We start from the raw sequence: 41,243 nt of genomic DNA, 5'->3' as shown, positions 1-41,243 counted from the left end.
TACACATCTGACGCTGCCGACGACTTAATAGGTGTAGATCTCGGTGGTCGCCGTGTCATTAAAAAAGAGGATAGAGCCAGCTAGATTGCCCGTTGACTTGAGCCGAGCGGTTCCTTCGGTCACAACCACTGGAAATTCTCCCAGCATGTAGTCACCATCTTCAAGGCCTCCTGCGGTCATACAGTCAGTAATGAGAGCAATATTTTCATGTCCCTTTTGCTTGAGCAAGATGTCACAGGCCTTAGGGTCCACATGGTGGCCGTCACAAATCAGTTCCGCATAAGTGTGGGGCAACTCGTACATGGCACCAACCATGCCCAGCTCCCGGTGGGTCAAGCCCCGCATACCATTGTATGCATGCACCCAGACACTAGCACCTGCTTCGACCGCAGTTTTGGCTTCATCATAGGTTGCGTTAGAATGCCCCAGAGCAACGGTCACGCCTTCATCAGTCAACGTGCGGACAAATTCCTCCACACCTTCACGCTCTGGCGCGAGAGCTATCTTATTGAGCAAGCCATTTGCGGCCTTCTGCCAAGCACGAAACTCATCCATGCTAGGATCTTTCATATAGGCAGGGTTTTGGGCACCCTTATACTTCTCGGTGAAGTAAGGCCCTTCAAAATAGAGACCGCGAATCTTGGCCCCGCTGGCTTCTTGATAGCGAGCACCGATATTTTCAGTGACTGCTAAGAGGCGCTCATAGGATGAAGTCAGGGTTGTTGGTAAAAAGCTGGTCACACCGGTAGTCAAGAGACCCTCACTCATGGTATGAAGAGTTCCTTCGATGTTATTGTCCATGACATCAACACCGCCGAAGCCGTGAATATGAGTATCCACCAGACCTGGTGCAATTGAGTAGCCGCTGTAGTCTATGACTTCTGCATCCTGCGGAACAGACTGCACCAACTTGCCAAACTTGCCGTCAATCAGCTCTAAATAACCGCCCTGACGGATTCCTTGAGGATAGAAAAAATGATCTGCTTTGATATATGTAGGCATAAGACTGCCTCCCTTGTTCTTGACTTCTGTATTCTCTGCCATTCAAAACGGAATTCTGTGATAGAGCTAGCATCTTTCTATAGCTACTTTCTAACTCCCGCTTTTGAATCTCTGAGTTTTCTTGACTATATTATAACTCTTTCTTTTTTATTTGTAAATGGTATATACCTATTTTTGCAAAAATTGTTATATTAAATTAAAAAATAAGAAAACCCAGCCATAACAGCTGAGTTTCTGCTTTATTTTTTCTCTAAATCGCGCAGCATCTGGTCGATTTTATTGCCATACTCGATGGATTCGTCCTTGACAAAGGTCAAATCTGGAATCTTGTACATCTTCAGATTATGACCCAGCTCTCGCTTGATGGTACCGGTCGCTTTTTCCAGACCGGTCTGAGCTTTTTGATTATCAGAGGCCAGATTGCTCATAATCGTGTAGTAGACCTTGGCCATGGACAGGTCGCCCAGCATCTGGACATCGGTAATGGTCACTCCCTGCACCCTCGGGTCCCGAACTTTCTTCTGCAAGATTTCATTGACTTCGCGCTTAATTTCCATGCCCACACGGTCTGTACGAAAATTATTTGCCATGAGATTTCCTTTCTAATTTTTCTCTTCTGCAATATAAGCTAGGCTAGGCCTAGCTTATATTTTAGTTTTAATGAATGAAATTCGATCTAAACTCTTTGTGAAAAAGATGCGAGATTAAAAATATAGACTTTCACCAAAAATGATTTCACTGCGAGTTTTTAACCTACTTCGTATCTTATTTCTTAATTTCTTCCATGATGTAGGCTTCGATCGTATCATCTACTTGGATGTCATTGTAGCCATCAATCATGAGTCCACCTTCACGGCCGTTGGTAACTTCCTTAACATCATCCTTGAAGTGCTTGAGGCTGACAAGCTCCCCATCGTAAATCACGACGCCGTCACGGATAACACGAACCTTGGAATCACGGGTCACTTTACCGTTGATAACCATAAATCCACCGATAGTACCAACCTTGGAAACCTTGAAGGTCTCGCGGATAAGAGCTTCCCCGATGATTTTTTCTTCGTATTCCGGATCCAGCATTCCCTTCATGGCATCTTCCATTTCTTCGATAACCTTGTAGATAATGCTGTGAAGACGGATTTCGACATCATCAGCTTCTGCTTGTTGGCGAGCTTGAGATGTAGGACGAACGTTAAATCCGATGATGAAGGCATTTGAGGCTTCTGCCAGTGTCACGTCAGATTCATTGATAGCACCAACCGCTGAGTGGACGATGGTAATCTTAACGCCTTCCACTTCAATCTTTTGCAGGGAAGCAGACAGAGCTTCTACTGAACCTTGCACATCAGCCTTGATGATAACATTGACAGACTTAACTTCACCAGCTTTGAGGGTATCAAAGAGATTTTCCAGACTGACGCGGTGAGTAGCTTGACGCTGTTTGAGAAGGGCACGTTTGGCACGTTCTTCACCGGCTGCACGCGCAGCTTTTTCATCTTCATAGACCGCAAAGTGGTCACCAGCCATCGGAGTTTCATTGAGACCAGTGATAGACACCGGTGTAGATGGTCCGGCCACCTTAACGCGACGGCCCAGGTCATTGGTCATAGCCCGAACCCGACCGAAGGTATTTCCAACAACGATTGGATCCTGCACATTCAGAGTTCCCTGCTGAACCAGAAGGGTTGCGACAGCACCTTTTCCTTTATCCAGACGAGCTTCAATCACTGTACCAATCGCTCGAACAGTAGGATCTGCCTTGAGCTCTTGAATTTCAGCCACCAAGAGGACTGTTTCCAGCAAGCTGTCGATATTTTGATTGAATTTCGCAGAGATTTCGACAAATTCAGAATCTCCGCCCCAAGCTGTTGACATGACACCATGTTCAGCCAATTCACCAATCACGCGCTCAGGATTCGCTCCTGGCTTATCAATCTTGTTGATGGCTACAATGATTGGGACATCAGCCGCCTTGGAGTGGTTGATAGCTTCGATCGTTTGCGGCATAACACCGTCATCAGCCGCTACCACCAGGATAGTGATATCCGTAACAGAGGCACCGCGGGCCCGCATAGAAGTAAAGGCCGCGTGTCCAGGCGTATCCAAGAAAGTAATCTTCTTGCCGCTTTCCTCGATCTGGTAAGCACCGATGTGCTGAGTGATACCACCTGCTTCACCTGTTGCTACACGAGAGTTACGCAGGGTATCCAAGAGGGTTGTTTTACCATGGTCAACGTGTCCCATGATGGTTACAACTGGCGGACGCTCTACCAAGGCATCTTGGTTGATATAACCTTCTTCTACGAAGAAGCGCTCAATGTCAGCTGTGTCAACTTCCACCTTCTTCTTAGCTTCAATACCGTAGTCCACCATGAGGAGCTCAATAGTATCGCCGTCAAGAGATTGGTTTTGCGTTGCCATCACGCCCATCATAAAGAGCTTCTTAACAATTTCAGCTGGCTCGCGCTTGATCCGTTTTGCAATTTCTGCAACGGTCATTCCGTCTGTATATTCAAATTCAGTTGGCAACTCATGGAACTTACGTTCTGTAACAGGTTTTGGTGCCTGGTTATTGTTGCCCTTTCCTTTTTTATTTTTCTTGTTTTTATTCCAATTACTATTTCTTTGATTTCTCACTTGATTTTGACTGCTTCGATTCTTTTGTTGTTTTCTTGGACCTTCTTCTTCGCGATCAAAATCATCGCGCTTCTTATCTGGTCGAGCTTGCTTCTTACGACGCGTATCCACAGCGGCTGGCGCTGGGCTTGGATTCGCTGCTGGAGCAGACGGAGCTGGTGCAGGCTGAACTGGTGCACTTGCTTCTGCCTTAGGCTGCTCCTTACGGCGATTTTGCCGTTCCATAACTTCTTTTGCTTCCTGAGCTTGCTTAAAGCGTTCCTCGCTGGAGCGAGCGTATTCAGCATTCTGCTCTGCTTTCAAAGCTGCTGCCCGAGCCTTAAAGTCAATCTTTGGTCCTTGAGGCTGTTGGCGGTTTTGACCGTTAAATCCTTGATGATTCTGACCATTGCGGCGGCCATCTTGACTACGATTATCGCGACGGTCATTTGGACGATTGCCCCTATCTCGGTCGTTGCGATTTCCGCGATTCTTATTTCGACTATCACGGTCCTCACGTTTGCCTTGCTCTTTGTTTTGTGGTTTGCGGTTGCCTTGCTGCTTCCGACGTTCTGCCTCTTCTTTGGCTCTCGCTTCACGTTCTGCCTTAAAGTTCCGGCTTTGTGGGCGCTTGACTGGCGCTACCGTTTCTGCTTTCGCTTCTGGCTTAGCAGTTACTTTTGCTTCTGTCTGTTCTGCCTTGACTGGTGCCGCCTCTTTGGCAGGAGCTTTTTGCGGTGATGGCTGAGCTGCTGCAGGCTTTTCTGCAGTAGCTTGAGGTGCGGCTGCTTTCTTGAAGCTGGATTTGATTCGCTCACCAGCGTCAGCTTCTACGCTGGACGAATGACTTTTGACATCCAGACCCAGCTCCTTCGCACGAGCCACTACCTCCTTGCTTTCTTTTCCCAGTTCTTTGGCGATTTCATACAATCTTACTTTAGACAAATCTTGTCCTCCTCTTCTATTACATAAGAGACCTCATTTTCTTTGTAAAACCAGCATCTGTCACGGCGAGCACTTTTCTAGCCTTGCCAATGGCAGAGCTTAATTCCAGTGTTGAAAACACGGTTGATACTTCTACTTGGTAGTAACGACTTTTATCAGTGATTTTCTTGCTGAGATTAGGAGATGCATCCTGGGCCAAAAAGACCAGATGTGCTTTTCCCTCCTGGATAGCTTTGACGGTCAGCTCCTCACCAGAAATGATGCGGCCAGCCCGCTGAGCCAGACCCAGCAAATTTGCAAGTTTCTCTTTATTCAAGACCTAACTCTCTTCTTTTGACCTTATGATCGACATAAGCAATTAACTCATCATAGAAAGCCTCATCCACTTCCATACTAAAGCTGCGGTTAAAGACCCGCTTCTTCTTAGCCTGAAGGGCTTCTTGATTGTCCAGCTTGATATAGGCTCCACGGCCGTTGGCCTTTCCTGTCGGATCGATAAAGACTTGACCTTCCTTGTTCTTGACAATCCGCAGCAAATCACGCTTGTCAATCACTTCGTTGGACACCACTGATTTTCTTAAAGGGATTTTTCTTGTTTTTGCCATTCCAGCCCCCTTAATCTAGTTCTTCAGCTTCGCTTTCTATACCAGCTGTTTCTAGTACAGTTTCCTCTGCAGCTGCGTCAAAGTCTGTTGCTTCTGCTGCTGAAACTTCTGTCTCTAGAACAGCTGCATCCGCAAGAATTTCTTCTGCTTCCTGAGCAAATCCGCCCAATTCATTGGCTGCTTCCATTTCTTCAAACTCTGTGGCAGACTTGATATCGATTCTAAAGCCTGTCAAATGAGCTGCCAAGCGTACATTCTGTCCGCGACGGCCGATAGCCAGAGAAAGCTTGTTGTCCGGTACGACAACCAAGGCCCGCTTGTTATCTTCTTGGTTAAAGATAACTTGGTCAACCTCTGCAGGAGCAATAGCGTTGTAGATAAATTCAGCTGGATCTGCTACCCACTCGATGACATCGATATTTTCTTCAGTCGGTACCATACGTCCGCTCTTTGGATCGTATTTGGCAGGATGGAACTTGCTCGTAATTTTCTTGATATTGGCTCCACCACGTCCGACGATTGTTCCGATGGCATCCACATTAGGGTTGTGGCTGCGAACCGCCACCTTGGTCCGATCGCCTGCTTCCCGTGATACGCTCATGATTTCTACAGTTCCGTCATAGACTTCAGGGATTTCCTGCTCCATCAAGCGCTTGATCATTTCTGGATGGCTGCGGCTGACAAAGACATTGACACCACGAGGATTATCTTCTACCTTGTAGACAAAGACTTCGATGCGGTCATGAGAGGCAAATACCTCGCCAGGAATCTGGTCTTGCTTCGATAATTGTGCTTCAATGCTACCAAGATTGACATAGATAAAGCGATTGTCAAAACGCTCTACCGTTCCTGACATGATTTCATTTTCATGTTCTTTGTAGGTATTGTAAGTGATAGCACGGGTTTGCTTGCGCATCTTTTCCATGATGGTCTGCTTAGCAGACTGAGCTGCTACGCGGCCAAATTCAGCTGGCGCTTCTTCAAACTTGATCTTATCTCCTAATTCATAGGCTGAACTAATAGCCAAGGCATCTTTGAGACTGATTTCCAAACGGCTGTCAAAGACCTCGTCCACGACTTCACGAACAGTATAGACACGGAAATCTCCTGACTTTTCGTCAAACTCAATGGCTGCACTGTCTGCCTGACCATAACGACGACGATAGGCTGAGCGGAGTGACTCGGTCACCGCGTCAATGATATCTTCTTTCTTGATTCCTTTGTCTTCTTCCAAAATGCGGAAGGCCTCTAGCATTTCTTTACTCATTTTCATGTAACTTTTGCCGAAACAAAAGTGTTCCTTTCTTTTCTATATTGCTTCTGCGGCTAAAACTTAACGGCTAATCTGGCTTTGGAAACCAGACTGTAGGGAATTTCGACTTCTTTTCTGCGAGTCTTGTCCAGATATTCCATGTGCAGAACATCCTCTTCAAAGCTCAGCAAGGTGCCTTCAAAGACTTTCTGCTTGTCAACAGCCTTATAGAGACTGACATGGATATAACTGCCGACTGCATCAGCTAGCTGTTCCTTGGTCTTGAGCGGACGCTCCAAGCCCGGACTGGTCACTTCCAGAAAATACTGTTCCGGGAAGGGATCTGGCTTGATTTGATCCAAGATCGGACTGATAATATCCGTCAAATCCGCTGTGTCATTGACCGTAATGCCCTCAGGCTTATCTACAAAGACACTGAGAACGTAGTCTCCGCCCATCTTTCCGTACTCAATATCGACTAATTCATAGGGGGGCAGAATGGCTGGTTCAATAACCTCCCTCACCAATTCAACAATCGTTGCGATATGACGACACCTCCTCACAGATAAGAGGCGAAGATACTTCCTCGCCTCTCTTTCCTTATTCATTACTAGTATTATAGCACGACAAGTCCCAGAATGCAAGGGAAATGTGCCATGCAAGCTTGTTAAGACAGAATTCCACTTAAAACACTCTTATTTTTAAGTAAAATTCTTTCCTAATAATAAAGTCTTCAAGGAGTATTTCCTCGAAGACTCTTTCTTATTCAAACACTGCTTCCACGCGGTAGATGACTTGTCCCTTGTTAGCAAATTTCTGCTCATACTCAGTCAGGACATTGTCTTCAAAGTCGCTGGCATGCAAATCTAACCACACGCCCTTTAACTTCATACCATACTGTGAAAAGCTTACTAGGCTATATTCAAAAAGACCGCGGTTGTCCGTTTTGAAGTGGATTTCTCCATTTTCCGGCAAAATCTGCTGATAGGTCGCCAGAAAGGACTGATAGGTCAGACGGCGCTTTTCATGACGTTTCTTGGGCCAAGGATCCGAGAAGTTCAGATAGAGGCGGTCAATCTCGCCCTCTTCAAAATAATCAGTCAGATCCGAACCGTCCACCCAGAGAAGCTTGATATTGGGCACATCCGTTGCTAGCACCTTGTCCAAGGCATAGCTGAGGACCGATTTCTGGATATCAATCCCAATGTAGTTGATATCCGGATTGGCCTTGGCCATACCGGACACAAAAGCTCCTTTGCCGCTACCAACCTCTACATGAATGGGGTGATCATTGCCAAAAATCTCCTGCCATCTGCCCTTGGCATCTGCCGGATTCAAAATCACATACTGGGGATGCGCCTCTAGCAGTTCCGTCGCTCCCTTACGATTCCTTACTCTCATTGTCCTCTTCCGTATTTGGAACGGAAGTTTCGTAATGCGTAAATCTCCCGGTTCACATTTTCTAAATCATTGTTTTCATAGTATTTGGCAATCTGCATCAGATAAGAATACTGACCAAACCAGTATAGCTTATTGAAAACAGTCTGATTATACTTATAGCCATAAGCGCTCAGCCACTCTTGCCAACCTGAATCAGGCACATAATGGCTTAAAATATGAGCTACATCCATCATCCTGTCTGTCAGACGCACAGAATCCCAATCCACTAAGTAAATAAGCCCGCTGTCGGTCTCTACCCAATTGCTGTGACGCACATCTCCGTGAACGATGGTTGCATAATCCTCACGAAAGGCCGGCACAGTCTGTCGCAGGTCTCGGATAACTGATTGCAGATATTGATTATTTCTCAAAGCAAGCGGCACTTGATTGAGCCAAGCATTCAGCAAATCAGTCGGCGTTTCCAAAGTATAGCCCAGCTTGGTCAGCTGCGTCATCAATGGGCGCGAGCGATGCAGCCGAGTCAAAATATTGATTACTTGCTTTTTGGACATATCATTTGGGGTCAGAATAGTGCCTGAAAGCCATTCCTGCCCGCTCATTACGTTTCCGTCCGGCATCCGGCGGCTCCACAAAAGCTGCGGTGCGATTTGTTCTCGAGCTAAGCCTGCTAAGATAGGGGTTGTATTCATCTTGACGAAAACGCGCCCCCCGTCCGGATAAGTCCCCATATAGGCCTTTCCGCTCTTACCAGCTATCGGTGTCAGGGTCAGCTCGTTATCAACCAAGTCCATGTTTCCCCTCCGTAAAAAGTTTCTTTATCATTTTACTAGTTTTACCTCTTTTAGTCAACCAATCTCCGTAACTTAAACGGCAGATAGAACAGATAGAGTAGGGCAGTTGCTCCCAGCATGGCCAGCACTGCTGTCTTGTCTTGGAAAAAGATCAGAGAAGTCAGCACTTCAGCCAAGAGAACACTGCTGCCAATAGATGTGATAATTTGTCTTGCTCCCTTCAGCTTTTCCCCTCCTTCTATCGGAAAAAGCTGGGTCAAAAACTGATAGTCAAAAGCTTCATACAAGGCCGTCAGCTGGAAGACTAAGAGGTAATTGAACAAGACCGCAAAAGCCGCAGCAATCCAAGCTTGACTGACAAAAATCAAGGCCAAAAGAGCTAGAAAGAGCAGTCTTAAGGTTAGAGCAAAGAAGTCTCCATTTCGCAAGTAAGAACGCAAAAAGAGATTCTGCCAGGTCTTGCTATGCTGCTTGCCCACAAGTCTCGTCAAACCATCAAGATAGGCCCTGCGCTTGACACTGTTTGAAATACCTTTAACATTGGTAAAGAGAGCAAAGAAGCGCAGAATCATCTGCTTTCGGGCTGCTTCATAAGCCACCAGAGACTGCCAATCTAGGCCATTTTCAGTAAAGAACTTCTTGGCCTTAGCCTGAAACAAAAACCATTTCAAGACTAGCATAAGGAGGCAGTAAAGCCCAAAGCCCCAAACAGGCAATCCCAGAGCCAGAAAAAGCGGAGCCAGTAACAGTAAGATTCCAGTCTGTAAGACTGCGTACAAGAGATAGGAACGCAGAATCTGAGCCTTGATAAAAGCCCTGACTTCTGCTTCTCTGACCAAGAGAAAGAGAACATCCGGCTTTTCCAGATAGGTCGCAATCCGTCCAAAAGGCAGTATAAAGAGCGATAGAATAACTAGACTGGCAATAATGGGGAGGTGATTGGTCGGGAAATGCCGCAAAAGCTGACTGTACTGAACACCTAAAAATCCCATAAAAATCAGAAGAAAGAGCACGAAATGATCATTAAAAACATAACGCAGGTATTTCAAACATTGCTGACGAAAATCCTGCTTTCGTTTGGCAAATAATTCTTTCATAGCGCCGCCTCTTCTGTCAGGGCTAGATAGATGTCATTCAGACTAGCATCCGGCATTTGAAATTGAGCCCGCAACTCAGTCAAGCTGCCCTTGGCCCGTACTTGACCCTTGTGCAAGATTACAAAACTATCGCACATCTTCTCAGCAGAGTCCAGAACATGGGTGCTCATCAGAATGGACTTGCCCTTCTTCTTTTCCTCATCTAAGAGTTGGATAAGGTCTGCAATAGCTACCGGATCCAGACCCAGAAAAGGCTCATCTACGATAAAAAGGCTGGGATCAACTACAAAAGCACAGATAATCATCACTTTTTGCTTCATCCCTTTTGAAAAGTGAACAGGGAACCAATCTAATTTTTCCTTGAGTCGGAACATTTCCAGCAACTTATCCACACGCTCAAAAGCTGTCTCCTGCTCAATGTCGTAAGCCATAGCTACCGTCTCAATGTGCTCGCGCAGGGTTAATTCTTCATAGAGACTAGGCGTTTCTGGAATAAAACCGATTTTCTTGCGGTAATCGCTGGGATTGGTACGCAGCTCCAGTCCATCAATTTGAATCTGCCCCTTATAAGGCGTCAAAAGACCGATAATCTCATTGATGGTCGTGGATTTGCCCGCGCCGTTGAGACCGATCAGACCAACCAGCTGGCCATTGCCCACTTCAAAGCTGACATCCTTTAAAACTGGGATATTAACATAGCCGCCCGTAAGCTCTTTGATTTCTAACATATTTTCTCCGAATTCTGGTATAATGGTTCTTATATTATAACAAAATCTAGCGAATAGAGGTACCATTTATGGCTGATTGTATTTTTTGTAAAATTATTGCCGGAGAAATCCCTTCTTCTAAAGTCTACGAAGACGAGAAAGTCCTTGCTTTTTTGGATATTTCCCAGGTAACACCAGGTCATACCTTGGTTGTCCCTAAAGAGCATTTCCGAAATGTGCTGGATATGGATGCTGAAAGCACCAGTCAGCTCTTTGCTCGCGTACCTGACATTGCTCGAAAGGTGATGAAAGCCACAGGTTCAGCTGGTATGAATATCATCAACAACAACGAAGAAATTGCTGGACAGACTGTCTTTCATACCCATGTGCATTTGGCACCGCGCTATAGTGATGCAGATGACCTCAAGATTACTTTCGCAGCCCACGAACCAGACTTTCCGGCTCTGGCTGAATTAGCTGAGAAGATTGCACAAGCTTAAGGAGGGACTATGAAACTTTCAAATATTTTCCTATTTATCGGTGCCGCAGCAGCCAGCTACAAACTGGTTGAAAACCGACAAAAAATTCAAGAAGAAATCATTGAAACAACAGATAGCCTAGACAAAGTAAAGGACAGTCTAGCCAATATCCAACGAAATATTGCCATCATTCAAGAGCAAAAAGAGCAGGTCAAAGACATTGCTCAAGATCTTACTTATAAATATAAAGTCCTTGAAAACCAAGCTCAAGTGCAGATCCAGCAAGTCAAAGACATCTGGGAAAAGTACGAGTCTTGATAGAGAAAAGGTGGGTGATAGGGAAACAAAAACTCCAATCCACTACCGCGTCAAGAACTTTCCGCCATAACCAAAAGAGACCGAGACATTTTGTCCCAGCCTCTTTTTATATTTAACTTTTTACTCTGTAGTCGCATTGACTACTGGCTGACTTTGTGGGGTGCTGACACTGACATCTGCAGCTGGGGCAGAGGACGCCGCTGGAGCAACCGGAGTCGTATTCGTAGTTCCAACTGTTGTATCTGTCGTCGGATAAGAATAATTCTCATAACCATTATTATAAGTAGGCTGACTATAAGAATTCTGGTAACTGCTATAGCTTTCTGTGCTGCTAGATGTACTGCTGCTATTGCTGCTTCTTAGACTGTTGCCGCCCATAATATCTTCATAGAGAACAGCATTGGTCTTCAGACTCTTAACTGTGTCCAAGCCCAGAGACTTGCGGATTAGATTCTGCATGCTCAGCAGATGCTCTGACGTCACTAGCTGATAGCTTCCACCGTCAGGCAAGGTCGCGTCTTCTCCACGTAGCTGCTCAGACTTGATGTTTTTAAAGGCATCCTGATAGCCTAGCAGTTGAGGAATGCTTTTTGAATCAAGCGCAATATTGGTCTGCATATTGCTGCTGACAGCTTTTAAAATGGCCTGATAATGGCTGACACTGTTGAGACTGAGAACTTTTTCAACCACTTTCTTAATTACTTCACGTTGACGCTTTTGGCGGCCATAGTCACCCTCAGGATCCTGATAACGCATGCGAGCATAGACCAGTGCCTGATCACCATTGATGGTTTGCTTGCCTGGCTCAACCTTGGCAGTATACTCAGGCTCATTATCCTCAATAGAAATTGGGAAGTCAAAGGTATTATTGACCTCAATACCGCCTACTGCGTCTACTAGCTGAACCAAGCCCTGCATATTGATCATCACATAGCGGTCGATGTGGATATTCATCAAGCCCTCAATAGTCGAAATGGCTAACTCTGCTCCGCCATTCGCATAGGCTGCATTCAGTTTGGCTTCAACTGTCTGACCGTTTTCGTCAATCTGAGTCAGAATATCACGTTCCAAACTCATCATGACTGTTTTCTTGGTCTTGGGATTGACACTCAGGAGAATCATGGTATCGCTGTTCCCGACCCAAGTATCCTCGCGGGATCCGCTCCCTGTATCTACACCCATCAGCAAGATAGTCATGGGCTTAGTTGCAGAAATAACATCTGTCTCATTTCCCAAACCCTTATAAGTCTTGGACAGTTCATCTGTTGACTGACCATAAATCGTCCAAGCATAAGTACCGATACCAGCTGTCGTTACGACAAGGAGGCTGAGAAACATCATTATAATCTTTTTAAACATATCTTTTTTAGTCTATCAGTTTACCCATCAGGTAAACATCAAGAAATTTCCCTTCTTTTAAATAGGCTCCTCTTTTTTGTAAGCCTTCAATTTCAAATCCTAAATCTTTATAAAGGTGAACCGCTCGTTCATTTCTAACCTGAACGCTCAATTCCAAACGTCGAATAACTTGAGAATCCTCTGCCCAAGTCAGTGCCTCTTCCAGCAGTATGCGTCCCAGTCCTTGGTTCCAGAATGCTTTCTTCACCACGACAAAGACTTGACCAATATGGCGAATTCGCTCATGGAAATCAGCTGTGATGCTGACAAGACCGGCAATCTCACCATCTAAAAGTGCCAACAGATAAAGCTGATTACTAGAAGCAGCCTGATGCTCAATGAATGAAGCCATCTCCTCTTGATTCATCAAAATTCCAGCTTCATCCAGCGTCATATAATCTGACTCAGACCCGACCTGATTGAGGAAGGCAATCAGCTCAGCAGCATCTGTTTTTTCCGCTTCTCGCAAGCACAATTCATATTCAGTCATTCTGCAGTCCCTCAAGCAGCTCTTGGGCTCGCTTTCCTTTGGCTTCAAAAACCAATTCACGCCCATCTTCCTTTTTCAAGAGGCTTAATTTTAAATAGTTATCAGGCAGATTTTCTCCCAGCAGCTCCCCCCATTCAATGACCGTCACACCCTCCCCGAAGAGAAAGTCATCCAAATCAATGGAATCCGGATCGTCTCCGATGCGGTAGACATCCAGATGGTAGAGTGGCAAGCGCCCCTCGTATTCCCGAACAATGGTATAGGTTGGACTTTTAATCATCTGACTGATGCCCAAACCTAGAGCCAGACCCTTAGTAAAGGTTGTCTTCCCTGCTCCTAAATCTCCCGTTAAAACCAGTACGTCCCCTGCCTGAAGCAATTTGCCCAGACGCTGACCCTGCTGGATTAATTCTTCCTCATTATGACTAAACATTCTCTTATTATACCAAAAAAAATTTTTTTCTGCTTAATTTTGCAAAAGAAAAATCAGCCAGGAAAAGCTGATTTTTTATACTGAAAATATAAGCTATCCAAACTTTACTAGACACAAGGAAATCCAGCAATGTTTAGACCTAATTTAAAGCCAAATTTACGAAATTCAAAATAAAGAGAAGATCCAAAATCCAAATCATAGAATGCACATCCTTGGCTTGACCTTTGAAGATTTTGACCAAGGTATAGGTGATAAATCCAGCTGCTATCCCGTGAGTGATAGAGTAGGCAAATCCCATAAAAATAGAAGTAAAGAAAGCTGGAATGGCTTCTGTCATATCATCCCAATGGATATTTTTCAGACTAGCCAACATCATAATCCCAACAATAATCAGAATCGGTGCAGTTGCAGCATTAGGAACGATAGCCAAGAGCGGGCTAAAGAAGCTTGACACCGCAAAGCAGATGGCTACGACCAAGGCGGTCAGACCTGTTCGGCCTCCAGCTCCGATACCAGCTGCAGACTCCACATAAGTCGTCACGTTAGAGGTTCCAGCAATGGCGCCAATAGAAGTTCCGATGAGGTCCGAGTAAAGCGCCTTATCTAAACCTTCTGATTCATGGTTTTCCCCAGAAGTCGCCACAATCCCGACCTTTTCACCAGTCCCAATCAAAGTACCAATAGTATCAAAAATATCTGTCAATGAGAAAGCCAGAATGGCCATACATGTCTGGGGCCAGCGAGCTGAATCTGCTAAAAGGGCACCAAGACCTTTCGGACCTACTGCCACCCCAAAAATCTGTCCCAGTTCATTAACAGCAGTAGCAATGTTATTCTGCCCAAAGTCAATGGCTGACAAATCAACCAAGCCAACCAGAATAGCCACAACTGTCGTGACTAGGATGGATAGGATAACACCACCCTTGATGTTTTTCACAATAAAGAAGATTGTGATGGCCAAACCGACCAAGGCTACGAGGACCGCTGGATTGTTAAAGTCTACCAGGCCTGGAGTTGCTGCTGAATTAGCCGTAATAGCCGCTGCAGCTTTATCTGCTCCCTTGCCAGCTACTGTATAGTTTCCCGGATCGATTGAAAACTTGAGCAAGCCAGCATTTTTAATACCTACATAAGCCAGAAAGACTCCGATCCCTGCCGAGATAGCTGCTCGCAAGGAGCCTGGAATTGACTCGATGATCATCTTACGCACCTTGGTCAAAGTGATAATAAGCGAAATAATTCCGCAGATAAAGACCATAGCCAAGGCTTCCTGCCAAGTGTAGCCCAAGGCAAAGACGACCGTAAAAGTGAAAAAGGCATTCAACCCCATGCCCGGCGCCTGCGCATAAGGCAGGTTGGCAAAGAAGGCCATCATCAAGGTGCCGGCAACAGCCCCGATAATCGTAGCTAGGAAAACACCCTGCTTAGGCATACCAGTCTGAGCCAGCATAGCTGGATTGACGAATAAAATGTAGGACATGGCAAAGAAAGTCGTCAGACCAGCCAAAACTTCTGTCCGGACATCTGTCCCTTTTTCGGTCAGTTTGAAAAATTTATCCATTTTTCAATAAATCTCCTTTTGAGTAAAATTTCTAATATCTAGTTCAAAAAACAAATAAAAACAGATTTAAATCTGTTTATTTGCGAACGATATTTTAAATTATAATAAAAAACATTCACTTTTTCAAGATGAATGTCTCGCTATTCTTATTTTTTATTATCTCTCATCAGAAATACCAAACTCATAAACTGTAAAAAAGTAAAACCAAGAATGAAAGGCAGTCGATCAGGCTGCAAAGTTTGCAAGAGTTTCTGTAGAACCAGCTGAGGATGAAGCAATAAATCCCAGCTATTAAGGCGATCATAACGTCCTATATAGATAGCCAGACTGGACACAACAGACAGAGCTGCCGTCAGCAATAGATCCAAATACCAGTTAAGCTTCCAGCCTTCCTTGATGACATACCAGCTCTCCATCCCACAGAAAATCCCGAATAAAATACTGGAAACAAAAGCTAAAAAGAGCAGAAAAACACTTGGCTTACTCAGAACATCTGCCACCCAAATCATATGAATCAAATCTGTAATCATATAGAAAGTGTTAGGGAAGAAAAGCAACCACAGCAGGAAAAGAAAAGGATAAGCCCACTTCTGCTTCTTGAATAAAAGTGTCAATACAGCCGCATCATAGCTGATTAAGGCCAAGGTCATATTCCAGATGAGATAGGTCGGACCGCCATTTAGAGATTGGATATAGATAAAAAAAGCAATCATCAGAAAAAGAGCATGAATCATGATCGGTTTACGCATACGAAAAGCTCCTCCTTGGTGTGTCATAATTGTGACTGATTAGAGCACCATTATAACATAAGTCGTGTTATTTACACTGAATTCTGTTATAATAGTCTGTATTATCACTGAAAAGAGACTCACATGACAAAAAAAGTAATCGCTGTGGACTTAGACGGAACCTTGCTGGATTCTAACAGCAATCTGTCTGACTTCACCAAAGAAACCATCAAAAAAATTTCCCAAAAGGGCCACAAGGTCATTATCACAACAGGCCGGCCCTACCGTATGGCTTTGAAATATTATAAAGAATTAGAGCTCAATACGCCCATGATCAATTTCAACGGCTCTTTGACTCACATTCCAGAAAAGAAATGGGATTTTGAAAAATCGCTGACGCTGGATAAATCCTTTCTGCTGGATATGGTTAAGCGCAGGGATGAGATTGAAGCGGATTTCATTGCTGGCGAATACCGCAATAAGTTCTACATCACAAATCCCAATGAAGAAATCGCTGATCCCAAGCTCTTTGGCATCGATGCTTTCAAACCAGAAAACCAGTTTCAAGCCAATCTGGTAACGGAGAATCCTAACGCCATTCTCCTGCAGACCCGAGCAGCTGACAAATATGCTCTGGCAGAGGAAATGAATGCTTTTTACCAGCATGAACTTTCTATTAACTCATGGGGCGGGCCACTCAACATCCTAGAGTGTGCTCCCAAGGGTGTCAATAAGGCCTTTGCCCTTCAGTACCTACTTAATATTCTCAATGTAGACCGTAAAAATCTGATTGCCTTTGGCGATGAACAAAATGATACTGAGATGCTGTCCTTTGCTGGCACTGGCTATGCCATGAAAAATGCTAATGCCGCCCTACTGCCCTACGCTGACCAGCAGTTATCTTTGACCAATGACCAAGATGGCGTCGCCCACGAGCTCAACAAACTCTTTTTATAAAAGTAGACAATTAGGCAAACTCTGTTCGAGAGTTTGTCTTTTATTTTTTTCTTCTCTCAAACTCCGTTAGTTGCAAAAAGCTTTAAAAATAGGAGTTTATCAGCTATGTCAGAATATTAGAGTGAATCCACGCTTAATTTTGTAAGCGTTTGCCGTTTGTTTGAGTTTGTGATATAATTAACATAATCAAAAACTAAATAACAGGAAGAAACTACTTATGAAAGCAGTTGTTGTAAATCCAGAGGGAACTAATGTCCAACTCGTTGAAAATAAAGAAATGCGTCTGCTTGAAACAGGGGAAGCTCTCGTTGACATCGAATATTGCGGTGTCTGCCATACGGACCTGCACGTCGCACATGGTGACTTTGGCAAAGTGCCAGGTCGCGTTCTTGGGCATGAAGGTATCGGTATTGTCAAAGAAATCGCTCCAGATGTAAAAAGTCTCAAAGTCGGAGACCGCGTCAGTGTCGCTTGGTTCTTTGAAGGCTGCGGCGCTTGTGAATACTGTACAACTGGCCGCGAAACCCTTTGCCGTACAGTAAAAAATGCTGGTTATTCCGTTGATGGTGGGATGGCAGAGCAATGTATCGTAACAGCTGACTACGCTGTCAAAGTCCCTGAAGGACTCGATCCTGCCCAAGCTTCTTCTATCACTTGTGCCGGTGTAACTACCTACAAGGCTATCAAAGAAGCCCAGCTGCAACCAGGCCAATGGACAGTTATCTTTGGAGCAGGTGGATTGGGTAACCTAGCGGTTCAATATGCTAAGAAGGTCTTTAATGCCCATGTTGTCGCTGTTGATATCAACAATGATAAGTTAGCTTTGGCCAAAGAAGTTGGTGCTGATATCGTTATCAACGGCCATGAAGTTGAAGATGTCGCTGCTCTTATCCAAGAAAAAACTGGCGGTGCGCATTCTACCGTAGTAACAGCTGTTTCTAAAGTTGCCTTCAACCAAGCGGTGGACTCTGTTCGTGCTGGCGGTCGGGTAGTTGCCGTTGGATTGCCATCTGAAATGATGGACCTCAGCATTGTCAAAACCGTTTTAGATGGTATCCAAGTCATCGGTTCCCTCGTTGGTACTCGCAAGGACTTGGAAGAAGCCTTCCAGTTTGGCGCTGAAGGATTAGTGGTTCCTGTCGTTCAAAAGCGCCCTGTTTCAGATGCAGTGGATGTCTTTGACGAAATGGAAGCGGGTACCATTCAGGGACGTATGGTACTTGACTTCACACACTAATGTTTTAAAGCATTTCAGTCCCAACATTTACCAAACTCTTGGAAACTTATGATGGACAGACTTGATATTATTTAGAAACTTTTGCCATTATAGAGGGAGACTAAAGACATAAGATGCGATTTTTTGTCTTTGGTCCTCCTCTTTCTTTTTTGATAAATAAACACTTTCTCAAACAAAATTCTCTTCTGTCATTTCAAAAGTCTCTTTCATATTATTTCAACGTTTTTTCATATATTAACCTATTGTATTTTCTGTTTTCCTAATTTATTAAAACATTTCTATAGCTATGGTTTGCTTATACCTATATTTATCAGGGTTTCAGGAAATACTGACATTTTTGAAAGAAAAAGTCGTTTTTAGGAACAAACGCTTGCATTTTTCATGAAAACGTTTTATAATAAACTTGCCTTAAAGTTTTCTTAAAACTTAAGTCAAACATTTTATAAGGAGGAATGTCAATAATGAGTATCGGAATCATTATTGCTAGCCACGGTGAATTTGCTGCTGGTATTCATCAATCAGGTTCTATGATTTTCGGTGAGCAGGAAAAAGTACAAGTTGTTACTTTTATGCCCAACGAAGGACCAGATGATCTCTATGCAAAGTTCAATGACGCTGTGGCTTCGTTTGATGCGGACGATGAAGTGTTGGTCTTGGCTGACCTTTGGAGTGGCTCTCCATTCAACCAAGCTAGCCGTGTCATGGGTGAAAATCCTGACCGCAAGTTCGCTATCATTACAGGCTTGAACCTGCCTATGCTGATTCAAGCTTATACAGAAAGGATGATGGATGCCAACGCCGGCGTTGAAGCTGTGGTTGCTAACATTATCAAAGAAGCCAAGGAAGGAGTCAAAGCCCTGCCTGAAGAGCTAAATCCTGCTGCTGAAGAAGCAAATGCTCCTGCTGCAGCTGCTCCAGTTGCCCAAGCAGCGATCCCTGAAGGAACTGTAATCGGTGACGGCAAGCTCAAAATCAACCTTGCTCGGATCGACACACGCTTGCTGCACGGTCAGGTAGCAACAGCTTGGACGCCAGATTCAAAAGCAGATCGTATTATCGTTGCCTCTGACTCAGTAGCTCAAGATGAACTTCGTAAAGAATTGATCAAGCAAGCTGCACCAGGTAATGTCAAAGCCAATGTTGTCCCAATCGACAAATTGATTGCTGTTTCAAAAGATCCTCGCTTTGGCAACACACATGCCTTGATTCTGTTTGAAACTCCTCAAGATGCCCTTCGTGCTGTTGAAGGCGGTGTGCCAATCAAGACCCTTAACGTTGGTTCCATGGCTCACTCAACTGGTAAAACGATGGTCAACAACGTACTGTCAATGGACAAGGAAGACGTTGCCACATATGAAAAACTGCGCGACCTTGGCGTTGAATTCGACGTACGTAAAGTACCAAATGACTCTAAAAAAGATTTGTTTGATTTGATTAAGAAAGCCAACGTGCAGTAGAATCAAACGTTTTGCTTCTATTAATTTATGAAAGGATTTAGAACATGTCTATTATTTCTATGGTTTTAGTAGTCTTTGTTGCCTTCTTAGCCGGTCTAGAAGGTATCTTGGACCAATTCCAATTCCACCAACCGCTGGTTGCTTGTACCTTGATTGGACTGGTAACTGGTAATTTGGCTGCCGGTGTTATGCTGGGTGGCTCTCTCCAGCTGATCGCTCTTGGCTGGGCTAATATCGGAGCTGCTGTAGCACCTGATGCCGCCCTCGCTTCTGTTGCCGCTGCCATCATCATGGTACTGGGTGGAGACTTCTCAAGCAAAGGAATCGCTGTAGCACAAGGTGTTGCTATTCCACTTGCTGTTGCTGGTCTCTTCTTGACTATGATTGTCCGCACTTTGTCAGTCGGTTTGGTTCACGGTGCAGATGCTGCTGCGAAAAAAGGAGACATTAAAGGAGTTGAACGCGCTCACTTTATCGCTCTCTTCATGCAAGGAGCACGTATTGCTATCCCTGCAGCACTTCTTTTGATGATTCCTGCTGAGTCTGTTAAATCTGCTCTTGAAGCTATGCCAGCTTGGCTATCAGAAGGTATGCAAATCGGTGGTGGTATGGTCGTAGCCGTTGGTTATGCCATGGTTATCAACATGATGGCAACTCGTGAAGTATGGCCATTCTTCGCTATTGGTTTCGCTTTGGCTGCTGTCAGCGAACTCACTCTGATTGCCCTCGGTGCAATTGGTGTCGCTATTGCCCTCATCTACCTCGCTCTGTCTAAAAAAGGCGGAAATGGCGGTGGCGGAGCAACAGCTTCATCTAACGATCCAATCGGCGACATCCTAGAAGACTACTAAGAAAGGAGACACACTATCATGACAGAATTAAATACTGTAAAACCTGATGAGTCAGGAAAATTGACTCTTTCAAAGGCTGACCGTCAAAAAGTTTGGTGGCGTTCTACTTTCTTGCAAGGCTCTTGGAACTACGAACGTATGCAAAACTTGGGCTGGGCTTATTCACTGATTCCAGCTATTAAGAAGCTTTATACTAAAAAAGAAGATCAAGCTGCTGCTCTTGAGCGTCACTTGGAGTTCTTCAACACTCACCCATATGTTGCAGCTCCAATCATCGGAGTTACACTTGCGCTTGAAGAAGAAAAAGCAAATGGTGCAGCAATTGACGATGCGGCTATCCAAGGGGTTAAAATCGGTATGATGGGACCTCTGGCTGGTATCGGAGACCCTGTCTTCTGGTTCACAGTTCGTCCTATCCTTGGAGCACTTGGAGCATCTCTTGCTTTGACCGGAAATATCATTGGTCCACTTATCTTCTTCTTAGCTTGGAATGCTATCCGGATGGCTTTCCTCTGGTACACACAAGAATTGGGCTACAAGGCTGGTTCTGAAATCACTAAAGACATGTCTGGTGGTATCCTCCAAGACATTACCAAAGGTGCTTCAATCCTAGGTATGTTTATCTTGGCTGTTCTGGTTGAGCGCTGGGTATCTATTAAGTTTGTCTTTAACGTATCATCTGTTAAGCTAGATGATAAAGCATATATCCATTGGGACAAATTATCTAGTGGCTATAAGGGTATCCAAGAAGCCTTTGCTCAAGTAGGTCAAGGACTATCTCAAACCCCTGAAAAAGTTACAACTTTCCAACAAAACTTGGATTCCTTGATTCCTGGTTTGATGGGACTGCTTCTAACTTTCGCTTGTATGTGGTTGCTTAAGAAGAAAGTGTCCCCTATCACAATCATCATCGCCCTCTTCGTAGTTGGTGTACTAGCTCACGTTGCTGGTTTGATGTAATCAAAAAGAAGGTTTCGACCTTCTTTTTATTGTGGTATAATAGCTATATTATTTAAAAGGGAGTTACTCTATGGCACAGTCACAAAACAAAACAGTTGAGTTTAATACCACTGGCGTATCCTATCTTGGATTAGGCGGAAAGGTTGGGAAATTTCTAATCGGCGAGACAGCTCTGGAGTTTTATGCTGATGCCAATGTAGAAGATTATATTCAGCTGCCTTGGACTAGCATCACTACTATCGGTGCTAATGTTTCTGGCAAAAAAGTCAGCCGCCATTTTGAAATCTGGACTGACAAAGGAAAGTTTCTCTTTGCCTCCAAAGACTCTGGTAAGATTCTCAAAATTGCACGAGAACATATTGGCAACGACAAAGTCGTTAGATTGCCGACTCTGTTACAAAAAATTGCTGGAATCTTTAAGAAGAAAAAATAGGGTTGAAAAAGTTTCAACCTTATTTTTTATATTTTCGACTAAGACAAAAGCTGCTTGTATCAGCAAAATGGAGCTAGCACAAAAAATTGAAAAGTGAAACAGGTTTGAGAATGCACTATTTCAGTCCCTTGAAATGATTGGGTGGGGTAAGCTGATATTATCAATGCAAGACCGCATCATTAGATCTTCAAAAAGTATAAACATCAGCTAATTTTTTCTCGAAAGTCCATGTCTTGACACCTTCAACATCACGGACATCTAACTGCTTAAATCCGTTCTTTTTGTAAAAACGACAGTTGCTTTCTGTATGAGTAATCAAAGTAAGCCGCTGGCATTTCTCTTCTTTTGCAAGCAACTCAAGTCCTTTTGAGATAAAAAGACCGCCAACTCCCTGCCCTTGATAATCAGGCAGCACACCCAGTAGTTCAAGATAAAGAGTTGAAACACTCCTTTTCTTAGCTTCTTTACTGCCCTCCCCAAAGACTTTTTGAAAAGCTAAAAGCTGAGGAATATATTGCCACATCCTCCATGCTCCTGCCCGCAAAAAGGAAAGTATACCGACAGGATGGCTACCGAGCTTATGAATAGTAGCGACTGCCATAAGACGCCCGTCCACTTCAGCAAGCAGACAAATATGATGACGCATCGCTGCCTTAACCATAACTGCATGCAATCTATTTAGAAAATCAATATAAGACTGGCTACTGCCAAAGAGAGGGCGGAATTTTTCTCTGTAGATCTCATGCTCAGCAAAAGCAGCAGTTAAAACTGAGACCACAGCAGCAAGCTCCCTTTCATCTGCTCTTCTAAAACGAATCATGATAGCTACCTCTTCAAATCTTTTCTGCTAATTTTTCTAAAAAAGCTTGACGTTTTTCAGCTGTAGACTGAGAAATATTCCCGAAATTCAACCAACGGCGCTGTCTAGCGCCGATAGACTTAAAGGTATGGCCCAACATGGCTTTCTTGACGACATCACCACAGAAATACTTAAGATAGAAGGTCGGTGCTGCAGAGGTAGTAATAGCCAATACCTCTTTAATATTGGTCAGACGACCAACTAACTGGCGAGTCTTCGTCTCCTCGTAAATCTTATTTTTCAAAAATACCTTATCTTCAAAGCCCTTGACAATAGCTGGCATATCCGCCCACCAGATAGGAAAAATCATGATAAGGCGGTCACAGGACGCAAGAGCTTCCTGATATTTTAAAACCAGCGGGTCTAGTGCCTGCCCTTTATTAAAAATCGCTAGCTCTTCCTTGGTATAGACAGGATTAAAACCATCCTCATAGAGATCGACCAGTTCATAGGTCTGACCTTTCTTCTCCAACAAGTCCTGAACCTGCTCTAAAATAGCATGGTTAAAGCTTTTATCATAGGGATGTGCATAAACAATGAGATTTTTAATCATGTTTGTAACCTCCTAGTAAATCATTGAACATTGAGCGATAGACTTCCTCATCAAAAGGCTCTAAGCCTTTGGCAATAAAATGACCATAGCCTGTGATGAAGGTGTCCAGTTTGAGCAAGAGAATCTTTTTCTCTTTCTGACTCTCAATAGGCAGCCGATCCAGATAATCTACTGTCTTATTCCCAATTTCCAGAAGCTCACCTTTCCGGTAAGCCTCTATCGCCACAGGACTGAAAAAGAGAAAATCCATCATCCGACTGTTAGTTTCATATTCCGATAAAAGAAAGAGTCCTATCTGCCAAATGCAATCCAGAGGATCAGAGACTCCATCTAGATACTGCCCCTCTAAACGCTTAAGCTGCTTCTGGTTTTCCAAAAGACAGACCTGATAGTAAAGTTCCTCCTTATTCTCAAAAGCCTTGTAAAAAGCACCAGTTGTAACCCCCAGCAGAGATGCCAGTTTCCTCAGGGGGATATTCTGATAGCCATACTCTCTGATAAGCTGGCTTGCCTTTTCAATCATACGGTCGCGTGTTGTTTGTTTTACCATAAGAACTCCTTCAGATAACTACGTTACCTTTATTTAAAGATAACACAGTTATCTTTTTCTGTCAAGATTTTTCCTATCCTGGGATTTACATTTTCCGGAAAATCCTGTATAATAGTTGAAACGGATAAGTACTATTGGGCACTTTTCAGAAAGTCTGCGGTGGCTGTGAGCAGATAAGGAGAAAATAGGAAATTCTACCGTTAGTTTAAAAATGAATAATTAAGCAAGTGCACTTTTGTGAAGTTGGATGGAACCGCGGCTATGCCGCTCCAACAGTTTCATAAAGTGCTTTTATTTTTGGAGATACCTATGTTAGATTTAAAACGTATCCGTACAGATTTTGATTCTGTAGCTGAAAAATTAGCTACGCGAGGTGTTGACGCAGCTACCCTTAGCCAAATGAAAACCATAGACAAAGAACGCCGGGATTTATTGGTCAAGGTCGAAGAACTCAAGGCTGAGCGCAATACTGTTTCTGCTGAAATTGCCCAAGCTAAACGCAACAAAGAAAATGCAGATGACAAGATTGCTGCCATGCAAAAACTCTCTGCTGAAGTCAAGAACTTAGACGCAACCTTGGCTGAGCTAGACGCTAAGTTGACCGAGTTCACCACCACGTTGCCTAATATTCCGCACGAAAGTGTTCCTGTCGGAGCAGATGAGGACGAAAATGTCGAAGTTCGTCGCTGGGGTACGCCGCGCCAATTTGACTTTGAAGCTAAAGCTCACTGGGATTTGGGTGAAGATTTGGACATCCTAGACTGGGAACGTGGGGCAAAAGTTACTGGTGCTCGCTTCCTCTTCTATAAGGGATTGGGAGCAAGACTTGAGCGTGCTATCTACAACTTCATGCTGGATGAGCATGGCAAAGAAGGCTACACCGAAGTCATCACTCCTTATATGGTAAACCACGATTCCATGTTTGGGACTGGGCAATATCCTAAGTTCAAAGAAGATACGTTTGAGCTAAGCGATACCAACTTCGTTCTGATTCCGACTGCTGAAGTTCCGCTGACCAACTATTACCGAGGCGAGATTCTTGACGGAAAAGAATTGCCAATCTACTTCACAGCTATGAGTCCATCATTCCGCTCTGAAGCTGGCTCTGCTGGTCGTGACACGCGCGGTCTCATTCGTCTGCACCAATTCCACAAGGTTGAAATGGTGAAATTTGCCAAGCCAGAAGAATCTTATCAAGAGCTAGAAAAGATGACTGCCAACGCTGAAAACATCCTGCAAAAGCTGAATCTGCCTTACCGCGTTGTAGCACTCTGTACTGGAGATATGGGCTTCTCGGCCGCTAAGACCTACGACTTGGAGGTTTGGATTCCGGCTCAGAACACCTACCGTGAAATCTCTAGTTGCTCTAACACAGAAGATTTCCAAGCTCGTCGAGCTCAAATCCGCTACCGTGACGAAACAGATGGCAAGGTCAAACTCCTTCATACTCTCAACGGTTCTGGACTGGCCGTCGGACGCACAGTGGCAGCTATCTTAGAAAATTACCAAAACGAAGATGGCTCTGTGACTATCCCAGAAGTTCTGCGTCCGTACATGGGTGGATTAGAAGTTATCGCACCAAAATAAAAAGCAGATCATACTGATAATTTGCCTGTATCATTAGGTCTAAGTTCAGACTTATTTTGCTAAAATTAAAAAAATCCGAGATCAACTCAGAGAAAATCAAAAAATGATTTTCAAAGAGTATCATCTCGGATTTTTTGTTATCCTTCTGGTTCGGAATGAGACTATATAGTAAAAACAAACATAGAGGACGATTACGAAAGCTAGCAGAGCTTCAGCATGACTTAGCCAAACAAGCCAGGTCCAACCTAGATAATCAAGTCCTAGTTTCAGGGCAAAAGCTGTATTGACAAGAGGAAAGGTCAAGGCTGACCAGCTAAGCTGAGGCCCCAGTCGGAAAATGCGGGGTAAAAGACATAAAACCAACAGATAAAAGACCTGCGATAAGAGGAGCAGCAAGGCGACAAACCAACCTTCAGCATCAGAACCAGCCAGACGGATATAACTTCCCAGTAGGAGCGAAAAAGGTGCACAGTAAATGGCCCACTGCGGCTTTAAAACATCAGGCAGCCTTTGTGACCGCCTAGCCCTGTAAAATAAGGGATATAGAATCAAACTCAGTAGCAGAGCAAAAAACCAAGCTACATAGCCCAAAAATGGCTGATGAACTACACCCTGAGTCAAGCTTGCCATGGCCAATCCAACATATAGGACCGTCCAGCTCGGGGTCAAAGATAATCCCTCGGCCTTAAGGACATACTTCCAAGTAAAGATAGCTATTAGAAAAATATGCAGCAGCAAGGCTATATACCAAAGAAACTGGCTCACCAAAAATAAGCCAAGCTTGCTTAGGTAAGCAGCTAAGAGCATACTAGCCATAGGATAAGTCGCAAAGCTCGATAAGAAAGGGGCCTTTTGCAAATCTTGCCGATAGTCCGAAAATGACAGCACTAAAGCCAGTGTCAGATAAAGCCAAAGTATCAAAGCTAGACCATTCAAGAAGTGGAAAAAGATAGAATGGTAGTTCAGTAACAGATTACCTAGGCCAAATAGGCCAAGAATCAACCCAGATAAAAGAATGGGCGGTCGTTTGCTGTTCACGAAGCAACTCCTTTATAGTAATGTTTTGAAGTTCCTTTTCAATGACAGTCAAACATTTATTTGCCATCATTTCTATGAAACTTCTAAAATATGCCGCAGCTGGACTGCACTCGGTGAGACAATGGGAAGAAATGCTCCTTCGTTCCAACGACGGATAAAGCCAGAAGTCGAATTACTCAAATATCCTCTGCCTCCACTAGCCTGCAGCTCCAAGAGCAGACTTTGAGCTACCACATCAACTATATCAATTCGCAGCTGGAAGAGCTCCTTAGGACGCTCAACAAAATAGCCAGGCTGGAGAAGTCCTCTATAGAGCTGATCCTGGATTTCAGTCAGAGCAGCCACTTGCTCCTCCCACTCCTCTCTCAAAATGGAGCGAACTGACAGATTGGCCTCGACCTCCGCCAGAGACTTCTCTGCTAAGCCAAGAGCCAAACCAAACTGATAACCTAGAAAAGCTGGGCGATTTTCTGCCAAAAAGTCCTGGGCATCTTGAGCAAGAATCCATTCCTCTTGCAAAGGCACATGGTTAAAGGTCAGGGCAGCTGTATTTCCCCCTTGCAAAGATACAAACTCTAAATCCGCTGAACGGGAGAAATTCTCTGCGTCAGACGGCACAGCCAGAACCAGCGGCTGGCGACTCCCATCTTCGAAACCAGCAACAAATATGCTGAGGAAGCGATCCGCGCGAGCATTGGTTACCCAAGGCAGACGTCCCTTGAGATAAAACTTCCCGTCTTCTTCCACGATAGAGACATTTAACTCTTCTAAGTCCGACAAGAATTTAACAGCATTGGACAGGGCTGTCGCACCTGCATATTTCCCTGACAAGAGCCCTTCCAAATAGTGATCTCTAAAGTAGGGATTAGGAGATTTTAAAATGTTATCAATAAAGGTCCTTTGCCCCCAAGAGATAAAGGAAGCAGTCAAAGAATGGTGAGCCAGCTCCTTGAGCACTTCAATCACATCGGTATCATTGCCACCTCGGCCTCCCAGCTCTTCTGGAACGCCAACCCTAAAGGCTCCTTCAGCGGCGATACGCTCAATCAGTTGGTTACCCGCTGCACAGGATTCTTTGTCAATTTGGTCAGCGTGATCATCCAACCAGTTGATAAACTCTTCTGAAAAAAATGTCATTTGCCACCTCCTCAAAGACTAGGCATAAGGCTGTAATTCCGGATTAATTGGCGTGTTGGCCAGATTATTGGCATAATTACAGAGGGTCGCAAGGCTAACACCTAGAACTACATCCAGTGCATTCTCATGCGTATAGCCTGCTTCTAGGAAGTCTGACAAAGCCTCATCTCCGACCCGTCCCTTAGTATTAATGACAGCAATAGTAAATTTAGCAAGCGTATCTAACTTCGGATCTGTATCAATCGGAGTACGATTGCGCAGAGCCTCCAAAAGATCATCATTCATTTGAATCTGCTTGATTGAAAAAGCTGTATGACCCGCTACACAGAAAGCACAGCCATTAGTAACTGCAGCCGTTATCTGCACTACTTCACGCTCAGTTGGTGTCAGGCTGTTACGGCGATTGATGGCTCCAACCGTCCGATAAGTTTCCAAAGCCGTTGGCGCATTGGCCAAAAGACCGATAAGATTAGGAATATAACCACCGTTATCTTTTTGAACAGTTTCCAGGACTTCTTTTACCTCGGCTGGTGCGGACTCAATCGTGTGGATAGTAAATTCTGACATATGAAACCTCATTTCTTTTAATTAGAAACTATCTTAACATAGGACCAATAGCTTGTATAATATATATTTTATATAAGTCCTATAAAGAGAATATAATGCGATTTTTCAAACTAAAATATATTTCCCTCGTAAGGTAGCTCCACATCAATTTCAAACAAGAATACGAAACGAGAAAAAGAAGCCTTTTGGCTTCGATTTTTTAATATTTCCTGAATCTCTGATAGCGATTTTCCAGTAATTGCTCCAAGGGAAGCTGAGACAGACTATCCAACTCAGCAGCAATTTCTTCTTTCACTGCAGCCAGTAATTCATGATTGTTAAAGCCTCTTTCAGGAATAACCTTATCCACCACTTCCATCTGCAAGAGCTCATGTGAAGTAATTTTCATCAGTTCTGCCGCTTCCATAGCGCGGCTGCCGTCTTTCCAGAGGATAGAAGCAAAACCTTCTGGACTGAGAACTGCATACATAGAGTTTTCCAGCATCCAGACCTTATCCGCTACAGCCAAAGCCAAGGCTCCGCCAGAGCCACCTTCACCAATAATAATGGCAATAATCGGTACTTTGAGATTGCTCATTTCCATCAAGTTACGGGCAATAGCTTCCCCTTGGCCACGCTCCTCAGCACCGACACCAGGATAAGCACCTGCCGTATTAATAAAGGTTACCACAGGACGGCCAAATTTTTCCGCCTGCTTCATGAGACGCAGTGCCTTGCGGTAGCCTTCCGGATGCGGCTGTCCAAAGTTTCGGCGCAAATTATCCTGCAAATTGCGTCCCTTTTGAATACCGACCACCGTTACAGGCTGACCCTTTAGCGTCCCAATACCGCCAATCACTGCACCGTCATCTCGAAAAGAGCGATCCCCATGCAGCTCGACGAAGTTATCAAAAATTCCTTGTGCAAAATCCAGCGCAGTCAAACGAGCCTGATCACGCGCTTCTTTAATAATCCGAGTGATTTTTGTCATGCTTGACCTCCATGGAATGCTAATAAGGTAGCAAGTGTATCTCTCATATCACCACGCTTGACAATGGTATCCACAAAACCATGCTCCATGAGAAATTCAGCCTTTTGAAAATCATCTGGCAGCTTCTCACGAACCGTGGACTCAATAACTCGACGCCCGGCAAATCCAACCAGAGCCTGTGTTTCAGCCAGAATAATATCACCTTCCATAGCGAAAGAGGCTGTGACACCGCCAGTTGTCGGGTCCGTCAAGACGGTCAGATAGAAGAGGCCTGCTGCAGAGTGCCGCTGAACAGCCGCTGAGACCTTAGCCATCTGCATCAAGCTCATAATGCCCTCCTGCATGCGGGCACCACCAGAAGCCGTAAACAGAACGACTGGTAATTTATGTTCTGTCGCATACTCAAAGAGACGGGTAATCTTTTCACCCACAACTGTCCCCATAGAAGCCATGATAAAGTTTGAATCCATGATACCAAGAGCCGTTTTATGCCCCTTAATACTAGCTGTTCCAGTCAGAACCGCCTCATCAAGTCCCGTCTTCTCACGGGTAAGTGCTAATTTCTCCTGATAGTTAGGGAAGTTCAGAGGATCCTTGGTTTCAATTCCAGTGAACATCTCCTCAAAACTATTCTCATCCACAGTTAGATTTAAGCGCTCATGAGCAGAAATACGGAAATTATAGCCACAGTTAGGACACACACTGTCATTTCCAAGATCTTTTTGGTAAATGGTATGCTTACAACCTGGGCATTTCGAAAAGAGTTCGTCTGGTACCTCAGGCTTTGCTTGAGGCTTTTCCCGACTCGCTCGATTAGGATTGATACGGATATATTTATCCTTCTTTGAAAACAAAGCCATCGTTTACGTCTTCTCCTTTTCAAGATTTTATACTCAGGCACATCAAACTGCAAGAGTCACTGTCTTTCGAGTTTGCAGAGCAGCTCTTACATGTCTCATCTATTGTTTCTCTTGATAAGCCGGAAGGAACTTCTCCATGAGAAAAGCTGTGTCATAATCACCAGCAATTACATTGGGATCTGAGATTAAGTCCAATTGGAAGCCGCTATTGGTCACAACACCGTCAATTTCTAATTCATAGAGTGCACGTTGCATCTTCATGAGAGCATCAAAGCGATTTTCCCCGTGAACAATTATCTTCGCAATCATGCTATCGTAATAAGGCGGGATGGTATAGCCAGGATAGACGGCTGAATCCACGCGCAGACCCACTCCACCGCTTGGCAGATAAACATTTGAAATCTTACCAGGACTCGGTGCAAAGTTAAAGGCTGGATTTTCAGCATTAATCCGACACTCAATCGCATGCCCTCGGATTTCAACATCATCCTGACTGAAGGACAGCTCCTGACCGTTTGCTATCTTAATCTGCTCTTTTACAATATCCACACCGGTAACAAACTCGGTGACTGGATGCTCAACCTGCACCCGAGTGTTCATCTCCATAAAGTAGAATTCGCCCTTGGCTTCATCAAGCAGAAACTCAATCGTTCCAGCATTTTCATAGCCGACGGACTGAGCAGCCCGAACAGCTGCTTCACCAATCTGCTGACGCAGGGTTTTCCCAATTGCCACAGATGGACTTTCTTCAAGCACCTTCTGATTATTACGTTGCAAAGAGCAATCCCGCTCGCCCAAGTGAACCACATGCCCCTGCTGATCTGCCAAGATCTGCACTTCAATATGGCGCGCTGGATAGATGACTCGCTCCATATACATGGCACCATTCCCAAAGGCCGCTTTGGCTTCGCTAGAAGCAGACTCAAAGGCAGCTACTAAATCCTCAGCCTTTTCAACCTTACGAATGCCCTTGCCGCCGCCGCCAGCAGAAGCTTTAAGCATGACTGGATAACCAATCTTTTCTGCGACTTCCAAGGCTTCTTCAGAGGTATGAACTTCTCCATCAGAACCTGGGATAACCGGCACTTTCGCCTTAATCATCTGAGCCCGAGCATTAATCTTGTCCCCCATCATGTCCATAACAGCACCTGAAGGCCCAATAAACTTAATGCCGACTTCTTCGCACATGGTCGCAAATTTAGAGTTTTCACTCAAAAAACCAAACCCAGGATGAATGGCTTCTGCACCTGTCAGAACAGCAGCAGACAAAACTGCATTCATATTTAGATAAGAATCAGTGGACTTGGCTGGGCCGATGCAGACGGCCTCATCAGCCAGTAAGGTATGGAGTGCTTCCTTGTCAGCCGTTGAATAAACAGCTACCGTATCAATTCCCAACTCGCGAGCTGCACGAATAATTCTGACCGCAATTTCCCCACGGTTAGCAATTAAAATTTTACGAAACATGGTGAAAGCTCCTTTTATCTACTGGCCAATCGCAAAGGTCAAGGTACCGCTGGCTGCAAGTTTTCCATCAACTTCTGCTTTCGCCTCTACAACCGCAATGGTTCCGCGGCGCTTGACAAACTTAGCTGTCATAATCAGCTGGTCACCTGGTACAACTTGCTTTTTGAACTTGACCTTGTCCATGCCAGCATAGAAGACCAGTTTGCCCTTATTTTCTTCTTTGGACAATTCCAACACGCCGGCTGTTTGAGCCAGAGCTTCCATGATTAAGACACCTGGCATAACAGGATATTGAGGAAAATGTCCGTTAAAGAAAGGCTCATTGACTGTCACATTTTTCAGAGCGACAATCTCATCTTCGCTAACTTCCAAAACACGATCCACTAAAAGCATTGGGTAACGGTGCGGAAGTGCTTCTTTTATTGCATTGATATCAATCATTTGATGCGTACCAGCCCTTTCCCAAATTCAACCATTTCTTCATTCTGAACTAGAATTTCTGTAACCAGGCCATCTTTAGGTGCTGGAACTTCATTCATGACCTTCATTGCTTCAATAATCATAAGGGTTTGACCTTTTTTAACTTGGTCTCCAACAGATACAAACGGCGGCTTGTCTGGACCAGCTGCTAAGTAAGCCACACCAACCAAAGGGCTTTCCAAAACATCACCTTCAGCAGCAGGTGCCGGAGCTTCTGAAGCTGTTTCTGGCTCTGCAGACGGAGCTGCTTGAGGAGTTGGCTCAATCACAGGCGCACTCGCAGCCTGCAAAGGTGCAGCAATTGGAGCTGAACTTGCTGTTGGAACTGCAGCCTGACCTTCATTCTTACTAAAAGTCAGCTCATCGCTCTGATTTTTGTAAGAAAACTCACGCAGACTAGACTGGTCAAACTGCGCCATTAAATCTTTAATTTCGTTGATATTCATAGGTTTTTAAGCCTCCCAGCGTTTAAAGGCAAGAACTGCATTGTGGCCGCCAAAGCCAAATGTATTGGAAATCGCATAAGGGATTTCCTGTTCCTTACCTTGACCGTAAATAACGTTGGCTTCAATATAGTCTGGCAGCTCTGTTGTACCAGCTGTTTTTGGCACATAGCTATGACGCATTGCTTCAATCGTCGCAATAGCCTCAACCGCGCCCGCTGCACCGAGCAGATGTCCTGTAAAGGATTTAGTAGAGGACACCGCTACATCTTTACCAAAGACAGAAACAATGGCTCCGCTTTCGCCTTTTTCGTTAGCGGGGGTTGATGTGCCGTGAGCATTAACATAAGCTACATCTTTCGGCTCAATTTCAGCTTCTTCAACTGCCTGTTTGATCGCCTTGATAGCACCCAAACCTTCTGGATGCGGAGAAGTCATATGGTAAGCGTCACAAGTGTGGCCGTATCCTACCACCTCAGCCAGGATAGTAGCTCCGCGTTTCTCAGCATGTTCCAAACTTTCCAGAACCAGCATACCAGAACCTTCACCCATGACAAAACCATTGCGATCCTTGTCAAAAGGAATAGAAGCACGCTTAGGATCTTCTGTCGTAGAAAGAGCAGTCAGAGCTTGGAAACCAGCAATCGCAAATGGTGTAATAGAAGCTTCTGAACCACCAACCAGCATCACATCTTGATAACCGAATTTAATCGAGCGGAAAGCTTCACCAATCGCATCGTTAGCTGAGGCACAAGCTGTATTGACAGACTTACAGATACCATTGGCTCCAAAGCGCATCGCTACATTTCCTGCCCCCATATTTGGCAGAGCTTTTGGCAAAGTCAAAGGTTTGATACGTTTAGGACCTTTTTCATGCAAGCGAACAACCTGCTCTTCAATTTCCTGAATCCCACCGATACCTGAAGCCACAATGACACCAAAGCGATCCTTATCCAACGCATCTACATCTAAGTGAGCATTGTTGACCGCTTCCTGAGAGGCATAAAGCGCATAAAGAGTGTAATTATCATAACGGTTGGTATCCTTTTTGACAAAATACTTATCAAATGGAAAATCCTGAATTTCCGCCGCATTGTGAACACTGTATTCACTATGATCAAATTTAGTAATTGGACCGATTCCAATATTGCCTTCTTTTAAATTATTCCAGAATTCTTCTGGAGTATTCCCGATAGGTGAAGTTAAACCGTATCCTGTTACAACAACTCGATTAAGTTTCATATTGAGCTCCTTTATTTAGATGAATCAACTGATTTTCTACTCGTTAATATTCAAAAACTGTGACTTACTGCATAGTAAAGCCGCCATCAATCGTGATGACTTGACCCGTCAGATATTCTTGACCCGCCAAGAAGAGAGCAACATCTGCTACTTCTTCCGGAGTACCAAAACGCTTCATCGGAATGAGCGCCAGAGACGCCGCCTTTACTTTTTCTGGGAGCACATCTGTCATATCAGATGCGATAAAGCCAGGGGCAATGCAGTTCACACGGATATTACGCGCTGCCACTTCACGGGCTACTGACTTAGAAAAACCAATCAGACCGGCCTTGGAAGCTGCATAGTTTGCCTGACCGATATTTCCAGCTAAACCAACGACACTCGATAGGTTGATAATAGCACCCTGACGAGCTTTTGTCATCGGTTTCAGGACTGATTGTGTCATATTGAATGTTCCAGTCAAGTTCACTTTCAGCACCTGCTCAAAATCTTCTTCCGTCATTTTCAGCATGAGCTTATCACGGGTAATACCAGCATTATTGACCAATACATCAACAGACCCCAGAGCCGCAACAGCTTCTTCCACTATCCGCTGAGCATCCGCAGATTTAGACACATCCCCAATAACAGCTACGACTTTACCAGAATAGCCGGCAAATTCAGTCAAAATATCATCAGAAATCCCGCTTAGTCCGTTTAAGATAACATTGGCTCCGACACTGGCAAATTTATGCGCAATTGCCAGCCCAATCCCACGAGCGGACCCTGTAATTAACACATTCTTGTTTTGTAATTCCATGATGATTCCTCATTATTTTTCTAGAAGAGCATTCAAACTTTCTACATCTTCAACTTGGCGTACATCCGCAGATTTATCAATTTTCTTAATAAAGCCAGATAGGACTTTGCCAGGACCGATTTCGATAAATTCAGTCACACCAACTTCCTGCATTATAGCAATGCTGTCATAAAAGCGCACTGGCTCCATTACCTGACGAGTCAAAAGCTCTTTGACTCGTTCTTTTTCCATCACAGTTGCTTCAGTATTTCCGACTAATGGCCGTACAAAATCTGAAAACTCAACTGTTTCCAAGACTTCTGCCAATCGTTCGCTGGCTGGCTTTAAAAGCGCCGTATGGAAAGGTCCGGATACATTGAGCGGGATTAAGCGCTTGACACCAGCATCTTTCAAAAGCTCTACAGCCTTATCTACCGCTGCGACTTCACCGCCAATAACAATCTGACTAGGCGTATTATAGTTAGCTGGTGAGACTACACCAATAGCGCTTGCTTCTTGACAGACCTCTTCAATAAGAGAAACCTCAGCATTTAAAACAGCGACCATTTTCCCAGAGCCAGCTGGAGCAGCCTCTTCCATGAAGCTACCGCGCTTAGCAACTAAGGCCACTGCAGTCTTAAAATCAAGGGCGCCCGCAGCCACCAAAGCAGAATATTCTCCAAGCGAGAGACCTGCTACCATATCAGGCTCGATTCCCTTATCAGCCAAGAGGCGATAAATAGCTACTGAAGTTGTTAAAATAGCCGGTTGCGTGTAGCGAGTTTGATTGAGCTTTTCTTCATCTTGATCGATCAAAGCTCGGACATCATAGCCTAGAACTTGGCTAGCTTCATCAAAAGTTGACCGCACAAGCTCATACTGATCATAAAGCTCACGCCCCATTCCAAGGTACTGCGCTCCCTGACCGGCGAAGAGAAAGGCTCTTTTAGTCATTTCTAGTTACTCCTGTCCAACGTTTAGCTTCCTGCTGAATTTTCTCAGCAGCACCATAGTAGATATCTTTGAGGATTTCTTCGACTGTCTCTTCCTTACTGATTAAACCAGCAATTTGACCAGACATAACGGAACCATTTTCCACATCTCCGCGAACAACCGCATTGGCCAAAGCACCAGCTCCAAGATTTTCAAAAACAGTCAAATCTGGATTTTCTTGCTTGAAGGCTTCTTTTTCTGCCTTTTCGAAATCACGCGTCAGCTTATTCTTGATAGCACGAACCGCATGACCGAAATGCTGGGCAGAGATAGTCGTATCAATATCGCGAGCCTTCAAAATCATGTTCTTATAGTTCTGATGAGCATTGGATTCCTTAGCAACGACAAAGCGAGTTCCGACCTGAACGGCCTCCGCTCCCAGCATAAAGCCAGCTGCAGCACCAGAACCATCTGCAATACCACCTGCAGCAATCACCGGAATGCTGACTGCTTCTGCAACCTGACGAACCAAGGACATGGTAGTCAATTTCCCGATGTGGCCACCGGCTTCCATACCTTCTGCAATGACTGCATCCGCACCGATTTTTTCCATCCGCTTAGCCAAGGCCACACTTGGCACAACAGGGATAACTGTAATTCCCGCTTCATGGAAACGAGCCATGTGCTTGCTTGGGTTCCCCGCACCAGTTGTTACTACTTTTACTCCCTCTTCAATGACGAGATCAACAATGTCGTCCGCAAAAGGAGACAGCAGCATGATATTAACACCGAAAGGACGGTCCGTCAAAGACTTAATCTTGTCAATATTTGCCTTTACCACTTCCTTGGGTGCATTTCCGCCACCGATGATACCAAGACCGCCAGCTTTTGAAACTGCCCCAGCCAAGTCGCCGTCAGCAACCCAGGCCATCCCGCCTTGGAAAATAGGATAATCAATGTTCAATAATTCTGTAATACGTGTTTGCATAATACCTTCCTTTTATCATTGCTTAAGTAATAGCTTGATTTCAAACTACCACACGCTAGATGTATTTTCTTTACTTTGACAGTCAAACTATTACCTAAACAAGAGAGAATATCTTTCGATACTCTCAGTTACTTGCTTATTTAGTTTTTTCTTCTACATAAGCAACCAAATCACCAACTGTGTTCAAGCCTTCTTCAGTTTCGATTTGGATGTCAAATGCATCTTCAATTTCTGAAATCACTTGGAATAAGTCCAATGAATCTGCTTCAAGATCATCAAAAGTTGACTCAAGAGTAACTTCTGATGGCTCTTTGCCAAGTTCTTCAACGATAATTTCTTGTACTTTTTCAAATACTGCCATGGATAGACTCCTTTAAAAATAAAATATTTTTTATCATGTGTTTCCACTTGATTAACTAAATTGTAACAATAAGCGTGCCCCATGTCAAACCTCCACCAAAACCTGACATCAAAATTGTCTGATTTCCGTTCAGTTTGATTAGTCCTTGCTCCACACACTCAGATAATAAAATCGGGATGCTAGCAGCGCTAGTATTGCCATATTCCATCATATTGGCTGGAAGTTTCTCCCGCGCAACACCAAGCTTCTTAGCCATTTTATCCAAAATACGGATATTGGCCTGATGTAGCAACAGAAAATCCAAATCTTCCGCTGAAAGCTGACTGCTTTCAATGGTTTCCCTGATAGAACGAGCAACATCACGAATAGCAAAGTCGAAAATAGCTCTACCGTCCATTGTCAGATAAGGCTGATTCTCACCCTTTTCAGAAAAAGGTGAAGACAAACCGATTTTTCCGCAGGTCAGACTATCTCCGCGAGATCCGTCCGTAAACTGACTTTCTGCCAAAAAATGCTGTTCTGAAGCACTTTCCAACAGGACACCGCCAGCTCCATCTCCAAAGAGAACCGCTGTTGAACGATCCGACCAATCTACCGTCTTAGAAAGGGTCTCACTACCTATGATTAGACCTTTTTGATAACGGCCAGAAGAAATTAATTTTTCTCCAGTTGATAAGGCGAAGATAAAGCCACTGCAGGCCGCCGTCAGATCAAAGGCAAATGCATTCTTGGCTCCAATATTGGCCTGTACTCTCGCAGCCGTTGAAGGCATTAAAGAATCCGGCGTAATGGTAGCAACAATGATAAAATCTAGGTCTTGAGCAGAAATTCCCGACTTTTGCAGCAAATTCTCTGCTACTTTTGTCGCTAAATCACTGGTCGTTTCATCTGACGATAAATGGCGTTTTTTAATCCCAGTTCGACTTGAAATCCACTCATCACTGGTATCCATAATCTCTGCTAGATCATCATTACTGACAACCTGACGGGGAGCATAATGAGCCGCTTGGCTAATCTTAGCATAGTTCATTATTTCAAATCCTCTAGGAAACTATATAAATTTTGCAGGCCCTTTTGCATCACTTGTCTCTCATCTGGACTCATCCCATCCACTACCTGCATGACCATGCGGTTGTGGAATCGCTTGTGAAGACGATACAAAAGCCGCCCATTCTTTGTCAAATTCAGATGCACCACACGACGGTCAACTTCCGACCGACGCCGCTCAATATAACCCTTACGTTCCAGATTATTCAAACTAGTCGTAACAGTCCCCAAGGTAACCATCAATTCTCGTGATATATCACTTGGAGTAGCATTTGGGGTTGTGCCGATGACATCTATCGTATGCATTTCCTTAATGGAGACGTCGTTGAAACGACTGCTTCTTAGGCTCGATTCTTCAATAACCAAGACATTATTGAAAATAGACGTTAAGTAATCATTTACTAACTGAAAATTCAAAACCAACCCTCCTTAAGAAAATACTTTGACAATCAAATTTTATCAGATAGAAAAGTAATTTGCAAGCTTTTTTGAAAATCAATTTGATTTTCAAATATTTTTGTAAACAACTCACAAATTAAGCAAACTTGAACCACTACATTATTTACCAGTAAAGTTTGGACGACGTTTCTCAGAGTAAGCCCGAACCCCTTCTTTAAAATCTTCTGTAAAAGCCAGCGATTTCTGTAGTTCCAACTCTAGCTCAGCATACTCAGACCAGCCGCTGAACAGACTCTTCCAGATCATTTCTTTCATAGCTCTGTAAGAATTTAGAGAGCCACGTTTCAGCTTCTTCAGCAACTGTTCCGTTGTTTTTTCCAATTTCTCTGCTTCACAGACTTTATAAAGCAAGCCGTAATCCAGAGCTTTCTCTGCAGTCAGAGCTTCCCCAGTCATAACAAGATGGGTAGCACGAGTCACCCCGATAGCACGAGTCAGTAAGAATAGACCACCAGCATCTGGCGCCAGACCAACACCGACAAAGGCCTGAATGAAACGGGATTTTTCAGTGGCAATACAGAAATCTGCTGCAACGACCATGTTAGCAGCCGCACCAGCAACAGGGCCATCGACACTCATGATAACTGGCTTAGGAAGACGTTTCATAGCAAAGGAAATATCATTCACCAGTTCGGCAATTTTCACCAAGGATTGGACATCATCATCACTGACGGCTCTCTGCATCTCAGCCAAATCCCCACCCACTGAAAAAACCTTACCATTCGCATTGATAACCAAAAATTTGACAGAGTCATCCTTAGCAGCAAGTTCAATAGCCTCTAAAATTTCCTCGCACATAGGAATATTAAAGCCATTTGAAACTTCAGGACGATTGAAAGTAATCGTTGCTAGCTCATCTGCTACATGATAGAGAATTCCATTAAATGTCATTTCAGCTCCATTCCCGACCCGATTTCAAATCAGCCGTTTTGTTTTATTATTAAATAATTTGATATTCAAATTATACACAACTTATATTTTATCATAAAATATAAAAGAAAGGAAATAAAAAATGGGAAAAATTAGATGGTCTTCAAATTTGAAGTGTAAAAGTAGTAATTTGGATAAAAATAGTATAAAAACCGCGTTTGAATAATTTTCAGAATTTTGTTATAATTTTTAAAATAAGATAGGAGAACCTATGAAAGTTGTAAAATTTGGCGGAAGTTCACTGGCTTCTGCGACTCAATTAGAAAAAGTTTTGAATATCGTCAAATCTGATCCTGAACGTCGATTTGTTGTAGTATCAGCGCCAGGAAAACGCCATGATGACGATATCAAAGTAACCGATGCCCTGATTAAATATTACCGAGAGTATATTGCAGGAAATGATGTCACACCAAACCAACAGTGGATTATCAATCGCTATGCAGATATGGTGGCAGAACTTGGTTTGAAACCAAAAGTTCTGGAGAAAATTTCCAAAAGCATCACAAGCCTTGCTACTTTGCCAATTGAAGATAATGCATTTCTTTATGATACTTTTCTTGCTGCAGGAGAAAACAACAATGCCAAATTAATTGCAGCTTATTTCAGTCAAAATGGCGTTCCAGCTAGCTACGTACATCCAAGAGAAGCAGGACTCGTCGTTTCCAGTGAACCTGGCAATGCAAGAATTCTTCCTTCCAGCTATGATAAGATTGAAGAACTCAACAATTCTGATGAAGTTCTAGTTATTCCTGGTTTCTTTGGTGTAACTCAAGATGGACAAATCTGCACTTTCTCTCGCGGGGGTTCTGATATTACGGGCTCTATCATTGCTGCGGGAGTCAAAGCAGATGTTTATGAAAACTTTACTGATGTTGACGGAATCTTTGCTGCCCATCCCGGCATTGTACACAAACCGCATTCCATTCCCGAGCTAACCTATCGGGAAATGCGTGAATTGGCCTACGCTGGCTTTACCGTTCTCCATGATGAAGCTCTGCTTCCAGCATACCGCGGCAAAATCCCGCTGGTTATTAAAAATACCAACAATCCAGAACATCCAGGTACTCAAATTGTCCATAAACACAGTAAGGACCACCTCCCGGTCGTTGGAATTGCTGGAGATGCTGGCTTTGTCAGCATTAACATGTCCAAGTACCTGATGAATAGAGAAATCGGCTTTGGTAGACGCGTCCTTCAAATTCTCGAAGACCTGAATATTGGTTGGGAGCACATGCCTACAGGAATTGATGACCTTTCCATTATCTTGCGCGAGCGCGAATTAACTCCTATCAAAGAGGAAGAGATCCTTCGCCAGCTTGTTCAAAAAGCAGAGGTTGATCATGCAGAAATCGAACACGACCTTTCCATTATTATGATTGTTGGCGAAAAAATGAAGAGTCATATCGGGGTTACAGCCACTGCAACCAAAGCTCTTTCGGAAAACAACATCAACATTCAAATGATGTCCCAAGGCTCAAGCGAAGTATCCATCATGTTTGTTGTTGAAAAAAATCAAGAAAAAGCTGCCATTCGCGCGCTTTACCGAGCTTTCTTTGAACCCCAAACTCTGGAGTAAGACCAGACCTAGAAACCATTTTTATCAAACAAACTCTAATCAAAAAAGCAGAAACTAGTCTCAGACTAACTTCTGCTTTTTTCATTCAACTATAAAGAATACAAAGTCAAACTTTAGAATACACTAAGTACTAATAGAAGTTTCATAGCTCATCAATAAGATTATAGAATACCTTGTCTCCAGTATATCCTATCACTAAAAATAAAAAGAGGTAAAAACCTCTTTGAAACTCCGCCAGTAGGACTCGAACCTACGACATCATGATTAACAGTCATGCGCTACTACCAACTGAGCTATGGCGGATAACTGCTAAGCGACTACCATATCTCACAGGGGGCAACCCCCAACTACTTCCGGCGTTCTAGGGCTTAACTGCTGTGTTCGGCATGGGTACAGGTGTATCTCCTAGGCTATCGTCACTTAACTATTGAATTAACTGTCCTGTCCTCTCAGACAAGCCTTGTCAACTCAAAATTGAATACAATATCAAATCTAACATTTCTCTAAACCATTCGCTGCACTCTGATGAATTTCTTATTCTAGGATAAGTCCTCGAGCGATTAGTATTAGTCCGCTCCATGTGTCACCACACTTCCACTTCTAACCTATCAACCTGATCTTCTCTCAGGGCTCTTACTAACTTGCGTTATGGGAAATCTCATCTTGAGGTGGGTTTCACACTTAGATGCTTTCAGCGTTTATC

General features: G+C 44.0%; 44 protein-coding genes, 1 tRNA gene, 2 rRNA genes and 1 pseudogene. 10 read left to right on the top strand and 38 right to left on the bottom strand.

Annotated elements, in window-relative coordinates:
• Positions 1-54: 54 nt before the first annotated feature.
• The 11 genes and pseudogenes from nagA to RWX26_RS10560 form a co-directional block, all read right to left on the bottom strand.
• Positions 55-1,002 (bottom strand): annotated as a pseudogene (nagA, locus tag RWX26_RS10610) (N-acetylglucosamine-6-phosphate deacetylase); the annotation flags it as partial.
• Positions 1,003-1,241: 239 nt separating this feature from the next.
• Complete coding sequence (gene rbfA, locus RWX26_RS10605) at positions 1,242-1,592, bottom strand: 30S ribosome-binding factor RbfA (protein WP_002893555.1); 351 nt, start codon at positions 1,590-1,592, stop codon at positions 1,242-1,244.
• Between the two features lie 175 nt (positions 1,593-1,767).
• The gene (gene infB / locus RWX26_RS10600; protein WP_314581569.1) at positions 1,768-4,560 is read right to left on the bottom strand and encodes a translation initiation factor IF-2; all 2,793 of its coding nucleotides are present in this window, start codon (positions 4,558-4,560) and stop codon (positions 1,768-1,770) included.
• A gap of 19 nt (positions 4,561-4,579) precedes the next feature.
• A complete protein-coding gene (locus RWX26_RS10595) occupies positions 4,580-4,876 on the bottom strand; it encodes a YlxQ-related RNA-binding protein (RefSeq protein ID WP_125337795.1) in 297 nt (98 codons plus the stop codon).
• Positions 4,869-5,165, bottom strand: coding sequence for an RNase P modulator RnpM (gene rnpM / locus RWX26_RS10590; protein ID WP_002893558.1), 297 nt, complete (start codon positions 5,163-5,165; stop codon positions 4,869-4,871). Before rnpM ends, RWX26_RS10595 begins: the two co-directional genes overlap by 8 nt.
• Before the next feature lie 10 nt (positions 5,166-5,175).
• Positions 5,176-6,432: a transcription termination factor NusA gene (gene nusA / locus RWX26_RS10585; protein ID WP_161800758.1), complete on the bottom strand. Its 1,257-nt coding sequence runs from the start codon at positions 6,430-6,432 to the stop codon at positions 5,176-5,178.
• Between the two features lie 59 nt (positions 6,433-6,491).
• Positions 6,492-6,980, bottom strand: a complete 489-nt coding sequence (gene rimP / locus RWX26_RS10580; protein ID WP_314581574.1) for a ribosome maturation factor RimP — start codon at positions 6,978-6,980, stop codon at positions 6,492-6,494.
• A gap of 199 nt (positions 6,981-7,179) precedes the next feature.
• Positions 7,180-7,818, bottom strand: a complete 639-nt coding sequence (gene trmB / locus RWX26_RS10575) for a tRNA (guanosine(46)-N7)-methyltransferase TrmB (protein ID WP_002927567.1) — start codon at positions 7,816-7,818, stop codon at positions 7,180-7,182.
• Entirely contained in the window at positions 7,815-8,609 is a 795-nt protein-coding gene (ccrZ, locus tag RWX26_RS10570; protein ID WP_002893562.1) for a cell cycle regulator CcrZ, read from the bottom strand. Before ccrZ ends, trmB begins: the two co-directional genes overlap by 4 nt.
• 50 nt (positions 8,610-8,659) lie before the next feature.
• The gene (locus tag RWX26_RS10565) at positions 8,660-9,706 is read right to left on the bottom strand and encodes an ABC transporter permease (protein ID WP_314581561.1); all 1,047 of its coding nucleotides are present in this window, start codon (positions 9,704-9,706) and stop codon (positions 8,660-8,662) included.
• On the bottom strand, positions 9,703-10,434 hold the full coding sequence (locus tag RWX26_RS10560; RefSeq protein WP_032906116.1) for an ABC transporter ATP-binding protein: 732 nt from the start codon (positions 10,432-10,434) through the stop codon (positions 9,703-9,705). Before RWX26_RS10560 ends, RWX26_RS10565 begins: the two co-directional genes overlap by 4 nt.
• A gap of 68 nt (positions 10,435-10,502) precedes the next feature.
• Between RWX26_RS10560 and RWX26_RS10555 the strand changes: the two genes are divergently transcribed.
• Positions 10,503-10,913: an HIT family protein gene (locus RWX26_RS10555; RefSeq protein ID WP_002927571.1), complete on the top strand. Its 411-nt coding sequence runs from the start codon at positions 10,503-10,505 to the stop codon at positions 10,911-10,913.
• A gap of 9 nt (positions 10,914-10,922) precedes the next feature.
• The gene (locus RWX26_RS10550) at positions 10,923-11,210 is read left to right on the top strand and encodes a hypothetical protein (protein WP_002896907.1); all 288 of its coding nucleotides are present in this window, start codon (positions 10,923-10,925) and stop codon (positions 11,208-11,210) included.
• 120 nt (positions 11,211-11,330) lie between these two features.
• On the opposite strand, the gene brpA is transcribed toward RWX26_RS10550, so the two are convergent.
• The 5 genes from brpA to RWX26_RS10525 form a co-directional block, all read right to left on the bottom strand.
• Entirely contained in the window at positions 11,331-12,569 is a 1,239-nt protein-coding gene (gene brpA / locus RWX26_RS10545) for a biofilm formation/cell division transcriptional regulator BrpA (protein ID WP_002927574.1), read from the bottom strand.
• 7 nt (positions 12,570-12,576) lie between these two features.
• Complete coding sequence (locus RWX26_RS10540; RefSeq protein ID WP_002927577.1) at positions 12,577-13,098, bottom strand: GNAT family N-acetyltransferase; 522 nt, start codon at positions 13,096-13,098, stop codon at positions 12,577-12,579.
• On the bottom strand, positions 13,091-13,531 hold the full coding sequence (gene tsaE, locus RWX26_RS10535) for a tRNA (adenosine(37)-N6)-threonylcarbamoyltransferase complex ATPase subunit type 1 TsaE (protein ID WP_314581551.1): 441 nt from the start codon (positions 13,529-13,531) through the stop codon (positions 13,091-13,093). The genes RWX26_RS10540 and tsaE overlap by 8 nt, the downstream gene beginning before the upstream one ends.
• Positions 13,532-13,670: 139 nt before the next feature.
• The gene (locus RWX26_RS10530) at positions 13,671-15,092 is read right to left on the bottom strand and encodes an NCS2 family permease (protein ID WP_314581548.1); all 1,422 of its coding nucleotides are present in this window, start codon (positions 15,090-15,092) and stop codon (positions 13,671-13,673) included.
• Positions 15,093-15,238: 146 nt separating this feature from the next.
• Positions 15,239-15,868, bottom strand: coding sequence for a DUF1361 domain-containing protein (locus RWX26_RS10525; RefSeq protein WP_314581546.1), 630 nt, complete (start codon positions 15,866-15,868; stop codon positions 15,239-15,241).
• Positions 15,869-15,964: 96 nt separating this feature from the next.
• Here RWX26_RS10525 and RWX26_RS10520 point away from each other — a divergent pair, with 96 nt between their 5' ends.
• The 6 genes from RWX26_RS10520 (at position 15,965) to RWX26_RS10495 (ending at position 21,715) form a co-directional block, all read left to right on the top strand.
• Positions 15,965-16,777, top strand: a complete 813-nt coding sequence (locus tag RWX26_RS10520; protein WP_268685607.1) for a Cof-type HAD-IIB family hydrolase — start codon at positions 15,965-15,967, stop codon at positions 16,775-16,777.
• Between the two features lie 217 nt (positions 16,778-16,994).
• A complete protein-coding gene (gene adhP / locus RWX26_RS10515; protein ID WP_314581541.1) occupies positions 16,995-18,014 on the top strand; it encodes an alcohol dehydrogenase AdhP in 1,020 nt (339 codons plus the stop codon).
• Positions 18,015-18,475: 461 nt separating this feature from the next.
• Positions 18,476-19,471 carry a PTS sugar transporter subunit IIB gene (locus tag RWX26_RS10510; RefSeq protein WP_002893577.1) on the top strand — a complete coding sequence of 332 codons (996 nt, stop codon included), beginning with the start codon at positions 18,476-18,478 and terminating at the stop codon, positions 19,469-19,471.
• Positions 19,472-19,515: 44 nt separating this feature from the next.
• A complete protein-coding gene (locus RWX26_RS10505) occupies positions 19,516-20,322 on the top strand; it encodes a PTS mannose/fructose/sorbose transporter subunit IIC (RefSeq protein WP_002893578.1) in 807 nt (268 codons plus the stop codon).
• Between the two features lie 18 nt (positions 20,323-20,340).
• Positions 20,341-21,282 (top strand): PTS system mannose/fructose/sorbose family transporter subunit IID, encoded by a 942-nt coding sequence (locus RWX26_RS10500; protein WP_002893579.1) that lies wholly within the window; start codon positions 20,341-20,343, stop codon positions 21,280-21,282.
• Between the two features lie 70 nt (positions 21,283-21,352).
• Positions 21,353-21,715 carry a DUF956 family protein gene (locus RWX26_RS10495; protein WP_002920098.1) on the top strand — a complete coding sequence of 121 codons (363 nt, stop codon included), beginning with the start codon at positions 21,353-21,355 and terminating at the stop codon, positions 21,713-21,715.
• A 187-nt stretch (positions 21,716-21,902) separates the two neighbouring features.
• Here the strand turns inward: RWX26_RS10495 and RWX26_RS10490 are convergent, their stop codons facing one another.
• Genes RWX26_RS10490 through RWX26_RS10480 form a run of 3 tightly spaced genes read right to left on the bottom strand, consistent with a single transcriptional unit; the run spans position 21,903 to position 23,677 of the window.
• On the bottom strand, positions 21,903-22,535 hold the full coding sequence (locus RWX26_RS10490; RefSeq protein WP_223338016.1) for a GNAT family N-acetyltransferase: 633 nt from the start codon (positions 22,533-22,535) through the stop codon (positions 21,903-21,905).
• A 13-nt stretch (positions 22,536-22,548) separates the two neighbouring features.
• Positions 22,549-23,127, bottom strand: coding sequence for an NAD(P)H-dependent oxidoreductase (locus tag RWX26_RS10485; RefSeq protein WP_314581537.1), 579 nt, complete (start codon positions 23,125-23,127; stop codon positions 22,549-22,551).
• A complete protein-coding gene (locus tag RWX26_RS10480; RefSeq protein ID WP_223338014.1) occupies positions 23,120-23,677 on the bottom strand; it encodes a TetR/AcrR family transcriptional regulator in 558 nt (185 codons plus the stop codon). The genes RWX26_RS10485 and RWX26_RS10480 overlap by 8 nt, the downstream gene beginning before the upstream one ends.
• Positions 23,678-23,986: 309 nt before the next feature.
• Here RWX26_RS10480 and serS point away from each other — a divergent pair, with 309 nt between their 5' ends.
• Complete coding sequence (serS, locus tag RWX26_RS10475) at positions 23,987-25,264, top strand: serine--tRNA ligase (RefSeq protein ID WP_314581533.1); 1,278 nt, start codon at positions 23,987-23,989, stop codon at positions 25,262-25,264.
• Positions 25,265-25,384: 120 nt separating this feature from the next.
• Here serS and RWX26_RS10470 read toward each other — a convergent pair whose 3' ends face one another.
• The 16 genes from RWX26_RS10470 to RWX26_RS10395 form a co-directional block, all read right to left on the bottom strand.
• A complete protein-coding gene (locus RWX26_RS10470) occupies positions 25,385-26,302 on the bottom strand; it encodes a TDT family transporter (RefSeq protein WP_314581530.1) in 918 nt (305 codons plus the stop codon).
• Positions 26,303-26,374: 72 nt separating this feature from the next.
• A complete protein-coding gene (locus RWX26_RS10465) occupies positions 26,375-27,439 on the bottom strand; it encodes an acyl-CoA dehydrogenase family protein (RefSeq protein ID WP_314581529.1) in 1,065 nt (354 codons plus the stop codon).
• A gap of 18 nt (positions 27,440-27,457) precedes the next feature.
• Positions 27,458-28,006: a carboxymuconolactone decarboxylase family protein gene (locus RWX26_RS10460; RefSeq protein WP_032911848.1), complete on the bottom strand. Its 549-nt coding sequence runs from the start codon at positions 28,004-28,006 to the stop codon at positions 27,458-27,460.
• Positions 28,007-28,205: 199 nt separating this feature from the next.
• Positions 28,206-28,976 (bottom strand): acetyl-CoA carboxylase carboxyl transferase subunit alpha, encoded by a 771-nt coding sequence (locus RWX26_RS10455; protein ID WP_002901173.1) that lies wholly within the window; start codon positions 28,974-28,976, stop codon positions 28,206-28,208.
• On the bottom strand, positions 28,973-29,836 hold the full coding sequence (accD, locus tag RWX26_RS10450) for an acetyl-CoA carboxylase, carboxyltransferase subunit beta (protein ID WP_314581525.1): 864 nt from the start codon (positions 29,834-29,836) through the stop codon (positions 28,973-28,975). Before accD ends, RWX26_RS10455 begins: the two co-directional genes overlap by 4 nt.
• A 99-nt stretch (positions 29,837-29,935) precedes the next feature.
• Positions 29,936-31,303: an acetyl-CoA carboxylase biotin carboxylase subunit gene (locus tag RWX26_RS10445; protein WP_002893598.1), complete on the bottom strand. Its 1,368-nt coding sequence runs from the start codon at positions 31,301-31,303 to the stop codon at positions 29,936-29,938.
• Between the two features lie 18 nt (positions 31,304-31,321).
• The gene (fabZ, locus tag RWX26_RS10440) at positions 31,322-31,744 is read right to left on the bottom strand and encodes a 3-hydroxyacyl-ACP dehydratase FabZ (RefSeq protein ID WP_002896886.1); all 423 of its coding nucleotides are present in this window, start codon (positions 31,742-31,744) and stop codon (positions 31,322-31,324) included.
• A complete protein-coding gene (accB, locus tag RWX26_RS10435) occupies positions 31,741-32,229 on the bottom strand; it encodes an acetyl-CoA carboxylase biotin carboxyl carrier protein (RefSeq protein WP_314581523.1) in 489 nt (162 codons plus the stop codon). Before accB ends, fabZ begins: the two co-directional genes overlap by 4 nt.
• Positions 32,230-32,235: 6 nt before the next feature.
• Positions 32,236-33,468 carry a beta-ketoacyl-ACP synthase II gene (gene fabF / locus RWX26_RS10430; protein WP_002927619.1) on the bottom strand — a complete coding sequence of 411 codons (1,233 nt, stop codon included), beginning with the start codon at positions 33,466-33,468 and terminating at the stop codon, positions 32,236-32,238.
• 64 nt (positions 33,469-33,532) lie between these two features.
• Positions 33,533-34,267 (bottom strand): 3-oxoacyl-[acyl-carrier-protein] reductase, encoded by a 735-nt coding sequence (gene fabG / locus RWX26_RS10425; protein ID WP_314581521.1) that lies wholly within the window; start codon positions 34,265-34,267, stop codon positions 33,533-33,535.
• A gap of 12 nt (positions 34,268-34,279) precedes the next feature.
• Positions 34,280-35,200: an ACP S-malonyltransferase gene (fabD, locus tag RWX26_RS10420; protein ID WP_125378658.1), complete on the bottom strand. Its 921-nt coding sequence runs from the start codon at positions 35,198-35,200 to the stop codon at positions 34,280-34,282.
• Positions 35,193-36,167 (bottom strand): enoyl-[acyl-carrier-protein] reductase FabK, encoded by a 975-nt coding sequence (gene fabK / locus RWX26_RS10415; RefSeq protein ID WP_314581519.1) that lies wholly within the window; start codon positions 36,165-36,167, stop codon positions 35,193-35,195. Before fabK ends, fabD begins: the two co-directional genes overlap by 8 nt.
• Positions 36,168-36,303: 136 nt before the next feature.
• On the bottom strand, positions 36,304-36,528 hold the full coding sequence (locus tag RWX26_RS10410; RefSeq protein ID WP_002893611.1) for an acyl carrier protein: 225 nt from the start codon (positions 36,526-36,528) through the stop codon (positions 36,304-36,306).
• Positions 36,529-36,583: 55 nt separating this feature from the next.
• Complete coding sequence (locus RWX26_RS10405) at positions 36,584-37,558, bottom strand: beta-ketoacyl-ACP synthase III (protein WP_314581517.1); 975 nt, start codon at positions 37,556-37,558, stop codon at positions 36,584-36,586.
• Complete coding sequence (locus tag RWX26_RS10400; protein WP_314581516.1) at positions 37,558-37,992, bottom strand: MarR family transcriptional regulator; 435 nt, start codon at positions 37,990-37,992, stop codon at positions 37,558-37,560. Before RWX26_RS10400 ends, RWX26_RS10405 begins: the two co-directional genes overlap by 1 nt.
• Before the next feature lie 141 nt (positions 37,993-38,133).
• Positions 38,134-38,925, bottom strand: a complete 792-nt coding sequence (locus tag RWX26_RS10395; protein ID WP_314581515.1) for an enoyl-CoA hydratase — start codon at positions 38,923-38,925, stop codon at positions 38,134-38,136.
• A gap of 250 nt (positions 38,926-39,175) precedes the next feature.
• On the opposite strand from RWX26_RS10395, the gene RWX26_RS10390 reads away from it, so the two are divergent.
• Positions 39,176-40,540, top strand: coding sequence for an aspartate kinase (locus RWX26_RS10390; protein ID WP_314581512.1), 1,365 nt, complete (start codon positions 39,176-39,178; stop codon positions 40,538-40,540).
• Positions 40,541-40,769: 229 nt separating this feature from the next.
• Here RWX26_RS10390 and RWX26_RS10385 read toward each other — a convergent pair.
• From RWX26_RS10385 to RWX26_RS10375, 3 genes are all read right to left on the bottom strand, one after another.
• Positions 40,770-40,843 (bottom strand) — tRNA-Asn (locus tag RWX26_RS10385).
• Between the two features lie 5 nt (positions 40,844-40,848).
• A 5S ribosomal RNA gene (rrf, locus tag RWX26_RS10380) occupies positions 40,849-40,964 on the bottom strand.
• A 116-nt stretch (positions 40,965-41,080) separates the two neighbouring features.
• Positions 41,081-41,243 (bottom strand): 23S ribosomal RNA (locus RWX26_RS10375); the annotation flags it as partial.

Source organism: uncultured Streptococcus sp. (genome assembly GCF_963536705.1).
Lineage (GTDB): Bacteria > Bacillota > Bacilli > Lactobacillales > Streptococcaceae > Streptococcus.
This window is presented reverse-complemented; position numbering and strand designations above follow the sequence as displayed.

Coding starts and splice junctions, on each gene's coding strand:
- rbfA (WP_002893555.1), bottom strand. CDS start 1,592: ATGGCAAATAATTTTCGTACAGACCGTGTGGGCATGGAAATTAAGCGC.
- rnpM (WP_002893558.1), bottom strand. CDS start 5,165: ATGGCAAAAACAAGAAAAATCCCTTTAAGAAAATCAGTGGTGTCCAAC.
- nusA (WP_161800758.1), bottom strand. CDS start 6,432: ATGAGTAAAGAAATGCTAGAGGCCTTCCGCATTTTGGAAGAAGACAAA.
- trmB (WP_002927567.1), bottom strand. CDS start 7,818: ATGAGAGTAAGGAATCGTAAGGGAGCGACGGAACTGCTAGAGGCGCAT.
- ccrZ (WP_002893562.1), bottom strand. CDS start 8,609: ATGGACTTGGTTGATAACGAGCTGACCCTGACACCGATAGCTGGTAAG.
- RWX26_RS10565 (WP_314581561.1), bottom strand. CDS start 9,706: ATGAAAGAATTATTTGCCAAACGAAAGCAGGATTTTCGTCAGCAATGT.
- RWX26_RS10560 (WP_032906116.1), bottom strand. CDS start 10,434: ATGTTAGAAATCAAAGAGCTTACGGGCGGCTATGTTAATATCCCAGTT.
- RWX26_RS10555 (WP_002927571.1), top strand. CDS start 10,503: ATGGCTGATTGTATTTTTTGTAAAATTATTGCCGGAGAAATCCCTTCT.
- RWX26_RS10550 (WP_002896907.1), top strand. CDS start 10,923: ATGAAACTTTCAAATATTTTCCTATTTATCGGTGCCGCAGCAGCCAGC.
- brpA (WP_002927574.1), bottom strand. CDS start 12,569: ATGTTTAAAAAGATTATAATGATGTTTCTCAGCCTCCTTGTCGTAACG.
- RWX26_RS10540 (WP_002927577.1), bottom strand. CDS start 13,098: ATGACTGAATATGAATTGTGCTTGCGAGAAGCGGAAAAAACAGATGCT.
- tsaE (WP_314581551.1), bottom strand. CDS start 13,531: ATGTTTAGTCATAATGAGGAAGAATTAATCCAGCAGGGTCAGCGTCTG.
- RWX26_RS10530 (WP_314581548.1), bottom strand. CDS start 15,092: ATGGATAAATTTTTCAAACTGACCGAAAAAGGGACAGATGTCCGGACA.
- RWX26_RS10525 (WP_314581546.1), bottom strand. CDS start 15,868: ATGACACACCAAGGAGGAGCTTTTCGTATGCGTAAACCGATCATGATT.
- RWX26_RS10520 (WP_268685607.1), top strand. CDS start 15,965: ATGACAAAAAAAGTAATCGCTGTGGACTTAGACGGAACCTTGCTGGAT.
- adhP (WP_314581541.1), top strand. CDS start 16,995: ATGAAAGCAGTTGTTGTAAATCCAGAGGGAACTAATGTCCAACTCGTT.
- RWX26_RS10510 (WP_002893577.1), top strand. CDS start 18,476: ATGAGTATCGGAATCATTATTGCTAGCCACGGTGAATTTGCTGCTGGT.
- RWX26_RS10505 (WP_002893578.1), top strand. CDS start 19,516: ATGTCTATTATTTCTATGGTTTTAGTAGTCTTTGTTGCCTTCTTAGCC.
- RWX26_RS10500 (WP_002893579.1), top strand. CDS start 20,341: ATGACAGAATTAAATACTGTAAAACCTGATGAGTCAGGAAAATTGACT.
- RWX26_RS10495 (WP_002920098.1), top strand. CDS start 21,353: ATGGCACAGTCACAAAACAAAACAGTTGAGTTTAATACCACTGGCGTA.
- RWX26_RS10490 (WP_223338016.1), bottom strand. CDS start 22,535: ATGATTCGTTTTAGAAGAGCAGATGAAAGGGAGCTTGCTGCTGTGGTC.
- RWX26_RS10485 (WP_314581537.1), bottom strand. CDS start 23,127: ATGATTAAAAATCTCATTGTTTATGCACATCCCTATGATAAAAGCTTT.
- RWX26_RS10480 (WP_223338014.1), bottom strand. CDS start 23,677: ATGGTAAAACAAACAACACGCGACCGTATGATTGAAAAGGCAAGCCAG.
- serS (WP_314581533.1), top strand. CDS start 23,987: ATGTTAGATTTAAAACGTATCCGTACAGATTTTGATTCTGTAGCTGAA.
- RWX26_RS10465 (WP_314581529.1), bottom strand. CDS start 27,439: ATGACATTTTTTTCAGAAGAGTTTATCAACTGGTTGGATGATCACGCT.
- RWX26_RS10460 (WP_032911848.1), bottom strand. CDS start 28,006: ATGTCAGAATTTACTATCCACACGATTGAGTCCGCACCAGCCGAGGTA.
- RWX26_RS10455 (WP_002901173.1), bottom strand. CDS start 28,976: ATGACAAAAATCACTCGGATTATTAAAGAAGCGCGTGATCAGGCTCGT.
- accD (WP_314581525.1), bottom strand. CDS start 29,836: ATGGCTTTGTTTTCAAAGAAGGATAAATATATCCGTATCAATCCTAAT.
- RWX26_RS10445 (WP_002893598.1), bottom strand. CDS start 31,303: ATGTTTCGTAAAATTTTAATTGCTAACCGTGGGGAAATTGCGGTCAGA.
- fabZ (WP_002896886.1), bottom strand. CDS start 31,744: ATGATTGATATCAATGCAATAAAAGAAGCACTTCCGCACCGTTACCCA.
- accB (WP_314581523.1), bottom strand. CDS start 32,229: ATGAATATCAACGAAATTAAAGATTTAATGGCGCAGTTTGACCAGTCT.
- fabF (WP_002927619.1), bottom strand. CDS start 33,468: ATGAAACTTAATCGAGTTGTTGTAACAGGATACGGTTTAACTTCACCT.
- fabG (WP_314581521.1), bottom strand. CDS start 34,267: ATGGAATTACAAAACAAGAATGTGTTAATTACAGGGTCCGCTCGTGGG.
- fabD (WP_125378658.1), bottom strand. CDS start 35,200: ATGACTAAAAGAGCCTTTCTCTTCGCCGGTCAGGGAGCGCAGTACCTT.
- fabK (WP_314581519.1), bottom strand. CDS start 36,167: ATGCAAACACGTATTACAGAATTATTGAACATTGATTATCCTATTTTC.
- RWX26_RS10410 (WP_002893611.1), bottom strand. CDS start 36,528: ATGGCAGTATTTGAAAAAGTACAAGAAATTATCGTTGAAGAACTTGGC.
- RWX26_RS10405 (WP_314581517.1), bottom strand. CDS start 37,558: ATGAACTATGCTAAGATTAGCCAAGCGGCTCATTATGCTCCCCGTCAG.
- RWX26_RS10395 (WP_314581515.1), bottom strand. CDS start 38,925: ATGACATTTAATGGAATTCTCTATCATGTAGCAGATGAGCTAGCAACG.
- RWX26_RS10390 (WP_314581512.1), top strand. CDS start 39,176: ATGAAAGTTGTAAAATTTGGCGGAAGTTCACTGGCTTCTGCGACTCAA.